Raw genomic sequence first — 57671 nt, forward strand, 5'->3', positions numbered from 1 at the left:
CGACGCCCCCCACCACCGGCACGGACCCCTGGCTCCCCCTCCGCACCCTCACCCACCCCACCCCCGCCGGCCCCGTCGCCATCCCCCTCGACGACCTCGACCCCTACCGCGACCTGGACGACCCGGTGCCGCCCGACCGGCTCGACGCCGAAGAGGCGGCCGAGTGGCAGCGGGTCTTCGACGACGCCGTCGCGATACTCGCCGCGAGCGGTACCGCGCAGGGCCCGGGGCGGCTCGACCCGGCCCTGATACGCGCCGTCGTGCCCTATGGACGCACCGCCGCCACCCCGCCCGCCGCACCGACCGTCGCCGTCTCGGCCTCCAGCGGCGACTCCTTCGGCGCCATGCTCATCTCCCGCCCCGGGTCCGCTCTCGCCCTCGCCGAGACCCTCGTCCACGAGTTCCAGCACAGCAAGCTCGCCGCCCTCCTCCACCTCTTCCCCCTCCTCGACGACGACCGCGCGGAGCGCTACTACGCCCCCTGGCGCGCCGACCCGCGCCACCTCACCGGTCTGCTGCACGGCGCGTACGCCTTCACCGGAGTCGCCGGATTCTGGCGGGACCGACTGGGCGAGCCGGCGCACGCCGAGGCCGCCGCGTACCACTTCGCGCTGCGCCGGTTGCAGAGCCGGCTGGTCGTGCGGACGCTGCTGACCAGCGGCCGGCTCACCGCGCCGGGCCACCGTCTGGTCACCGGCCTCGCCCGCACGCTGGACGGCTGGCTGCGCGTGCCCGTCGACCCGGCCGCCCTGGCACGGGCCCGTACGGCCGCCGCCCTCCACCGCACCCAGTGGCGGCTGCGCAACGTCGCCGCACCGGACGGCCCGGACGACCCCCTCCGCTTCCGCCCTGACCGTGGCTTCTGGCCCGACGTCCGCACCCACGCCTTCGCCGCCCGCCCCGCCGTCCCCCGTACCCCCGACGAGCACCTCGCCGCCGGCGACCCGGCCACCGCACTGGACGGCTACGCCAAGGACCTGGCCCACGACCCGGCCGACCCGCACGCGCTCTCCGGCTGGATCGTCGCCCGCGCGACCCTGGAGCCGGGGCACGCCACCCGGCGGCCCTTGGCCCGCCCGGAGCTGGCCCGGCCGCGGCCCGGCGGCTGACGGCGGGCGAACACGAGGGCACGGGTCTGCGCAAGCAGGGGGTGAACAGGCGCCCGAATGGTCAGGATGGAGGCATGGGATTCCAAGTCGACTCCGAGGCCGGGCGGCTCACCCGCGTCATACTGCACCGGCCGGATCTCGAGCTCAAAAGGCTCACCCCCAGCAACAAGGACGCCCTCCTCTTCGACGACGTGCTGTGGGTGCGCCGGGCGCGCGCCGAGCACGACGGGTTCGCCGACGTGCTCCGCGACCGCGGGGTGGCGGTGCACCTCTTCGGCGACCTGCTCACCGAGACCCTGGACGTCCCGGCCGCCCGCCGGCTCGTCCTGGACCGGGTCTTCGACGAGAAGGAGTACGGAGTGCTGGCCACGGACCACCTCCGGGCCGCCTTCGAGACGCTGCCCGCCCGCGAGCTCGCCGAGGCCCTGGTCGGCGGCATGACCAAGCGGGAGTACCTGGAGGCGCACCCGGAGCCGACCTCCGTGCGCTTCCACGCCATGGAGCTGGACGACTTCCTGCTCGGACCGCTGCCCAACCACCTCTTCACCCGGGACACCTCGGCCTGGATCTACGACGGCGTCTCCATCAACGCCATGCGCTGGCCCGCCCGGCAGCGCGAGACCGTGCACTTCGAGGCGATCTACCGGCACCATCCGCTCTTCCGCGACGAAAGCTTCCACCTCTGGTCCGAGGGCCAGGCCGACTACCCCTCCACCATCGAGGGCGGCGACGTCCTCGTCATCGGCAACGGCGCCGTCCTCATCGGCATGAGCGAGCGGACCACGCCCCAGGCCGTCGAGATGCTCGCGCACAAGCTGTTCGCGGCGGGCTCCGCCCGCACCATCGTGGCCCTGGACATGCCGAAGAGACGGGCCTTCATGCACCTGGACACGGTGATGACGATGGTCGACGGCGACACCTTCACCCAGTACGCCGGGCTCGGCATGCTCCGCTCCTACACCATCGAGCCGGGCGTGGGGGAGAAGGAGCTGAAGGTCACCGACCACCCGCCGGAGCACATGCACCGCGCGATCGCCGCCGGTCTCGGCCTCAACGAGATCCGGGTTCTGACCGCGACCCAGGACGTGCACGCCGCCGAACGCGAGCAGTGGGACGACGGCTGCAACGTGCTGGCCGTCGAGCCCGGCGTCGTCGTCGCCTACGAGCGGAACGCCACCACAAACACCCACCTGCGCAAACAGGGCATCGAGGTGATCGAGATCCCGGGCAGCGAACTGGGCCGGGGCAGGGGCGGCCCACGCTGCATGAGCTGCCCGGTCGAACGGCAGCCCGTGTAGGCTCCCCGTATAGGCCGCGTATAAGAATTCAAGCTCTCGTATACTGTTCCATTGAGTCCCGTCCCCGTACTTTCTGGAGCACCCCATGGCGACAGTCCCGATCGCCCTCGCCGGCCGCCACTTCCTCAAGGAGCTCGACTTCACCGCGGACGAGTTCCGCGGCCTGGTCGGGCTGGCCGCGGAGCTGAAGGCGGCCAAGCGGGCCGGGACCGAGACGCGGCACCTCCAGGGCAAGAACATCGCGCTGATCTTCGAGAAGACCTCGACACGCACCCGGTGCGCCTTCGAGGTCGCCGCCGCCGACCAGGGCGCCTCGACGACCTACCTCGACCCGTCCGGCTCGCAGATCGGGCACAAGGAGTCCGTGAAGGACACCGCGCGGGTGCTGGGGCGCATGTTCGACGGGATCGAGTACCGGGGCGACAGCCAGCAGAAGGTCGAGGAGCTGGCCGCCTTCGCCGGCGTCCCCGTCTACAACGGCCTGACCGACGACTGGCACCCCACCCAGATGCTCGCCGACGTGCTCACGATGACCGAGCACAGCGACAAGCCGCTGCACGAGATCGCCTTCGCCTACCTCGGCGACGCCCGCTTCAACATGGGCAACTCCTACCTGGTCACCGGCGCTCTGCTCGGCATGGACGTGCGCATCGTCGCGCCGAAGACCTACTGGCCCGCCCAGGAGGTCGTCGATCGGGCGAAGGCGCTCGCCGAGTCCAGCGGGGCGCGCATCACCCTCACCGAGACCGTGGACGAGGGCGTGCGCGGCGCCGACTTCGTCGTCACCGACGTCTGGGTCTCCATGGGCGAGCCCAAGGACGTCTGGGCCGAGCGGATCAAAGCCCTCGCCCCGTACGCGGTGACCATGGACGTGCTGCGCGCCACCGGCAACCCGGACGTCAGGTTCCTGCACTGCCTGCCCGCCTTCCACGACCTGGGCACCAAGGTCGGCCAGGAGATCTTCGAGGCTTACGGCCTCGACTCCCTGGAGGTCACGGACGAGGTCTTCGAGTCCGCGCACTCGGTCGTCTTCGACGAGGCGGAGAACCGGCTGCACACCATCAAGGCGGTCATGGTCGCCACGCTGGCCTGACCGGGCGGCCGATCAGGCCCGTTATTCTGACCGGCGGCCCCGGAGCCACCCCTTCCGGTACCGCCGGCCGCGACCACCGTCGCGCCCCACGCACCACCAGAAACGAGCACCACCCGCAATGCCCGCTTCCCGCATCAAGTCCCCCCACCTCCTGGTGGCCGAATCCGGCGCCGACCGCGAAGGCCACGGCCTGAAGCGCACGATGGGCCTGTTCCAGCTCGTCTGCTTCGGCGTCGGCGCCATCGTCGGCACCGGCATCTTCGTCGGCCTGTCCGACTCGGTCGCCGAGGCCGGCCCCGCCGTCGTCGTCTCCTTCATCCTCGCGGCGATCACCTGCGTCTTCACCGCGTTCGCCTTCGCCGAGCTGGGCGGCGCCATCCCGGTCTCCGGCTCCTCGTACTCCTTCGCCTACGCCGGACTCGGCGAGCGCACCGCCTTCCTCGTCGGCTGGTGCCTGCTCCTGGAGTACGGCGTCTCCGTCTCCGCGGTCGCCGTCGGCTGGAGCCAGTACGTCAACGAACTCCTCGACAGCGTCCTCGGCGTCCAGCTCCCGCACGCGCTCTCCTCCGGCCCCGGCGACGGCGGCGCGGTCAACCTCCCCGCGGTCATCGTCATCGCCCTGGCCTGCGTGCTCCTGGTGCGCGGCGTACGGGAGAGCGCCCGCGCCACGGCCGCGATGGCCGTCCTCAAGCTGGCCGTCCTGATCGCCTTCTGCGCCATCGGCTTCTACGCCTTCAAGGACGGCAACCTCAGCCCGTTCTCCCCGGCCGGCCTCGGCGGCATCGGCGCCGGCACCACGGCCGCCTTCTTCTCGTACATCGGCTTCGACGCGATCACCACGGCGGGCGAGGAGGCCAAGAACCCGCGCCGGGACATCCCCATCGCCATCCTGGTCTGCATCGGCCTGGTCACCCTGCTGTACTGCGCGGTCGCCGTGGCCGCGATCGGCGCCGTCGGCGGCGACCAGGTCGGCGACCGGCCCGCGGCCCTCTCCTACGTCGTGAACGAGGTCACCGGCTCCACCGTCGGCGGCGGCGTGGTCGCCTTCGGCGCGGTCGTCGCCATCGCCTCGGTCGTGCTCGCCGTGATGTACGGCCAGACCCGCATCCTGATGTCCATGTCCCGGGACGGTCTGATCCCCCGCGTCTTCGAGAAGGTCTCGCCGCGCACCGCCACCCCGGTCGCCGGCACCCTCATCGTGGGTGTGCTCTTCGCCCTCCCCGCGGCCTTCGCCCCGCTCGACGCGGTGGTCAACCTCTGCACCATCGGCACGCTGGCCACCATGGCCGCCGTCAACATCGCCGTGATCGCGCTGCGCCGCCGCGAGCCGGGCCTCGCCCGCACCTTCCGCGTGCCGCTGTACCCGGTGACGCCGCTGCTCGGCGTCGGCTTCTGCCTGTACCTGATCTACGAGACGGGCGCGGCGACCTGGCTCCAGTTCGCGGTGTTCCTCGCCGTGGGCCTGCTGGTGTACGCCGCCTACGGGCGCCGGCACTCCCGCCTGGCCCGGGCGGAGGTCACTCCGGAGAGCGACGCGGAGCGGGTACCGCAGGAAGCCTGAACCAGACCGCCTTGCCCGCCCCGGTGGGCCGGTGGCCGCAGGACGAGCTGAGGGCGCGGATCAGCAGCAGACCGCGCCCGTGCTCCTGCCAGGGGTCGGGCGGCTCCTTGCCCGGGCGGGTGAGGTCGCCGGGCGGCGACGGGTCCGGGTCGTGGACCTCCACCTGGCAGCTGGTCGGCATCAGCTCCACGACCAGCTCGATCGGCGACCCGCCCGCGGTGTGCTCGACGGCGTTCGCCACCAGCTCCGCCGTCAGCAGCTCCGCCGTGTCGCCGTCGGCGGTGTGCTCCAGCTCGGCCAGCGCCGTACGCACCAGGGCACGGGCCACCGGCACGGCCGCGGCGGAGTGCGGCAGCGCGATGCGCCAGGAGGCGGGGGCGGAAGGGTGATCGTGCACGGCGGGTCCGTTTCGTGGAGCAGGCGGTCCTGTCCTGCTTTCAACCTTATGAATGGTACGGCGCCACCGGCAGAGCCGTTCGACGGGCACCGCACGGGACCTTCGGCCCGGCGCTCACGGGCCCGTCGCGTCTATCGCGCACCCGTGACGACAGTCACAGAACGGTGATAACTTCGAGTGTCATGAGTCCCTTCACCGGCTCCGCCGCCCCCACCTCCGACTGGCGGCACCTGCGCGTCGATCTCACCGACGGCGTCGCCACCGTCACCCTCGCCCGACCCGACAAGCTCAACGCGCTCACCTTCGAGGCCTACGCCGACCTGCGCGACCTGCTCGCCGAGCTGTCCCGGGAGCGGTCCGTGCGGGCGCTGGTGCTGGCGGGTCAGGGGCGCGGCTTCTGCTCCGGCGGCGACGTCGACGAGATCATCGGCGCCACGCTCTCCATGGACACCGCCCAGCTCCTCGACTTCAACCGCATGACGGGCCAGGTGGTGCGGGCGGTACGGGAGTGCCCGTTCCCGGTGATCGCCGCGCTGCACGGAGTCGCCGCCGGGGCGGGGGCGGTCCTCGCACTCGCCGCCGACTTCCGCGTCGCCGACCCGTCCACCCGCTTCGCCTTCCTCTTCACCCGCGTCGGTCTCTCCGGCGGCGACATGGGCGCGGCGTACCTGCTGCCCAGGGTGGTGGGCCTCGGCCACGCGACCCGGCTGCTGATGCTCGGCGACGCGGTACGGGCGCCGGAGGCGGAACGGATCGGCCTGATCAGCGAGCTGACCGACGAGGGCCGCGCCGACGAGGCCGCCCAGACCCTCGCCCGCCGCCTGGCCGACGGCCCGGCCCTCGCCCACGCCCAGACCAAGGCCCTCCTCACCGCCGAACTGGACATGCCCCTGGCGGCAGCGGTGGAGTTGGACGCCTCGACCCAGGCCCTCCTGATGAACGGCGAGGACTACGCCGAGTTCCACGCGTCGTTCACAGAAAAACGCCCCCCGAAGTGGCAAGGGAGGTAGGGCATGTCTTCAACTCAGGCGAGCATGCCAACCTCAGGGGCGCGGGGAACTGCGCGAGCAACCCCGACGGCGCCGCAGCCGCCCGCGACGACAAGCCACCCCCTACGCACCGCGATCATCGGCGGCGGCCCCGGCGGCCTCTACACCGCCGCCCTCCTCAAACGCCTCGCCCCCGACCGCGAGGTCACCGTCTGGGAACGCAACGCCCCCGACGACACCTTCGGCTTCGGCGTAGTCCTCTCCGACGAAACCCTCGGCGGCATCGAACACGCCGACCCGGCGGTATACGCGGCCCTCCAGGCCGACTTCGTCCGCTGGGACGGCATCCACATCGCTCACCGAGGCACCCGCCAAACCTCCACAGGACACGGTTTCGCCGCCCTCGGCCGCCGCCGCCTCCTCACCATCCTGCACGACCGCTGCCGTTCCCTCGGCGTCGACCTGCGCTTTGGCACCGAGGCCCCACACCCTGACCGCCTGGCGCGGGAGTACGACCTCGTCGTGGCCGCCGACGGCGTACACAGCACCACCCGCGCGACCTACCGCGACGCGTTCCGCCCCCACCTCACCACCCACCGCTGCCGCTACATCTGGCTGGCCGCCGACTTCGCCTTCGACGCCTTCCGCTTCGACATCGCCGAGACCGAGCACGGCGTGATGCAACTGCACGGCTACCCCTACGCGCCCGACGCCTCGACCGTCATCGTCGAGATGCGCGAGGAGGTCTGGCAGGCGGCCGGCTTCGACGAGCTGGACGAGGCCGAGTCCACCGCCCGCTGCGCCAAGATCTTCGCCGACGCCCTCGGCGGCCGGCCGCTGAGGTCCAACAAGTCGGCCTGGACCACCTTCCGCACGGTCGTCAACGAACGCTGGTCGCACGGCAACGTCGTCCTGCTCGGCGACGCCGCCCACACCGCCCACTTCTCCATCGGCTCCGGCACCAAGCTCGCCGTCGAGGACGCCCTCGCGCTCGCCGCCTGCCTGGAGGAACAGCCCACTCTCGAACAGGCCCTCACCGCCTACGAGGAGGAGCGGCGCCCCGTCGTCGCCTCCACCCAGCGGGCGGCCAAGGCCAGCCTGGAGTGGTTCGAGGACCTGCCCCGGTACCTGGACCAGCCGCCCCGCCGCTTCGCCTTCAACCTGCTCAGCCGCAGCCGCCGCGTCACCCACGACAACCTGCGGCTGCGCGACGCCCGCTTCACCGAGTCCGTCGAGCGCGAGTTCGGCTGCCCGCCCGGCACGCCCCCGATGTTCACCCCGTTCCGGCTGCGCGGCCTGACCCTGCGCAACCGCGTCGTCGTCTCCCCGATGGACATGTACTCGGCCACCGACGGCGTCCCCGGCGACTTCCACCTCGTCCACCTGGGTGCGAGGGCCCTGGGCGGCGCCGGTCTGGTGATGACCGAGATGGTGTGCGTCAGCGAGCAGGGCCGCATCACCCCGGGCTGCGCGGGCCTCTACACCGGACGCCAGGCGGAGGCGTGGCGGCGGATCACGGACTTCGTGCACGCGCAGGCGCCCGGCACCGCGATCGGCGTGCAGCTCGGGCACAGCGGCCGCAAGGGCTCGACCCGGCTGATGTGGGAGGGCATGGACGAACCGCTCCCCGAGGGCAACTGGCCCCTGGTGGCCCCGTCCCCGCTGCCGTACAAGCCCGGCGGCCAGATCCCGCGCGAGCTGACCCGGGCACAGCTGACCGACATCCGGGAGCAGTTCACGGCCGCCGCCCACCGCGCCGCACGGGCCGGGTTCGACCTGCTCGAACTGCACTGCGCCCACGGTTACCTGCTCTCCGGTTTCCTCTCCCCGCTCACCAACCGCCGCACCGACGCCTACGGCGGCTCACCGGAGAAACGGCTCCGCTTCCCGCTGGAGGTCTTCGACGCCGTACGCGCCGCATGGCCCGGTGACCGGCCCATGACCGTACGCGTCTCCGCGACCGACTGGGCCGAGGGCGGCACGAGCCCCGAGGAGGCCGTGGCCATCGCCCGCGCCTTCGCGGTGCACGGCGCCGACGCCGTCGACGTGTCCACCGGGCAGGTCGTGGCCGAGGAGCGGCCGGAGTTCGGGCGCTCGTACCAGGCCCCGTACGCCGACCGCATCCGGCACGAGGCGGGCGTCCCGGTGATCGCCGTCGGCGCGATCTCCTCCTGGGACGACGTGAACTCGCTGATCCTGGCCGGCCGCGCCGACCTGTGCGCCCTCGCCCGCCCCCACCTCTACGACCCGCACTGGACCCTGCACGCGGCGGCCGAGCAAGGCTACGAGGGGCCGGGCGTCGGATGGCCGGCCCCGTACCGGGCGGGCAGCCGCCGCCCGGTGACCGGACGCACCGACGCCCCCAGACCCAGGCTCACGCTGCACGGCGGACGTCAGGACGTGTAGCCCCAGGCCGCGCTCACCGGGCGCAGCGGTCCGGCGATCTCGTCCTCGGCGGGCAGCGCGCGGCCCGGCTGCACCGTGCCGGTGCGGATGTTGTCCCGCCAGTCGCCGAGGCCCCGGACCAACTCGCCGTCGCTCTTGCGACCGTAGTCGAGCATGGCCGGGTCGTAGTCGACGCCGAGGAACGCGCACAGGCGGCGCATCTCCCGCTCGGGGGCGTCGGTGATGTCCTCGTAGCGCACGGTGAAGCCGTCGGAGTCGGCGGTGCGGGCCTCCTCGACGGCGTGCACGTAGGGCAGCACGTCGTCGACGGCCTTGTCGTACGGCCGCTTGACGGGGTCGCTCTCGTGCCAGGAGCGGGCGATCGACTCGGGGTGGCGCAGCAGGAAGACGAAGCGCGCGTCGGGCCAGCAGTCCTTCAGGCGCCGGAACATGTAGACGTTGGCCGGGGTCTTCTCCACGACGAAGTCCTTGCCCGACCTGGTCAGCTCCCGGTGCATGACGCGGTCCCACAGCAGGTGCTCCAGGTCCCCGCGCTCCAGGCCGAGGGTGCTCATCGCCCGCTGGGAGAACCAGTTGGTGCAGTCGACCTCCATCCGGCCGAGGTGCAGCTCGTGCGGGGCGTGCAGCCGGGGGTGGGCGCCCATCATCATGCGCAGCAGGGTGGAGCCGGAGCGGATGGAGGAGATGATGAAGACGGGCCGCCGCAGCAGCCGCTCGGTCGCCAGCTCCTCGGCCGGCGGACACCGGTAGGCGGGCGTGGGCCGCTCGGCGGGTTCCGGCGCGGCGGACGCCTTCTTCCCCCTCGCTCTGTGGGGAGCTCTCCGTACCTGGAGGCCGGTGGTGACGGTGAGGGCCCGGTTCAAGTTACGTGCGAGACTCATGCGTCCGCACGGTAGGTGACGAACCTGAGAAGAGGGTCTGAGAAGGCTGAGGGTTCCTTGATCATCATGAAATGTGATGGGAGTCACTGAGAGGGCGGGGCGTCGAGCGCGGCGTAGACCGCCCCCGCGTCGCGCAGCCGCTCGTGCAGCGCGTGGAAGACGGCCGCCGAGCGCGTACCGGGCCACCCCTCGGGCAGCAGCCGGGCGGGCAGGCCCGGGTCGGCGTAGGGCAGGTGGCGCCAGGAGTCCAGCGCGAGGAGGTAGTCGCGGTACGCCTCCTCGGGCGGGGTGCCGGTCCGGCCCTCCCAGTCGCGCAGCACGCGCGCGTGGCGGTCGAGGAACGCCTCGTGCTCCTTGGCGACCGCCGCCAGGTCCCACCAGCGGGCCACCGCCTCGGCGGTCGGTGTGAAGCCCAGGTGCTCGCCGCGGAAGAAGTCCACGTAGGAGTCCAGGCCCAGGCGGCCCAGCGTGTGCCGGGTCTCCCCGTAGAGGCGGGCGGGCGCGATCCACACGCCGGGGGCCGCGGAGCCGAAGCCCAGCCCCGCCAGGCGGGAGCGCAGCACGTGCCGCTGCTGCCGCTGCGACTCCGGCACCGAGAACACCGCGAGCACCCAGCCCTGGTCCTCGTAGGGTGCCGTGGCGTAGATGCGCCGGTCCCCGTCGTCCAGCAGCTGCCGGGCCTCCGGGGACAGTTCGTAGCCGGCCGCGCCCCCGGCCGTGCGGGCGGGCAGCAGCAGTCCGCGCCGTTTCAGCCGGGACACCGACGAGCGTACGGAGGGCGCGTCCACCCCGACCGCGGCCAGCAGCCGGATCAGCTCGGCGACGGGCACCGGGCCCGGCGCGAAGCGGCCGTACGCGCCGTAGAGCGTGACGATCAGGGACCTCGGGGCGTGCTGCGCGTGCTGGTCGGACACGTTGATCATCTTAGGTTGTCGTCATCCCGCCTGGTCGCCCCGGGGACGGTCGGGCGGCGGGAGCAGCCGGTAGCGCTGGAGCTTCCCGGTCGCCGTGCGCGGCAGCGCGTCCGGGAAGTGGATCTCGCGCGGGCACTTGTACGGCGCGAGCTCCGCCCTGAGGAAGGCGCGCAGCGCGTCGGCGTCCCGCTCGGCGCCCTCCCGGAGCACGGCGTGGGCGACCACCACCTGCCCGCGGTGCGCGTCGGGCCGGCCCACCACCGCCGCCTCCACCACGTCCGGGTGGCGCAGCAGGGCGTCCTCCACCTCGGGCCCGGCGATGTTGTACCCGGCGGAGATGATCATGTCGTCGGCGCGTGCCACGTACCGGAAGTACCCGTCGGGCTCCCGCACATAGGTGTCCCCGGTGATGTTCCAGCCGCCGCGCACGTACTCCCGCTGCCGCGGGTCGGCGAGGTACCGGCAGCCCACCGGCCCCCGCACCGCCAGCAGCCCCGGCTCCCCGTCGGGCACCGGCACCCCGGACTCGTCCTGCACGCGCGCGTGCCACCCCGGCACCGGGACGCCGGTCGTGCCGGGCCTGATGTCGCCGTCGGCCGCGGAGACGAAGATGTGCAGCAGCTCGGTGGCGCCGATGCCGTTGATGATGCCCAGCCCGGTGCGGTCGTGCCAGGCCCGCCAGGTGGCCGCGGGCAGGTTCTCGCCCGCCGAGACACAGCGCCTCAGGCTCGTCACGTCGTACGCGTCCAGCTCGTCGAGCATCGCGCGGTACGCCGTCGGCGCGGTGAACAGCACCGACACCCGGTGCTCGGCGACGGCGGGCAGCAGCTGCCGGGGGCCCGCCTGTTCGAGCAGCAGCGCGCTCGCCCCCGCGCGCATCGGGAAGATCACCAGCCCGCCGAGACCGAAGGTGAAGCCGAGCGGCGGACTGCCCGCGAAGACGTCGTCCGGGCGCGGCCGGAGCACGTGCGCGGAGAAGGTGTCGGCGATCGCCAGCACGTCGCGGTGGAAGTGCATGCAGCCCTTGGGCCGGCCGGTGGTGCCGGAGGTGAACGCGATCAGCGCCACGTCGTCGGCCGCCGTGTCCGCGGCCGGGTACGGCGCACCGGGCGCCGCGCCGGCCTCCCCGTCGGCTTCCGTGCCGGCCTCCGCGCGGGTCAGCAGGTCGTCGGGCGCGTCACCGCCGTACGTCGTGATCCGCAGCCCCGGCACCTCCGCCTTGGCGAGGTCGTCGACGGACCGTACGTCGCACAGCGCGTGGCGCACCCGGGCGATCTCGCAGATCGCGCGCAGCTCGTGCGGGCGCTGCTGGGCCAGCACGGTGACCGCCACCGCGCCCGCCTTCAGCACCGCCAGCCAGCAGGCCGCCAGCCACGGGGTGGTGGGGCCGCGCAGCAGCACCCGGTTGCCCGGGACGACCCCGAGGTCGCCGGTGAGGAGGTGGGCGAGCCGGTCGACCCGGTCCCGCAGCCGCCCGTACGTCCAGTCGTCCCCGGACGCGGTGCGGAAGACCGGGCGGTCGTCGGGCGGGCCGGTGAGCAGCTCGGCCGCGCAGTTCAGCCGGGCGGGGTAGCGCAGCTCCGGCAGGTCGAAGCGGAGCTCGGGCCACTGGTCGGGGGGCGGCAGGTGTTCGCGCGCGAAGGTGTCGACGTGGCCGGAGCGGTGCGGCTCCGCGCGGTGCGTCTGCGCCATGGCGGTTCGCCCCCTTTGTCGTGGTGGGCTCGCGCAACGAGCGTATCGTGTTGGTGACGACAGTCAACGGTGCGCGATAACCTCGGGTGTGGCCCGGTGGGCGGGAGACCGGGACGCGGCGCGGGCCGTAGCGGGGGACGTGGCAGGGGAAGGGACCGTCGATGACCGCATTCTCGCTCGAACCGGCACAAGTCGCCTGGTGCGCCGAGTTGCGCGCCCTGGCCGCCGAACGGCTGCGCCCGCTGGCCGAGAAGGGGGAGCCGGGCCGCGTGAACCGCGCCCTCCTCGCCGAACTCGGCGCCCTCGGGCTGCTGCCCCGCCTGTTCACCTCGGGCGCCCTCGACCTCTGTCTGATGCGCGAGTCCCTGGCCCACTCCTGCACGGAGGCCGAGACCGCCCTCGCCCTCCAGGGCCTCGGCGCTCACCCCGTCCACGCCCACGGCACCGAGGCCCAGCGCGCCCGTTGGCTCCCCCGGGTGAGCGACGGCAGTGCGGTCGCCGCCTTCGCCCTCAGCGAGCCCGACGCCGGCTCGGACGCGGCGGCGCTGACCCTCGGGGCGGAACCGGTCACCGGCCGGGCGGACGCCGGCGCACCCGGCCCCGACGAGGGGCGTGGTGCCGAGCGCGGCCCGGAGGCGAACCCGCCACCGGACGCCGGAGGGACCGGCACGGGGCCGGACGGGGCTCCCGACTCCGCCGTCCCGTGGCCCGGCGGACGGGCGAGTCGACCGGCCGGGGACGCCGAAGGGCCCGTCGCGCGGCCCGCTCGGCCCGCCGGTGCCTCCCTGGCCGCCCACCGCGACGGCCCCGCCGCCTGGCGGCTCACCGGCGAGAAGTGCTGGATCTCCAACGCCCCCGAGGCCGACGTCTACACCGTCTTCGCCCGCACCACCCCCGGCGCCGGCGCCCGCGGCGTCACCGCCTTCCTCGTGCCCGCCGACCGCCCCGGCCTCACCGGCACCCCCCTCGACATGCTCTCCCCGCACCCCATCGGCGCCCTCGCCTTCGACGCCGTCCCCGTCACCGCCGAAGACGTGCTCGGCGAGGTCGACCGCGGCTTCCGGGTCGCCATGGGCACCCTCAACCTGTTCCGCCCCAGCGTCGGCGCCTTCGCCGTCGGCATGGCGCAGGCGGCCCTCGACGCCACCCTCGCGCACACCACCGCCCGCGAGGCCTTCGGCGGCAGACTGCGCGACCTGCAGACCGTCGCCCACCAGACGGCCGAGATGGCCCTGCGCACCGAGGCGGCCCGCCTGATGGTGTACGCGGCGGCCACGGCGTACGACGAGGGCGCGCCGGACGTCCCGCGCCGCTCCGCGATGGCGAAGCTCCTCGCCACCGAGACCGCCCAGTACGTCGTCGACCGCGCCGTCCAGCTGCACGGCGCCCGCGCCCTGCGCCGCGGCCACCTCCTCGAACACCTCTACCGGGAGGTGCGCGCCCCGCGCGTCTACGAGGGCGCGAGCGAGGTGCAGCGCGGCATCATCGCCAAGGAGCTGTACCGCACCCTGGACGCGACGACCGAGGAGGCCGGAAGTTGACCGCCGAACGGCTGAACCCGCCCGAACTCTCCCCGCCCACCGGCTTCTCCCACGCCGTCGTCGCCACCGGCACCCGCGTCGTGTTCCTGGCCGGCCAGACCGCCCTCGACACCGACGGCAAGGTCACCGGCGACACCCTCCCCGCCCAGTTCGAGCAGGCCCTCACCAACCTCCTCACCGCCCTGCGCGCGGCCGGCGGCACCCCCGCCGACCTCGCCCGCGTCACCGTCTACGCCACGGACGTCGCCGCCTACCGCACCCACGCCGCCGAACTCGGCCGCACCTGGCGCGAACTGGCCGGCCGCGACTACCCGGCGATGGCGGTCGTGGAGGTCGTACGCCTGTGGGACGAGCGGGCGTTGGTGGAACTCGACGGATTCGCCGTACTGCCGTAGCGGACGCGCACACCCTAGAGTTCCGGCATGCCGGACATCGAACTGACCGCGGGAACCATCGAGTACGAGGACACCGGCGGCGACGGCCCGGTCGTCGTCCTCCTCCACGGCCTGGTCCACGACGCGACCGTCTGGCGCCACGTGATCGCCGACCTGCGCACCGACCACCGGGTCGTCGCCCCGACCCTGCCCTACGGCGCCCACCGCAGGCCCATGTCCCGGCCGCCCACGCCGGACCTGGTCAACGAGCTGATCGCCGAGTTCCTCGACCGCCTGGACCTGAGGGACGTCACCCTGGTCGAGAGCGACTGCGGACGGGCCCAGACGGTGGCGGCCCGGCGCCCGGAACGCCTGGCGCGGCTGGCCCTCGTCGCGTGCGAGGCCTTCGACAACTACCCGCCGGGACTCCCCGGGAAGATGATCGGCGCCGTCTGCCGGGTGCCGGGCGGCGTGTCCCTGCTGGTCCGGGTGCTCGGGCTGAAGCCGCTGCGCCGGCTCCCCGTCGGCTTCGGCGCGCTCACCAAGCGGCCGGTGCCGGACGCGATCGTCGACGGCTGGCTGCGCCCGCTGCGCACCGACCCCGCGATCCGGCGCGACTTCCGGCACTACAACACTCATGTGCGCCGTGACGAACTGCTGGCGGCCGCCCAGGGGTTGCGACGCTTCGAGCGGCCCGCGCTCGTCGTCTGGGCGACCGAGGACCTGATGATGCCCCGCGCCCACGGCCGGCGGCTGGCCGAACTGCTGCCGCACGGACGGCTGGTGGAGATCGAGGACAGCCGGACACTCGTCGCCGAGGACCAGCCGGAACTGCTCGCCTCGCTGCTGCGGGAGTTCATCGCCGAGAAGCCCTGAGCGCCGCCCCGGGCGGGGCCGGTCAGGCCGCGATCGCCAGTCGTCCGGCCGGCACCCGGCGCGGCCCGAACACCCGGCCGTCGGCCCGCAGCTCGCCGGTGTCGTCGAAGACGATCGTGCCGTCGCACAGCAGCGTCCACCCCTGCTCGGGGTGGGCGGCGACGACGTGCGCGGACGCCGGTCGCGCGGCGGGCGAGTCGGCCGCGGGGCAGGAGGACCGGTGGGTACACATGGCGCACCTCCACATCGGGAGACCGTCCCGTCGTCGGGACCGTCGCATGTACAGACCGTGCGCCCGGCGCCGAGTCATCGCCAAGACCCGGCCGGCAAGCGTGACAACACCCGGACAACCCGGCGACCGTTCCACGACGGCCGGAGCGGATCCGCCACCGTGAGGCCGGACGGGACCCGCCACCGAAGGGGTGACGGTCACCTCCGTCGGCCCGTCCGCCCGGTACCAGTGGAACCCCCATTCCCACCCGACCGGGAGGTCCCCCATGCCCGTACGATCCGCGGCCCTCGCCACGGCCGCCGGCGCCGCCCTGTTCCTGCTGGCCGCCCCCGCCGCGACGGCGGCCCCGCACGACGCCCGCCACGTCACGGAGTCGGTGACGGTCGACCCGACCGGCCGCATCGCCGCGGACGGCACCGTCACCCTCTCCGGCACCTACCGCTGCACCGGCGGCACCGGCCCCGTCTACGTCAGCTCCACGGTCAGCCAGAGCGACCCGTCGGTCCGGTACGGCGTCGGTGGCACCCGCGCGGTCTGCGACGGCCTGGAGCACCGCTGGGTCAACACGGGTACGCCCGACTCGGTCACCCTCAAGCCCGGCGCGGCCCACGTCGAAGCCACCCTCATGGAGCTGCGTTTCACGGGCATCGTGCCGCTCCCCAGCTTCCACGCGAGGCACGGCCAAGACGTGACCCTGGTCCAGGGCTGAGCCCCCACGCCGCGGGCCCCGCACCACGTCGGTGCGGGGCCCGCGGCGTCGGCGGCCGTGGTCAGGGACGCTTCCCGGTCTCCGAGCCGGGCCGCGGCGAGCGCGGGAACTTCTGCCGCTGCTGCGGGAGGGACACCGTCTCCGAGGACGACGCACCGGCCGTCCCGGCGTCCGGCCCGGACGTGTCGCGTTGCCGGTGGCGCGGCACCACCGCCCGCCGGGGCGGGCGGGTCAGCGTGATCTGCCGGACGATCTGCTGGAAGCAGACCAGCGAGGCCAGCCCCGGCAGGGCGGCGGCCGCCGCGTCGCTCAGTGTTCTGGGTGCCTGGGCGACGCACAGCAGCATCGCGATGGCGGAGAACAGCAGGACCACGGCCCAGGAGTGGACCGCGCGGCGCTGGTGCAGCGCGGACCGCAGCACGGCCAGCGACGCCACCAGCCAGGGCCCGTAGACCAGCAGCGGCCACCAGGACACGACGCTGCCGCGGGTGCGGGTCACGGCTGCGAGGCGCAGGGGTTCGTAGGCCACCATGCCGCCGAACAGGCTCACGGAGGCCGCGATGACCGCGGCGAGCGCCGCCACGAACAGGCTCGCGGCGCGCAGCCGGCTCACCCTTCTGCGGACCCTGCGATGACTCGTGGGCGTCTCCCGCAACGGCGGCAGCTCGGCGGTGATCTCCTGCAGATTGCTCAGCGGCGTGCCGGGCGCGGGGGCGAGGGCCGACGCGTCCGGGTTGTGCGGCGAGGGGGGCTGCTGCTGGGGCTCCTGATCCATCGCGTCCTGGAGCAGGAAGGCCAGTTCTTCGGCGGGGTCCCAGCCGGGTTCCGGCGGGACCAGGGTTTCCTGGAAGGCGTGTTCGGGGGCGCGGTGCCGTCCGGTTCCGGTGGAACGGAGTTGGCCCTCGCCGTAGGACAAGTGGTGCTGGAACTGTTCCTCGTGCATGACGCCCCGGATCACTCCGCCCGGGTGTACGTCAGGGCCCCCTGCGACCGCCCCCAGCGCTCGGCGAAGCCGGCCTCCAGGTCTGCCATGACCTCCAGGAAACGCCGCAGCACGGGTTCCGTCACCCGGAGCGGGACGGGGAGCCCGCCTCTGGTCAGAGTTCCGTCGCTCGGTGACGGCCAGTGGTTTCTGCCGGGCCGGTAGGTGTATGGGCCAAGCGTCACCAATTCCCCGTTTTCCTTCGTCATATCCGAAGTAACGTCTGCCTTGTCCGTCGGATGCGCGGCAGTCGAGTGAACGAATTCTGCGATACTTACCCAATCCAGAATTCACACCGCATCGAAAGTATCGCTGTATCGCTGTACGAAAAGTCGGAATGCGGGCCGGAATCAGGAGGGTGACGGCAGTGCGAACCGCACGCCGGTCAGCTCTTCCGACCGCTCCCACAGGCGGCGGCCGGCCTCCGGGTCGACCGCCGCGGCCGACGGCCGCACCCGCCCCGGCCCGCCGCGCAGTTCGGCGACTCCGTCCGGACCGATGAACTCACCGCCCTCGACGTCCGGGGCGGTGGCCGCGTACAGCTGGGGCAGGGCGCCCTGCCCCGCGGGCTGGGCGAGCGGGGCGAGGAGGCGGCCGAACAGGAACTTCACCATGCCGGTCGGAGCCCCGGTCTGCAGGTTGGTGGAGGCGTAGCCGGGGTGGGCGAGGACGCTGCGCACGGGGCTGCCGGCCGCGGTCAGCCGGCGGTGGAGTTCCCGGCCGAATACGGCGTTGGCGAGCTTCGACTGGTTGTAGAACGCCATGGGGGAGTAACGGCGCTCGCCGGACAGGTCGTCGAAGCGCAGGCGCCCCAGACGGTGGTTGGCCGAAGTCACCGTGACCACGCGGGAATCGCCACCGACCGCCAGGAGGTCGAGCAGCAGACCGGTGAGAGCGAAATGGCCGAGGTGGTTGCAGGCGAATTGCAGCTCGTGGCCCTGGGCGCTCAGGGTGCGGGGCGGTGCCATCACGCCCGCGTTGTTGACGAGTACGTCCACCCGGGGGTGGTCGGCGCGCAGCCGCTCGGCGAACGCCCGGACCGAGTCGAGGTCCGCCAGGTCGAGGTGGCGTACCTCCAGAGCGGCTCCGGGCCGCTCCGCGGCGATCTCCGCGACGGCCCGGTGCCCCTTCGCCTCGTCGCGCACGGCGAGGATCACCTGCCCGCCGCCGCGGGCGAGCGCCCGGGTGGTCGCCAGGCCGAGGCCGCTGTTGGCTCCGGTGACGACGAACACCCGCTTGTCCAGGTCCGGGATCCGGTCGGTGGTCCAGTGCTGCTTCTTCGTCATGCGGCACAGACTGCCTCGCATGTCACCAAGTGTCAATACGTCATCGAGTGTCATCCATGGCATTCGGGTATGATGGCCGGGTGAGCTCCCGCCCCGAAGTCACCATGGCCCAGCGCAAACGCCGACTCGTCGCCGATGAGCTGAGCGAGGCGGCGCTGCAACTCCTGGCTCGGAACGGGTACGACGCGGTCACCATCGACGAGATCGCCGCGACCGCAGGCGTGTCCAAGCGGACGTTCTTCCGCTACTTCGCCTCCAAGGAGGACGTGGTCGTCCAGTTCCTGGCCGACCTGGGCACCGGGATGCGCGCGGAGCTGGCGGCCCGCCCGAGCGCCGAGCGTCCGTCGGTGGCGCTGCGGCACGCCGTTTGGGCGTCGCTGTCCGCCTGCGCCGCCCACTCGGACAAGGCCCTGCGCATCGTCCGGCTGATCCTGCGCACGCCCGCCCTGCGCGCCCGCTTCCTGGAACGCCAGGCACAGTGGCGGGACGACCTCGCGGCGGAGCTGGCGCGGCGGCTGGAACTCGACCCCGGCACCGACCTGTACCCCCAGCTGGCCGCCGGGATGGCGCTCACCGCCTTCGACACCGTGCTGCAGCGCTGGAGCGCCGGCGGCGGCGCCGACGACCCGGCCGAGTTGACCGACAGGGCGTTCGCGGCCCTGGCCCCCGCCCTGGACGCCGCCGGGTGACGCAGCCCTTCGCCGTATCCACGCGGAGTCCGCAGACGACGGTCGCCGTAGTCTGCCCCCATGGTCCCGATGATCCGTGCCGCCAGCCTCCGCGGCTTCGTGGAACTCGTGGACGGGCTCGGCGGTGACCCGGACGAGCTGCTCGCCCGTTTCGGCATCGCACGGGAGGTGCTGGACCGCGACGAGGACCTCATCCCCATCACCGCCAACGACCTGGTGCTCGACGCGGCGGCGGCCGAACTCGGCTGCCCGGACCTGGGGCTGCGCCTCGCCGAGTCCCAGGACCTGACCATCCTCGGCCCGCTGGCCGTGGTGATCGAGGCGTCGTCCACGGTCGCCGAGGCGCTGCGCTTCGCCTCCCGGTACATGTTCGTGCACAGCCCGGCGCTCAGCGTCGGGGTCGAGGCCGATCCGTACCGGAGCCGTGGCGTCGTCGCCCTGACGTACCGCAAGGACCCGCACGAGTCGCCGTACTCGCCGCAGGCCATGGAGCTGGGCCTCGGGCTCTTCCAGCGGATCGCGGTGACGCTCGTCGGCGGCCGGGCGGGGCTGCGTTCCGTCGAGGTGTCGCACCAGCCCCTGTCGCCCGTGCGCCGCTACACCGAGTTCTTCGGCGCCGACGTGAAGTTCGGCCGGCCGGCGGGCGCGCTACGGGTGGAACGCCACGTCCTCGCCGAGCGGTTCGGGACCGCCGACGAGACGATCCGGCGGCTGGCGGCGGAGTATCTCGCCGGCCACTACGCGGACCCCGGGCGCGAGGTGTCCACCCTGGTACGGCGGGCCCTGTCCGGGAGCCTCGGCACCACGCCACCGGCCCTCGTGGGCGTCGCCCGCCTCCTGTCCGTGCACCCGCGGACGCTCCAGCGGCAACTCGCCGCCGAGGGAACCACCTTCGAAGCGGTCCTGGACGAGGTGCGGCGCGACGCGGCGCACCGCTACATCACCACGACCGGCCTCCCCCTGGGACAGGTCGCGGCCCTGGTGGGCTTCCGTGAGCAGTCCACGCTCAGCCACGCCGTGCGCCGCTGGTACGGGACCAGTCCGCGCGAACTGCGCCGGACGGCGCGGTTCTCCGTCGGCCGCCCCGGATTGTCGCGTCCGGACAAGTATTGAGCCGCGCTCGTCCGCACCCTGGGGAAAACGGCCGCCCCCGGAGGAGCGATTCATGGTGGAGCGATTCAAGGCGGAGCAGGCACAACGACACGCCCCGGCCCCGGACCTCGCGGCGATCGGCGCCCGCCCGATCCCCGAGTTCGACGGCGTGCACGACGTGTGGCCGCGCGGCGACCGGCTGGCGGCGGTACGCCGGTCCGCGGCGGCGTACAAGGAGCGCTTCAAGGCGCAGGGCACGGCCCGCGCGGTGAAGTCGGTGGACATCGCGGCGGCGCCGTACCCCGTCGCCTACGCCTTCCACGGCGCGGTCTCGGTGCCGACCCTGCCGCTGATCTCGATGATCAACCGGATGGTCGTCGTCCAGTACGACGACTGGAACGGCACGCCCCGCACCCTGGTGTTCGAGCCGACGGTGCCGGACGGCTCCGCCGAGGCGCCGTTCTACCGGAACCTGCGCAAGCTCATCGACAAGGTGCCCGGTGGGCACCTTGCCGAGAAGGCGGTCCTGAAGTACTACAACGAACCCGGCGACGTCCTCACGAAGGTCGGCCTGACCGCGGACGACATCGACTTCTGCACCTTCGACCACCTGCACGTGCAGGACCCGCGCATGATCCTCGGCTCCACCGAGGTCATCGAGGGCGAGGAGGAGCCGCGCCGGCCGCTGTTCGGGGCGGCGCGGCTGCTCGTGCACAGCCGCGAGCTCGCCACCCTCCGGTCGCTGCACCCGATGCAGTGGGCGTGGTACGTCGACGGCGGCCTCGGCGGAGTCGACCCGGACCAGCTGGTGACCTTCGACGGCGACATCGAACTCGGCCCCGGCGTGGCGCTGCTGTGGACCCCCGGCCACACCGACGGCAACCACTCCCTGGTGATCAACACGCCGGACGGCGTGTGGGTGTCCTCCGAGAACGGCATCTCCCTCGACAACTGGCAGCCGGAGCTGTCGAGGATCCCGGGCGTGCGCAAGTACCACGAGCGGTTCGGCCGCGAGATCTGCCCGAACGCCAACACCCTCGAGGACTCCCTCGACCAGTACGACTCGATGGTCAAGGAGAAGACGCTGGCCGACCGCTGCAAGCGGGACCCCCGCTGGCTCCAGATCCTCCCCTCGACCGAACTCGCCCCGTGGCGACGCTTCTGGCCGGTCGTCCCGACGTACGCCCACGGAGGGATCGCGTACGGCGAGATCAAGGCGGGCCGGCGGTGAGCCGCGTTCCCGCCGGGGCGGTCGTCACCGGCGCCGGCCGCGGCCTGGGGCAGCAGATCGCCCGGCTCCTCGTCGAGCGCGGCCACCAGGTCCTGCTCACCGACCGGGACGCGGACTCCGTGCGGGCGGCGGCCGGCGAACTGGGTCCCGCGGCCACCGCACTGGCGGTCGACGTCCGCGACCACGCCCAGGTCGAGGCGGCCCGCGACACGATCATCGCCCGGGCCGGCCGGCTGGACGTCTGGGTGAACAACGCCGGCGTCCTGGTCACCGGCCCCGCCTGGGAGCAGGACGAGGCGACCCGCCGGCTGATGCTGGAGGTCAACGCCGTCGGCACGATCAACGGCACCGTCGCCGCGATCGGCGCGATGCGCGCGGGCGGCGGGGGTCACGTGGTCAACGTCGTCTCCCTCGCCGGCCTGACGGCGGTGGCCGGCGAGGCGGTCTACGCGGCGTCCAAGCACGCGGCGATCGGCTTCAGCCTGAGCACGATGGCCGACCTCAGGGCCGCCGGCGTCAAGGACATCCGCATCTCCTGCGTCTGCCCGGACGGCATCTGGACACCGATGCTCCACGACAAGCTGACCGACCCGGACTCCGCGCTGTCCTTCTCCGGCAAGCTCCTGCGGCCCGAGGAGGTCGTCACCGCCGTCCGCGCGGTGCTCGACAGGCCCCGCCTGGTCACCGCGGTACCGGGCTGGCGCGGCCTCCTGTCCCGGCTGGCCGACGCGGCACCGTCCCTGGGCCTGGCCGCCGTACCGCTGGTGGTCGCCCGGGGACGGCGGACACAGCGGAGGCTGCTGGTGAAGGGAGGGCCGACGGGGCCGGGCCCGGGCTCGCGGTTCCGGCCGTAGCGGGGGCCGCTGCTGCCGATGTCCCGCGTGACCGCACCGCCTTCCCGTCAAGACTTGAAGAGACAACCGCGACGAGGCACCGGCGAGTCTTACGTTCGGTGCCGTCAGCGCCTCTCCACTGCGCGATGTATTGACAGTTGAATTCAGAACTCATACTTTTCCGCCATCTGAGAGCGCTCTCAAGAGTGCTCTCGCACACCTCTCCCATCCCCCACTGCGGTCCCGCCGCGACACCAGAGCACTTCCCCCCCGGCTGTCACGGCCGCCGCCGACGAGCCCGTCCCTCTCGACGACACGAGGTGCACCCCATGCCAACTCCCCGATCACGGTCGGCCGCCGCGGTGGTTCTGACCGCCGCGCTGGCGGCCGTGGGCCTCGGCCCTGCCGCGAGTCCGGCGGCGGCCGCCACCGTCCCTGTAGGAGCTGGGAGTTACTCCGACACCCGGCCGCCGGGCACGACCGGCCCCACGACCAACACCGGCGCGCCGGTCGTTCCGAAGGTCACGCAGGCCGCCAAGGACAGACCCGTACCCACCAACGACTGGTGGTCCTCCCTCGCCTTCCAGCGCTACGGCGACAACCCGTACTCCACCCCCATGTACGGCCACCCGCTCACGTACCAGGCCGTCTCCGGCGGCCTGGAAGTCGGCTACCCGACCAGCCCCACCGTCGTCGGCGAGGGCCGCCAGTACGAGTACGCGCACAAACGCGACCTCACCCTCGGCCTGAGCGGACTCAACTCGCCCGACACCAAGGCCGACGCCTGGTCGGACTGGACGGTCACCCCGTACTGGTCCGACGGCACCCGCACGCTGCGGACCACCATCGGCCACGGCATGCCCTTCGTCTACGCCCAGGGCTCCGGCGGCAACGCCCAGATCACCACCGCGGCCCCGCCGACCGTCTTCTCCGACCAGGGCAACACCCTCGGCATCACCGTCGGCGGCCACCACTACGCCCTCTTCGCGCCGACCGGCAGCGACTGGAACATCTCGGGCACCACGATCAGCGCCGGCCTCGGCGGCAAGGACTACTTCTCCCTCGCCGTGCTGCCCTCCACCGACGCCCTCGCGACCTTCCGCAAGTACGCGTTCAGCTTCGTCACCGGATCACAGGTCGACTGGAGCGCTTCCGGCGGCACGGTCGGCGCCACGTACAGGCTGATCACCGAGGCCAAGGAAGGCACCGAACGCGGCACCCTCCAGGCCCTCTACCGGCATCAGTGGCTGCACACCACCGATGCCCTCACGCCGTACACCTACGTGTCTCCCCGCGGCACCATGAAGGTCCGCGAGGGTGCCTCGTTCACCACCCGCCAGAAGGCCGCCCCGGTCCTGCCCGCGCTGCCGCGGACCAGCGCCGTCGACACGACCCGGCTGCGCACCTACCTCGCCGAGGTCGCGAACTCCTCCGACCCGTTCTCCGGAGCCACGGACACCTACTGGACCGGCAAGGCGCTGGGCAAGCTCGCCCAACTCGTTCCGCTCGCCGACCAGATCGGTGAGACCGCGATCCGCGACAAGCTCGTCGGCCTGCTCAAGGGCCGCCTCCAGGAGTGGTTCACCGCGGGCGGCGCCAGCGAGTTCTCCTACGACCGGGACTGGAAGACCCTGATCGGCTACCCCGCCTCCTACGGCAGCGACGCCGAACTCAACGACCACCACTTCCACTACGGCTACTACGTGTACGCCGCCGCGATCGTCGCCCAGTACGACGCCTCCTGGGCCGCGGACTCCGCCTGGGGCGGCATGGTCAAGGCCCTGATCCGCGACACCGCCAACCCGAGCCGTAACGACAGCGCCTTCCCCTTCCTGCGCGGCTTCGACGTCTACGCCGGGCACAGCTGGGCCTCCGGCCACCAGGGCTTCGCCGCCGGCAACAACCAGGAGTCCTCCTCGGAGTCCACCAACCTCAGCGCGGCACTGGTGCTCTGGGGCTCGGCCACCGGCAACACCGAGCTGCGCGACCTCGGCAGCTACCTGCTCGCCACCGAGAGCGAGGCGATCGCCCAGTACTGGTTCGACGCCGACCAGCAGGTCTTCCCCGGCTCCTTCACCCACGACACGGTGGGCATGGTGTGGGGCAGCGGCGGGGCCTACTCCACCTGGTGGACCGCCAACCCGGAGGAGATCCACGGCATCAACGTCCTGCCCGTGACCGCGGGCGGTTCCCCGCACCTGGCCGGGCACAAGGAGGCCATCCGGCGCAACATCGCTGAGATGGAGCGCGAGAACGGCGGGCCCGCCGTCGAATGGCGCGACATCCTCTGGGAGTTCCAGTCGCTGGCCGACCCGGCCGGCGCGAAGGCGAAGTGGGACGCCGGAAACGCCGGATACACCCCGGAGGCGGGCGAGTCCAAGGCGCACACCTACCACTGGATCACCACCCTGGACGCGCTCGGCGCCCCCGACCCCTCGGTGACCGGCGACCTGCCCACGTCCGCGGTGTTCACCAAGAACGGCACCCGCACCTACGCCGCCCACAACCACGGCTCCACGGCCCGCACGGTCACCTTCTCCGACGGCAAGACGCTCACCGTCCCCGCCCGCTCCACCGCGACCGGGACCGGCACCGACCCCGGCGACCCGGACCCGGAGCCGCCCACCGGCAACACCTTCCAGCTCCGCTCCGGCGGCGCCCTCGCCACGGCCACCGGTGGCACGGCCGGCGCCGACACCATCCCGTCGGCCGAGGGCGCCAACCATGACGGCACCCCCAACAAGCCGCTCGTCTACGAAGCCCGGAGCGTCAACGCCACCTTCAAGCCGGGCGCGTCCACCACGTTCCGCCTCCCCGTGGACGCCGGCACCGCGGTCGGTCTCGGCCAGCAGGCCCGTATCAGCTACGACCTCACCGGCGACGGCACCTTCGACCGGACCGAGACGTACCACTACTTCGCCACCGACCCCGTGACGGGCTGGGAGGAGTACAACCACACCCGTGGCCTGAAGGCCGCGACCGGCACCCTGGGAGACCTCAGCGGGGGGACGGTACGGCTGGAGGTGTGGAGCGCGATCGGCAACGGGAGTGCGCAGCTGCGCACCGGCAGCGAGACGTCCGTGGTGATCATTCCCTACGAGTGACACACGCGGCGGCCTCTGCCGGCTGACAGCGGCGGGTGCGGGGCTCAGGCCCCGCACCCGCCACCGTCGCAACAGTTCCTCAGGTGCGGGTCCGGCGCTGGTTGCTGCCGTTCGAGCAGGAGTAGAGCTGGATCAGGGTGCCGTTGGCGGTGCCGGCTCCGACGGCGTCGAGGCAGAGGCCGGACTGGACGCCGGTGCTGAACGACCTGCTCACGGACCTCGGCACCCGGTCCCGCTGAGGCGCGTCCCCCGGCCGCGCCGGGCGCGAAGTTCCGCGCGTACCGGCTGACACACCCTCCTCAGGCGCGTCCTCGTACGCCACCTCGCCCGGTACCGGGACGACGGCCGACCTCGAAAGGTGACTGAGCTGTTTCATCGAGAGATATCTGCCTCCGCAGGGTGACGAAAGGCAGACGCCAGGTGACCAGCCTGTGAGGGCGCGCACAGGGCTCACGTCACATAGGGCCGGGGTTAGTAGACGCCGGACGGCCGCTCGCCGCGTGATCGCCAGCCGTCCGGCCTGTCACGCGGCCGGTCTGCGAAGCGGCGTAGTAGGTCACACACTTGTCGCGGCGCCGGAGCGTTCCGCAGTGTGTTCGGCGTACCGGGGAGCCGAGCGCCGGGACCGGACGGGAAGAGCCCGTCCGTGATCCAGACACCGGCCCTGATGACGCGAAGCCGTGTCCAACGCGGACACCGCGTCGCCGACCCCCCGTCGGCCTCCCCATCACGTTCCCGAATGGAGAGGTACGCCCATGCACGCCGTCCTGCGCCGCCCCCACATCCGCAAGTCTGCCGTGGCCTCCCTCGCCGCCGCTGGCGCCGCCGCCGTCACCCTCACCCTCGTCCCGAGCCCGGCGCACGCCGCCGAGCCGGCCAAGCCCTCCACCGCGCAGACCCAGGCCCAGACCGACAAGATCAAGGCCATCGTCAAGGCCGGCGAGAAGAAGCACGGCGACGACCTCGACGGCTGGATCCGCACCGCCCTGGACGTCATGGACGTCAAGAACATCCCGGGCACCTACGAGGGCCTGCACCGCAACATCATGCGCGAGTCGTCCGGCAACCCGCACGCACAGAACAACTGGGACGTCAACGCCCAGAACGGTATCCCCTCGAAGGGCCTGCTCCAGACGATTCAGCCCACCTTCGACGCCTACCACGTCAAGGGCACGAAGGACTCCATCACCGACCCGGTCGCCAACATCGTCGCCGCCTGCAACTACGCGGCTGACAAGTACGGCTCCATGGACAACGTCGACTCCGCCTACTGACCGGCGGACCCACCGACCGCCTGGGCCCCAGGGACGACCGGTCCCGTGCGGAGGCCGGCGGGGCTCAGGCAGCACGGTGGGGCCGGAGGGACGAGACGTCGTCCTCCAGCCCCGCCCGCGTCGCACCCCGTGCGTCCCGGAAGTCCCAGAGGTGCCACCACGCCGCTACGGCCTCCCGGCGCCTGTCCGACGGCCGAGCGGGCCGTCGGACAGGCTCCGGGAGGCCTGGCCCAGCTCTGCACGCGGCTCGATCGAACAGCCGTGCCGGCGCGGTCGCGCCTCGTGGGCGGCCTTGCCTCAGGAGCGAGCTCATAAGACCCGTCGCCCAAGAATTAACGTTTCTCTTTTCGTGAATGCGCCAAACGGTCTGGTGGCGGGGCCGCATCCCAGTAGCCTGCTCCTCATGGTTGACCTGGGAGGTGCCGGCCGCACCAGCACGACCGTATATCAGGGTTTAAGGGGAGTGCGGCGAATCCTGCATCAGCGAAGACTGCTCAGCGATCTTCGCTATGAAGCCGTGGTGATAGCTCTCCAGCCCGATCGCAAACGCGACGATCCCACTCCGTCGCACATCAGCCAGGCGGCGAAGCTGATGTGCGACGAGCTGGATCATACGGAAATCCCGGAAGAACGCAGCCGTGGACTCATGAGAGGCGTCCACCGGAGAGTCCGCGAAAACGTCACCTACGGCATCCGGTATCCCGAGTACCAGAACGGCATGAACAGCACCTTCTTTCGAAGGATGGGTCTCTGGGCATTGCGAGTCGCCGAAACCGACAAGGGTCGTGAGGCGCTGGACCTGGCGGGCGTCCCGATCACCCCGGACAGGGAGAGGTTCTTCGCCGACAGGTTCTGGGTGGCCACCTACGGGCTGCTCATGGATTCACGCGGCCCTTCCGACGGAGAGGAGGCGCTCCGCGCGGAAATCGCGAACGAGATCCTGCACGGCGTGCCGGACCGGGTCAGGATGGATCGGTACCGACTCCTCCAGGACGTCGTCAATTCCGCCGCGACGAGCATCGTTGCCGCAGCCGGCAGTTACTTCGGATTCCAGCAGAATGCCGACGACGCACTGGCGCTCGGCGGATTCACCTTCATCGCGGCAACAGGTGTGACTGGCGTACGTCAACTCCGCAATATTCTTTTCACGGAGAAAATGCAGGAGGCGCGACGACAGGCCCGGAACTGGCTGCTCTCACTGCATGCATGGATGGTCGGATACGTCATCTGGGGCGAGGCTGCCGCAGCCGACGGGCAGTACGCGGGAATCGATCAGCTTGCGTATACCGCGAGAGCTCTGGCGTCACGAGAGGCACATATGACGCCGGACATTCCGAGGGACGAGACCCTCACTGAGGACATGAAGTTACTGATCGAAAACTCGGAGAGAGCTGAGGACGGGGAATTGACAGCCGCGCTGATGAGACTCCAGGGGGCGCTGCTGTGGCGAAGTGAACACCTGGGGTCGGCGATCGGCAATCTCATCGCCACGGTCCAAACCGTCCCGATCACTCAGGAAGAGAGCACCGCCCCTCTCCAACTTCCCCGCGCGCGCGAGCCCGGATCGCCTCAGCTCCCCCGAGTGCCTGGAGTACGGTCCGCCGAATCCGACGACGCCGAACCCCGCCCCATCGGCCCCGACTGACGCAGTAAGCCCTGCACGGGCGCGGCCCACTCGTGTGTGGGAGTGAGCGTGATGCGTAGCCGCGGCGCAGCAAAGTCCGCCGCCCGTTGCTGGTCCCGATGGCGTCCCGCCGAGTGGTGTAACCAGTCCGGGGCCTAATACACCCTGAAAGGTTATAGGTACCGCTCACCGGCAGGACGCCTAGGCTGACCACTGACCGCAGTCGCCGTCTGCTCAGGTTGACATGTACGCGGCGATTTGCGCGCGCCGTGAGAAGCGGCGCGGAGACGAAGGGGCAACATGCGTATACGTTCACGCCGCACCAAAACCGCACTGACATGTGCCGCGGTCCTGCTGTCCAGTGTCGGGCTGAGCCTGGCGACCGGCGGACCCGCCGCAGCTGCCGACGGCAACTGGAGCGATTACGGCAATACGAACCCGATCACCTCCAGCCCCAGCGAGTGGAAGTGCGACAGCACCGTAACGGTTTTCCCTCAAGTGGGTGCACAGGCTTGCGCGGTCAGGACGGCAAGCGGCACCGACGTACAGGGGGCAGTCATCGTGCGTAACAACTCATCCAATGTCGTCCGGGCCTCGGTAACGATGACGCTGAGGAACCCTAACGGCACCGAGGCCGGTACGTGGCGATGCTCGGAAACATTCGTCAAGGCGAACTCGTGGTTCGTGTGCTTCGGGGAAACCATCAGAAAGCTCGGCGATGTGAAAACGTCAGCAGCAGGCACCTTTAACGGTGAGACTAAAGGCATTGGCGTATCACCGTACGTGTAAACCTGAGTTCATCGAAGGCGACCAGCCGCATGGCGGCCTGGGTCACCCCCGCCTGCTGAGGCCATCAGGAATGAAATGACCTGGAGGCAAGACGCCCCCCCCGCAGTAGCTTTTGTGCGGGGGGCGTTGTCGTCTCTGGTCCTAGTGTCTCGTGATTCTGTCAGCATTACTTGATCTTGTGTGGCAGGGTCGCTTGGTGTGGAGCTCTCCGTGGAACAGGCCGCCGAGTTGCGGGAGTTGGTGAACAGTCGGGATGTTCCTGCGGACATAGCAACGGATGGTGTCCGCCGAGTGGTGTAGCAGCGATTTCCGCATAGCCCCTGGTCATGAGGCGGCCATCGCGCAACTCTCCGAGTAGTGAAGCTCGTTGAGAGAGGTGACGTGATGGCCTTGTCCCAGCATGACTTACTGCGGTTGATGGAGTCACTGCGTACGGCGGACGGAATCGAGTTGGTCCGGGTTCTGGCCCAGCGGATCCTGCAGGAACTCATCGAGGCCGAGGCCACCGCCCACATCGGTGCCGCACCGGGTGAGCACGCCGAGACCTGCACCACGATGCGCAACGGGCACCGGGAGAAGGTGCTGACCACACAGGCCGGCGACCTGGACCTGGCGATCCCCAAGGTCCGCACCGGATCGTTCTTCCCCTCGCTGCTGGAGCGTCGGCGCCGCATCGACCAGGCGCTCTACGCCGTGATCATGGAAGCGTATGTGCACGGTGTTTCGACTCGCAACGTGGATGACCTGGTCAAGGCCCTGGGCGGCGACAGCGGTATCTCCAAGTCCGAGGTCTCACGGATCTGCGGCGCTCTGGACGCCGAACTGACAGTGTTCCGCACCCGGCCCCTGGACCACGTCCGATTCCCCTACGTCTACCTCGACGCCACGTACTGCAAGGCCAGGGTCGAGCACCAGATCGTGTCCCAGGCCGTGGTCATCGCCACCGGCATCACCGAGGACGGCGGCCGCGAGGTTCTCGGGCTCATGGTCGGCGACAGCGAGAGCGAAATGTTCTGGAGCGAATTCCTGCGTTCGCTGAGGTCCCGCGGCCTGAACGGGGTCCGCCTGGTCATCGGCGACCACCACCTGGGCCTGGTCGCGGCCGTCCGCAAAGTCATGCTCGGCGCCGCCTACCAGCGGTGCCGCGTTCACTTCCTGCGGAACGTCTTCTCTGTGATCAGCAAGGATTCCGGGGAGTTGGTCGCCGCGACGATCCGCACGATCTTCGCCCAGCCCACCGCAGAGTTGGTCCGTTCCCAGCTCGACACCGTCGCCGACATGCTCGCACGGCAGTTTCCCAAGGTCAGGGACATGCTCCTGGAGGCCAAGACCGACCTGACCGCGTTCGCGGACTTCCCCGAACGGCACTGGAAGAAGATCCAGTCGACCAACCCGCTGGAGCGGGTCAACCGCGAGATCAAACGCCGCGTCGACGTCGTCCAGATCTTCCCCAACCCACCCGCCCTCGAACGCCTCACCACCGCAGTCCTCATCGAGATGCACGACGAATGGATCGCCTTCCCCCGCAGCTATCTCCCCAAGGGCGGCATGGACTCGATCTACCCCCACACGGAAGACCAACTCGACGCCGTTACACCACTACAGGGGACATGACCCTGGTCCCCTGATGCGAGCGCCCGCCCCGAGATCCCCGGGGCGGGCATTGTCTCCTAGGGTTCTCAGATGTCCCGGGAGAGACCGGCCAGCGCGGTGACCTGCGGCGATGAGAGGGATTCGGTCGCTGACCTGGGAGAATGGTCTTTCAGTTGTTTCACGCTCGTGCCAGTTGATGAAGCCAAAAGTCTCAGAGGGCTACCACTGCTCGTAGGGACTCTTTCGGCTAGCGCAGGGCGTACGAGCGCGGTGTGGGCTGATGTTCGCGCATCGGTGGTCTGCCCTGTGTGAACGGAAACGCGGGTTTCACGAACGGGTTCGCGGCCAGTGAGGATCACGCGGCCTGGGAGCCGGGTGACTGGTGTCGGCCTACGATCTACGCGGCCGTGGGCTTCCGGGCGCCAGGCGCCGTGGCGGGGGCGTGCGGAGGCCGCCGGGGCCGGCCGTTCGTGTCTTCGGCCGGACGTCGTCCGACGATGGTGTCCCGCTGTGTGGCAGGCGGAAGCAGACTTCCGTTTGAACTGTTCCGGGCAGGACGTCACCGTTGCGTGACTGGCCTCACGAGAAGCCGCGCAGTCAGTCCATGGCGGTAGGCTCCACCAGGAATTTGTCGGATCCTGAGGGACGAATCGGTGAGGAGGCCGACGTAGTGGCAGCAACGGGAGGGGACCCGCGGCGAACGCCCGGTCCGGCCGTGCCCAAGCCGGGGCCGGTCAAGCCCGCCGAGCAGTGGTTCCAGGAGCGTCCCTCCCCCTACTCCTGGGAGCAGGAGGCGCTGGACCACGTCAGGCGTCTGATGCCCGCGGCCGAGCCGTACCGCGCCTGGGCGACCTTCTCCTTCACCGCCCAGTCGGGCCGGGTCAACGAGTGCGATCTGCTGATCGCCGTACCCGCCGGTCTCTTCCTCGTCGAGATCAAGAGTCACCCCGGCGAGCTCCACAACACCGGTTCGACCTGGAATTTCCGCGGCAAGGACCGCACCCGCACCCTCAACAACCCGCTGCACTTCAACGACCTCAAGTCCAAGGAACTGCGCAGCCAGCTCCAGTGGGCCGCCCGCAAGCTCCACCAGAGCGACCGGATGGTCCCGCGCATCGAGCCGGCAGTCTTCCTGTCGGCCCCCGACCTCGTCAGCCACCTCGACGAGGTCCAGCGCATCCGCGTGTACGGGCGCGACGACGGCGCGAGCGGCCTGAACCGCATCTGGCAGGACTTCCTCGGCCTGCCCCCCGAGCGTCCCGAGCGGCGTGTCACGGAGGAGTTCTCGCGCCACCGGCTGCCGCAGCTGCTCAAGACCATCGGTATCCGGCAGTCGACCGGCCATCTGCGCTTCGGTGACGCCTGGAAAATGGAGCCGCACCCCCTCGACGCGGGCGCGTCGTGGGAGGACCGCCTGGCCAAGAGGGATGACGGTCTCGCCCAGGAGGGGGGCCGGGTGCGAATCTACCTGGTCAGCCAGGGCGCGACGGAAGCGGACCGCAAGAAGACGGAGCGCGCGGCACGCCGCGAGTACCAGGTCCTCCAGGGCATCACGCACCGCGGCATTGCCGACGCCATGGAGCTGCGCGACCACGAGGGCGGACCGGCGATCCTCTTCCGCCACCGTCACACCGACCTGCGCCTGGACCAGTATCTCGATACCTACGGCGACAAGCTCACCCCCGAGACCCGATTGGACCTCGTACGCCAGCTCGCCGAGGCCGTCCGGTACGCCCACAGCCGCTCGCTCTACCACCGCGCGCTGGCGGCCCGCTCCGTCTACGTGTCTTTCCGGGGCGAGGGCGCGCACCCCGAGCTACGCATCACCGACTGGCAGACCGCGGCCCGCGACTTCGACAGCAATGCCACCTTCTTCCGGTCCATCGGCGGCTCCGCCCTGGACGCGGCGCTGATCGAGGACGCCGCCCACGTTTACCTCGCACCCGAGACGGATCAGCCCTTCCCAGATCCCGGAGACCTGGACGTCTTCGGTCTGGGCGCCGTCTCTTACCTGATCCTGACCGGCAAGCCGCCGGCCCCCCAGCGCAGCGTCCTCAAGGAGCGGCTGCGCACCGAGTCGGGACTGCACCTCTTCGCGGTCGCCGACGGCGTGTCCGACGCGCTCGACGCGTTGGTCTACAAAGCCACCCGCGCCGACGTCAACGACCGGCTCAGTTCCGCGGAGGAGTTCCTGGACCTCCTCGACGAAGCGGAACGGGCCGGTGCCGCGCACGACTCCGCGGCGGCGCCGACCGTCGACCCGCTGGAGGCGCTGCCCGGCCAGGCCCTGGACGAGGAGTGGTCGGTACGCCGGGTCCTCGGCACGGGGGCCACGGCCCGCGCCCTGCTCGTGGAGCGTGCCGTGGAGGACGACGACGGCACGATCCGCGTCGAGGAACGCGTCTTCAAGGTGGCTCTCGACGAGCAGAAGGCCGACCGGCTGCGCGCCGAGGAACGCGCCCTGAAACTGGTCGGCGGAGGCGCCGTCGTCCAGCTACGTGGGGACGGCCTGCGCGAGCTCGGTTCCCGTACGGTCCTGCAGCTCGAGTACGCGGGTGAGCAGTCCCTCGGCGCCCGGCTGCGCGGCAAGGGACAGCTCAGCTACGACGAACTGGAACACTTCGGTGAGGACCTGTTCCTCGCGCTGGACCAGCTCGCCGCGCACGGCGTCCGGCACCGTGACATCAAGCCGGACAACCTCGGCATCCAGCGCCGCAAGGACTTCACCTGGCAGCTCAAGCTGTTCGACTTCTCGCTGACGGACGCCTCCGACCGTGACGTGAAGGCCGGCACCCGCGGCTATCTCGACCCGTTCCTCGGATCCGTGCGCCGCCCGCACTTCGACGACCACGCCGAACGCTACGCCGCAGCCGTCACCCTGCACGAGATGGCGAGCGGTGAGCGGCCGCTGTGGGGCGACGGCCGCATCGACCCGCTCACCAACGAGTCCGCCGAGCTGTACATCACCGGTGAGCTCTTCTACCGGCCCCTGCAGCCCGGCCTGACCGCCTTCTTCCGGCGCGCCCTGCACCGTGACATCGAGCACCGTTTCGACACGCTGCGGCAGATGAAGGACGCCTGGCAGAAGGTGTTCCGGGACGCCGACACGGACCGGCCGCCGACCACCCCCTCCACAGTGGGCACCGAGGCGGAGGACACCGAGCAGGCACGGGACCGGGCGGCCCTGGCCGCCGACGCCCACACGGAGCTGGAGCTGGCCGGCCTGTCGCCGCGGGCGGTGACGGTCGCCGCCGGTCTCGGCGCCACCACGGTAGGCCAGCTGCTGGACGTCCAGCCGTCCGTGATCTCCAAGGCCCGTGGCGCCGGCCCATTGGTGCGCAAGGAGCTGAACCGCCGCCGCAACCAGTGGGTGGCCGCTCTGCGGGGCAAGGCCGCCGTACCGGCCGCGCGCAAGGCCGCCTCTGCGGCCAGGGACGAGGAAGCGCAGGCCGGGGTCACCGGCATCCTGTCGGTCGACGACATGGTCGACCTGCTGACCCCGCCGCCCGGCCGCAAGGGCTCGCACCGCGCTGACGTGGTGCGCCTCACCCTCGGACTGCCGCCCGAGGAGAGTGGTCTGTCACCGCTCGGCACCTGGCCCGTGCAGGCGCGGATAGCCGATCACCTGGGCATCAAGCAGCCGCCGGTCTCCCGCCACCACCGGGCCGAGATCAAGCGGTGGGCCGAGGCCGAGTGGCTGCAGACGGTGTGCACGGAACTGGTCGAGATCGTCGCGAACTTCGGTCGAGTGATGACCGCCGCGCAGGCCGCGCAGGAGCTGCGGGCCCTGCACGGCGCGCAGGACGACAGCCCCGAGCGCGTGCTGGCCCGGTCACTGGCGGTCGTTCGGGCCGCCGTCGAGGCGGAAACCCGTGAGGAGGAAGGCCATGAGCCCCGCCTCGCCGTGCACCGGCGTGGCGACACGGTGCTGCTGGCGTCCGAGTCCCTGCCTGGCACCGACGACCCGAACCCGCATGAACTGGCCGACTACGCGGCGGAACTCGGCACGACCGCGGAAAGGCTCGCCAAACGGGAGCCCCTCCCAGGACGTGCCGAGGTGGTGCGCGAACTGCGCGCGGTACCCGTCCCGGAAGGCTTCGCGCCGCTCGCCGACACTCGCCTGGTGCCGCTGGCCGCCGCCGTGGCGTCGTCCGTGGTGCGCCACACCCCCCGCCTCGAGCTGTACCGGCGTGACCTGAGCCTGGAACGCGCGCTGCGCATCTCGCAGGCCGGCGCGGGCGTGCGGCCGGACCGGGGGATCACCGCGACGGAACTCGTCGCCCGGGTACGAGCCCGTTTCCCCGACCTGGACGTCCTGTCGGACGGTCGGGAGCCGACCCCCGTAGTGCTGGAGGACGCGCTGCAGGCGGCCCGCTTCGACCTGCGTCACGACGACGAGGCCGGACGTTTCCTCCCTCCGCTGCCGAGGTCGATCGGCCCCTGGTCCTCCACGGGGTCGGTCACCAGCATGCTTCCTCCAGTACGGTCCGTGGTGCGCCGCGAGCCCGAGGACCCGCACAGTGAGCTGCGCGAGCAGCTCACCGAGAGCGTCCGTCGCGGCGGCTTCCTCGCCCTGACGGTCAAGGCCGCCCGTCTGCAGGGCACGGCCGAAATGATCGCCGCCCGCTTCCCGGTGGTGCCCGTCGATCTCGGGGCGCTGTTCCTGCGGGAGTTCAAGCGGCTCGTGGAGGAGAAGAGCCAGGACTGGCGGACGGTCCTCCGCGCCGACGCGGCCTCCGCGCCGGGCCGGGTGAAGCCGGGCCTCGCCACGTTCGTCCGCGTCGTGTGGCAGCGGGTCGCCGACGACCTCGCCGCCCGCTCCGCCGAGCCGCGCACGGTGCTCTTCCTCCACGACGTGGGTCTGATCGCCCGGTACTGGGACGAGGGCGGCCGAACATTCCTGGTCACCCTCCAGGCAGCCTCCCGCAGGCCGTCGGAGGGACCGCACGGGCTGTGGCTGCTGTGCCCGATGGAGTCCCGCACGCAGGACCCGCACCTGGACGGTCAGCCGGTTGAGGCGTTGCGGAATGACGGGGAACTGGCCTACCTCACCGGGGGGTTTCTCAAGCAGCCGGCGTAAATGGCCGGAAGAGACCAGCCTGTCAGAGGGATCGGCAAGGATACGGCCATGGTGGCGATCATGAAGTGCCGTGAAAATGAGGACGAGTACCTCGAATTCCTCGAAAAGCTGCATCAGTCCCGTCGGCACGACTGGGAGTGGTCGTTCACGCGCGGGCGTGATCTGTGGTCCAAGGGCCGTCATCTGCTCCTGATCGCGTCCATGGACGGTGACGGGCGCTTCGAGGTCACCCGAGTGGGGAAGTCCGTCCGCCGACGTGGGGCCAAGGACCAGGACCAGCAACTGCGCGTCACTACTGTGCGCCGACTGCGCAGACCTCTCCGGCTCGTCGAGCTGCTCGACGGACTGACCGCGGTCCAGCGGCGCCATCTGGTCGAGGAGGGCCACCAGAGCAAGGGGACGGGCGAGGCGATACGCGCCCGGCTACTGCGCCTGCGGCCAGAGCTGACGGAAGCGGTCCAGCTGATCGAGGGAGCCATCGACTCCTGGGACTTCGGCGACTCGCGGGCGGCACAGGAAGTGGCGCTGCAGCGCGACGCGACACTCGCCGTCACGCGCATGGCCGGGATGCAGGCCCCGCAGCTGGCGGAGTGGGATCCACCCGCCGAGGAGCTGTACGACGACACGGTGCCCCCGCTGTTCCTCGACATGGTGGGAGCAGCCCGCCATCCTGACGAACTGCTCGACTCACCGGAGCAACGTCCGCAGGACCGTCCGGCCCGTTCCGACAGGCTCAGTAACCAGCGCGCTCTCGAGGACCATCTCATCATGCAGGACACTCGCGCGATGCACGGGTGGCTCAGCGAGGAGACCAACCATGTGGCCTGGCGCAGGTTCCGTGAGCACGGTCGCACGCTGCTGGTCGCGAACGCCAACCGCACCCAGGCGGAGCAGGCCCTCGGCTGCGACATCATCTTCTACAACGTCACGCGCCACAGCCTTGTCCTTGTGCAGTACAAGAAGCTCGACGCGGAACGAGGCGGCTTCTACTACCCGACAGGCGACAGGAACCTCGCCAAGGAGCTCCGGCGGATGAAGAGCCTCGACCGGTACGCGGAGAGGCACGCCGGTCTGGCCGACGAGCAGAGGCTGGACCCCAGCCCGAGCTGGATCAAGCTCTGCCATCCACGTTCCGTGCTGCCGCACACGACGGAGATGATCCACGGCATGTACTTCTCCCGCCGGCAGTTCGAATCGCTGCGCGACGACGCCCGGCTGAAGGACGGGCGGGGCGGTGCCGTCCGGTTCGGCTACAAGAACGTCCCGGCCTACCTGGACAACACGCTGTTCACACGTCTGGTGGAGACGGGCCAGATCGGCACCACCGGCACGAGCACCGACCTCGTCCGCCAGCAGGTCATCCGCAGCTTCCGAGGCCAGCGCAACCTCGTGCTCGCCACGCTGAGCGGAGAGGAGGCGCCGCAGGCGGCGCGGAACGCGCAGCGCAGGGCAGCTCGATGAACAGCGTCCCTGTGTGACCACTGGTCGACAGCCAAGCTGCGGTAACCGGCCGCCGGGGCGGAGCATCGGGCCCCGCCCGGCGACTGCGGTTCGGTGTCAGTTGACGGGCATGCGGGGCACACCGCCCTTGCGGCTGATGTGGAACGCCAGCCGGTAGATGTCCGGCAGGTCGATCGCCTCTCCGCTGCGCCGGGTCATCACACCTAGTTCGATGAGCTCCTCCAGCAGCGCCACGGGGTTCTCCAGCTCCCGTGGACCGCTGCCGGAGCGCTCGTCCTTGAGCTGTTCCCGTACCTTGCTGACCAGCGAGCCCTGGTGCCACGCGTAGTGGACGGCCGAGGCCTGGAGAGGGACCTGTGCGTTCTCCAGCTGTTCGACCGCGAGGGCCGCCCAGCCGATGTCGTCCTGCAGTTCGGCCACCCTGCTGTCTGCGGCGGAGCTGAGACTCTCACGGATGGCGTCGTAGTGGAGGGGGACCGGGTGTCCCGCATGCCGTTCGCTGGTCAGTACGGCAGCCTTGCAGAGGGCCTTCAGCCACGTCCGGGGACTGACCCGGCCCTTGCCGTCCTGCAGGTGGTTCGGCACCCAGGTGTACGTGTGCCCCTTGCGCCGGTCCGTCCCCATGAACGGCCCGGCGAGCGTGATGAAGACTTCCTCCTGGCGTTTCCGGTCGGCGATGACGTCGACGGGCGCGACGTGGCGGCCTTCCTCCTGCCGCCAGATGCCGGTCGCCGTGCGGAACTTCTCGGCCTCGGGCGTGGTGTGGTTGCCCAGCTGGTGAAAGAGCAGCCCGTAGAGGTTCTCCCGGCTCCACTCCAGGTCCGTGGCGTTCGCGCCGAGCTTGGACGCGTCGGGGAACATCTTCGGCGCGTTCTCGTACATGTCCGGCCGTACGAAGATCTTCGCCCGCAGGGTGCCGGTGGTCAGGCGCAGCTCCAGCGCCAGCCGGAACAGCCCGGACAGCAACCGGTCCGTCTGCTCGCGTACGCCGTGCAGGTGCTCCAGGGCGTCGAAGAGCAGCACGCGGGTCTCACCGCGCTCGCGGCTCTCCCGGTCGGCTGCGGCGATCGCCGCGTCGTAGGCCTCCGGGTTGTCCCGCGTCCAGCGGACACGGTCGGTCCAGCCCTCGATGCGGCGGATCTCCGGCACGTTCAGGGCCATCAGGACGATCGCCGCCCACAGTTCGTCCGGGGTCGCCCCGTCCGCGACGAGCTTCTCCCGTGTCCGCTTGTACGGGAAGGGCGGTTCACCCGCCTCCTCGCTCTCCAGCCCGAACGCCGTGGTCACCCTGGTGCGGCGGAGCCGGGGCATCATGTAGGACGCGGCGGCGATCTCCCTGAGCCGCTCGTCGACCAGTGCCTTGGCCCAGAACGTCTTGCCCGTACCGCGTGCCCCGCGCACCACGGTGACGTCCGGGTCCAGGGCCAGCCGGTGCGAGGACGGAGTGAACAGGGTCCGCAGACCTGGGCCGGTGGTGTTCGCGTCGGGAGCCGAGCCGAGCGCTTCGATGAGCAGCTTGCGGTAGTCGGCGGGCGTCGGTTCGCTCATCACGCGTCCTCGTGCGGTTCGGGCAGCAGACGTTCCACCGTAGTCGTGAACTTGCTGTACGCCGCCTCCACGAAGGGCAGCTCGGGCCAGCGGCGGCTGCGCAGCGGATCGAGCCCGACCAGGTCGTTGCCGAACAGGATGGGGATCGCCGCGTAGGGGGCGTCGTCCACCTGGCCGGCGGGCGTGTAGAACGGCTCGGGCTCGTCCTCGTCGGGGAGGTTGTACAGCGTGTCCACGAACAGGTCGTAGGCGTTCTTGCGGAGCACACCGAGCCGTTCGGTGTCGCCCGCCGAGTGGAACATCGCGCCCACGATCCTGATCCTCTCCCGGAGCTCGCGCGCACGGTCCGGTCGGCGCTGCCACTCGGAGAGCAGCATCCGGTAGCCCTCCCAGGTCGAGGGATTGTCCACGGCGAACAGCAGGGCGAGTCCGCTGAGCCGGGTGAGCGTGACGGCGGCGATGTCGTGTATGCCGGCGCGGCTGTCGAGCAGGATGTGGTCGGGGCGCCGGGCGAGCCGCTCGACCTGGTCCTCGCACGCGGCGATGGCCTGCTCCAGCCGGACGGCGAACGGACGCGGCGGTGCGCCGTCACCGGTGGCCGGGAGGTCGGTGTAGATGCGGTTCAGCTTCGACAGGTAGCTGTACGGCTGCCCCTCCAGCGGCAGTCCGCATGCCGGGGCGAGGAACACCTCCCCGTTGCCCTGGTAGTTCAGCAGGGAGGCACGTCCGACGAGCTCCAGGTCGTCCGCGCTGCCGACCGCGGCCTCCACGAGGTGGTCCACGATGCCGTGTCGTGGTCTGCCCGCCTCGTCCGAGAGCAGGTTGGACACGCCGGGCGATTCCAGATCGAGGTCGACGACGAGTACGCACCGACCCAGGTCGGCGAGGTGGCGGGCGAGGACGGCGGTCGCGGTCGAGCGGCCGACACCGCCCTTGTACCCGTACAGGGCCACGCGCCGGTCCCGCCGGGAGACCGGTGTCCCGGAGGCGCTGTCGTCGTCGCGCTGGAGCCAGTCGGTTCCGACGACCGTGCGTTCCAGCGTGCAGATCCTGCCGACACCGTCGCCGCGCGGGCTCACCTCGGTGAGTTCCGGCGCGGTGAAGAACAGTTCCGGCGCGAACATGGAGCGCGCGGTCTGCACCGGCTCCAGTCCGGTGAACGGCTGGGTCACCGCGACGAACCGGTCACGTACGGCGACGAGTTCGGGGGAGTCCGGTGCGAGCCGATCGTCCATGTCGTCGATGAGTAGTGAGGCCCGGCCGAGCAGGTCACGGGCGAGTACGACGTCACGGCCGAGCGCCGCAGCGTCCTCGGCCACCTTCTGTGCGGCCAGCCACGAACGGTCGAAGCCCGCGCTGGGTGTCGTCATGCGAGGGCCCCGGTTCCGAGTATGCGTGCCTGTTCGTGAGCGGCGAGGAGGTCGTACGCCGCCCGCAGGTGCCGGTCGAGATCCGCGTCGCTGATCGCCGTACCGTCGCAGTATCTTCCGGACACGTCCCAGTCGTGGAACGGGTTGTGCCCGATCAACCGCAGAAACAGGACCCCTGTCTCGCGTGCGCGCCGACGGTCGAGGATCGTGGTCAGCTGTCCCCACAGGTCGGGGAGGTGCTCGTGCAGGTACTCCTTGCGGTCCTGCTTGCGCCACTTTCCGCCGGGCGGGTTCGGCTGCGAGCTCAGCTCCAGATCGCCGTTGTAGGGCCGCTGCTTGTCGTTGAGCCGGGAACCCAGGTAGTCCAGGAGGATCGCCTTGATCGCGCACTCGGCGGCCAGCCCCGCCGAATGGTCGGCGGCGATGGTAAACCGGTCGCCGGCGGCCAGCCTGGCCGAGTGGTAATGATGGCCGCTCGCCGCCCGGAAGGCCGGTGGCGGGGCGGCGGAAGTCGTCGGAGCCGTCACGACGATCACCTTATCGGCGTGATCAGCGGGAAAGGGAGCGTTTCCGCATACCAGGCGCCCTGCGCCCACCGCATGCGGCCTGGCAGGATTGGTGCTCTGAGCGCGGACTGCGACGGTGGACGAGAGAGCCGCAAGGAACGCGCAGTGCATCGAAAAGGAAGCGGAACGTGACGGACGTCAAGGCTGGTGTGGACCCGGCGGCCCTGCTCAAGGACCTCAAGCGACAGGTCGCGGCCCTGGAGGACGACCTGCGGGCGCGCACGGAGTCCGTGGACGAGATCCGCGATCGCCTGGAGGCCGAGTACCGGCACGCCCGGGAGGCCCGGCGCACGGCGGCGACGTACGGGGCCTGGCGCGACGAGCGGGTCACCCAGTCCGCGGCGGCCTGGGTACTGGCATGTGTCTTCGTCCGCTTCTGCGAGGACAACGGCCTCATCGACGAGCCGTACATCGCCGGCCCGGGGGAGCGGCTGGCGGAGGCGGAGGCCCGGCACGAGGCGTACTTCCGCGAGCACCCGACCAAGAACAACCGCGACTGGCTGTTCGCCGCGTTCGACGCCATCCGCGAGGCGAACGACACGGCGGCCGGCCTCTTCGACAAGGCCCACAACCCGCTGTGGGACATCGAGCCCAGCTATGAGGCGGCGACCGAGCTGCTGTCCTTCTGGCGGAGGTGGGGCGCCGAGGGCGAGATCCGCTACGACTTCACCGACCCCGAGTGGGACACCCGCTTCCTTGGTGACCTGTACCAGGACCTCAGCGAGCACGCCCGCAAGACGTACGCGCTGCTCCAGACCCCGGAGTTCGTCGAGGAGTTCATCCTCGACCTCACGCTGGAACCGGCAGTCTCGACGGACGCGTTTGGCCTGAACCCGGTGTGGGAGGGCCCGGACGGTGAGGAACGGCTCGGCCTGCGCACCATCGACCCGGCCTGCGGGTCCGGGCACTTCCTGCTGGGCATCTTCCACCGGCTGTTCGACAAGTGGCGTGCGGCCGAGCCGGGCACGGATGTGTGGACGCTGGTGCGCCGGTCCCTGGAGTCCGTGCACGGCTGCGACAAGAACCCGTACGCGGTGAGCATCGCGCGGTTCCGGCTGCTGGTGGCTGCCATGCGAGCGGCGGGGGCGGAGAGGCTGAAGGACGCGCCGCCGTTCCCGATCAACGTGGCTGTGGGGGACTCGCTGCTGCATGGGCGGGATGCGGCGGGTATTCAGACGGACTTGGACACGCTGTTCGCCGAGGTGCAGATCGGGCGGGAGGAGGGGAAGACGTTCGCGTATTCGACGGAGGATGTGTGGGAGTACGCGAAGAAGGTTGATTTGTTGGGGCGGGGTTCTTATCACGTGGTGGTGGGGAATCCGCCTTACATTACAGTCAAAGACAAGCAGGAAAAGGGCAACTATAAGAAGGCGTATAAGGCGAGTATCGGCCAGTATGCGCTTTCTGTGCCCTTCGCTCAGCGGTTCTTTGAGCTGGCGGTCAAAGGTGCCGGCGGTACCGCTGGCGGCGGTGGGTTCGTCGGTCAGATTACTGCCAACTCGTTCATGAAGCGAGAGTTCGGCAGGGACCTTATCGAGGTTGTGTTCCGAACTGAAGTCGAGCTCTCACACGTCATCGACACTTCCGGCGCATATATTCCGGGGCATGGAACTCCCACGGTCATCCTCGTCGGGAGGAATCGAGTTCCCAGCGAATATCGCCCGGTTCGTGCAGTGTTGGGGGTTCGGGGTGAGCCTGACCAGCCCGAAGTGGCTGCTAGAGGTCGGGTTTGGCGGGCGATTCAAGAGAACTACTTGAGACCTGGAAGTGAAACTCCCTGGGTATCGGTTGGAGACTTGGATCGCGATCGATTTTCTGAGGCACCTTGGTCGCTCAGCGGAGGTGGAGCCGCGGAGGTGTTCTTGGGGTTGTCGGCGGCCGCTGCGTCTACGCTTGGTGGTAAAGCGCGAGTCATCGGACGAACTGCGCACACCGGTGGCGATGAGGCGTACTTCGCGGCAGGTCGGACGTGGGAGCGGTATGGGGTACCCGAATCCCGTGTGGTTGCACTAGTCGAGGGCAACGTTATTCGCGACTGGGATCTGCATGCGGAAACGCGTGCGCTGTTCCCCTATGATAGTGATCTTGCGGCCGATGATTCTGTTCTATCCGTTACGAAAGTGCTGTGGCCTCGCAGGAGTGTTCTCCGTGTTCGGCGAGAACCGGGCGGCACCCATGAAGAGATCGGTCTTACTTGGTTTGAATGGAGTCGCTGGCACCCGGAGCGTTTTTCCGTTCCACTTAGCCTGGCCTTTCCGTTCGTTGCGACACACGCTCATTTCGTGCTAGACCGTGGCGGGAAAGTCTTCAACCGTACTGCTCCTGCCATCAAGCTTGGTGCTGAGGCAGGCGAGGAGGAGCACCTGGAACTGCTGGGGGTGCTGAACTCTTCGACGGCTTGTTTTTGGCTGAAGCAGGTTAGTCAGGGGAAGGGTGGCAGTGGCCTCGGGCGCGGTCTGCAGGACGAGGACTGGGAAGAGCGTTACGAGTTCACCGGAACCAAGCTCCAAGAGTTCCCTCTACCTGAGCGGCTTCCGCTGGGACTGGCCCGGAAACTGGATGTTCTCGCTCAGGAGTTGGCGGGTCATGAGTCATCCGCTGTGAGTGAAGCGGGCGTTCCCTCGCGGGAGGCGCTGGACGCGGCGCATACCGGCTACGTCGCTACACGGAACCGGATGATCGCCGCGCAGGAAGAGATGGACTGGGAGGTCTACGGCCAGTACGGCTTGCTCACGCAGTCGGACTTGGCCCGTACCGTTGCGGTCGATGGCGCTGCCCTGCCCGAAGTGCGCCTCGGTGAGCGTGCCTTTGAGATCGTGCTCGCGCGGAAGGTGGCTGCTGGGGAGGCGGAGACCGCCTGGTTCACCCGGCACGGCTCCATCCCCGTCACCGAGATCCCCACCCACTGGCCCGACTGGTACCGAGACATCGTTCAGGCGCGGATCGACATCATCAACTCCCGCAAGGACATCGCCCTCATCGAGCGTCCCGAGTGCAAGCGACGCTGGGCTGCCGAGCCGTGGGAGAAGAAGGAGCGAGCTGCGCTGCGGAGCTGGTTGCTGGACCGCTGTGAGAAACCTGAGCTGTGGTACGAGGTTCGGGACGGGCTCAAGCGCCCCCGCCCGATGACCGTCAACTACCTCGCCGACCAACTCGGGGCAGACGAGGACTTCGTCTCCGTCGCCGCGCTCTACGCATCCGACCACCTTGATAAGCCCGACCTGCCTCTCGCGCAGATACTGACCGACGTAATCACCGACGAGCACGTGCCCTACCTCGCCGCGATGCGCTACAAGGACCCCGGCCTGCGCAAGCGCGCGCAGTGGGAAGAGGTCTGGCGGCAGCAGCGCGAGGAGGATCGTACCGGGCAGCGGCTCGACATCCCTGTGCCGCCCAAGTACACGTCCGCCGACTTCGCCCGTGCCTCCTACTGGTCGAACCGCGGCAAGCTCGACGTGCCCAAGGAGCGGTTCATCTCGTACCCTGAGGCCGGGCCCGACAGCGACTCGACGCTGATGCTCGGTTGGGCCGGCTGGGACCACAAGGACCAGGCTCAGGCCCTCTTCGAGCTGCTGGCCGCCCGTACGGCACGGGACGGCTGGAGTTCCGAGCGGATCGTTCCGCTGCTCGCCGGCCTCCACGAGGTCATGCCGTGGGTCAAGCAGTGGCACGGCGAGTACGACGACGAGTGGGGTGACGTACCGGCGGACGAGCTGGAGGCCGAGTACGAGAACCAGCTCCGCAAGCACCAGGTCGGTGTGGAGGAGCTGAAGGCGTGGCGTCCGGTGCGGAAGACGCGTGGCCGCAAGGCGGCGGCGAAGCAGCCCGCGCTGGACGCCGAGTAATCGGAGAGGTTGGTGGGGCAGTGGCGCGCGCTGCCCCACCGGAAGTTCAGACGCGCGAGTCGGCCGCCAGTGTCGTGAACGCCGACCAGGCATCGCGGGACATGGCCAGCGCCTGCCTGTCCGTGTCCTTCGAGTCCCGGACGAGAACGGCCTTGGTGCGCACGGCGACCTCGACGCAGTTGCCGCCCCCACCGCCGCTGTAGCTGCTCTTGAACCAAGCAAGTTCGGTGGTGCTCATAGCGCTCCTCGCATCTGCTCCAGCAGGCTCGCGGTGGCTTGATGACTCAAAGCCTGCGAGCGCATCTTGCCATAGCGCTGAAGCATGGCGCTTGCGGCTTTTGTGTCGGTGACAAGCATGCTGCAGTCGTGCGCTTCGACGTAGCCCACCCACCGGTTCTCCACCGTCTCGGCGAGGTAGAGAGGGCCCTCGAAACCGGAGTGATCCTCCTGGACCCGAGGCATGATCTGAATCTCTACGTTCCGGAGACGGCCCACATCGAGCAGGCTGCTGAGCAGCGCGTGTGTGACGCCCTCACCGGCCAAGCGGCGATCCAGCAGGGCCTGCTCGATGATGAAGCTGAACGTGCTGTTCGGCCGCTCCGTCAGGAGACGCTGACGTTCAAGTCGAGCCGTGACCTGTTGCTCGAACTGCTCCTCCGACAGGGGTGGAAGGCGCCGCTCGAAGAGCGCGCGAATGTAAGGCTCCGGCTGGAGCAAGCCCGGAATCACAGCGCACTCATACGCGTACAGCGAGATCGCCTCCTCCTCGATCCCCGCCCACTGCCGGAACCACGACGCCAGCCCCGCCTTCCGCGTCAGACTCTTCGCAGCCGCCCCCAGCACCCGCCCCGCGACCGCCCCCAGAACCTCCTCCGACCGCTCCAGCAAGTCCCGTGGCGGGAACCGCTTCCCCTGTTCGATCTTGGCGACGTACGCGACCGAGTACCGCACCAGCGGCGCGAACTGCTCCTGCGTCAGGCGGGCTTCCTCCCGCAGAGCCTTGAGGACCGCACCGAACGTCTTCAGACTGTCGGAGAGTTCCGGCTCGCAGTTGCCACCCCCGTTCCCGGCACCGTTCCCGCCCTGCCCGGCGTTGCCACCCACCCCGCCGCCGTTGCCCGTCGTCATCGCAGCCGCCTTCCCCTGTGCCGCCGGGACGCACTCGTGCCGCCCCCGGCTGCTCGCCGTACCGTCTGCCGTACGCGCTGCGCCACGCTCGGCACACTCATCGTCACGTACGGCGACCGACCCAGTCCAGCGAGTCGACCAGTACAACGCGATCTGTATCGGCGCCGGACCTGCCGACGGTCCGTCACCTCCCGGCAGGGTGGCCGCCATGTCAGTCCCCCGCACCCAGAGCCCCACCCCGGCTCGTACGTTCACCCAGCGCTTCTCCGCAACCCGCCGCGGTGCGCGCCTCGCCCGGCTGCTCACCGCGCACCAGCTCACCGAGTGGGGCCACCCACACGGCACCGAGGCACACGACACCGTCATCCTCGTCGTCGCCGAACTCGCGGCGAACGCCGTACTCCACGGCCGCGTTCCCGGGCGGGACTTCGCCCTCTCCCTGTCCCACGACGAGAGCCGGGGCGTCGTCCGGATCGAGGTGACCGACACCCACCCCGCCCAGCCAACGCAGCGAACCCCCGGTACGGACGAGAACGGCGGCCGCGGCCTGCTCCTCGTCGACGCGCTCGCCGCCGACTGGGGCGTACGCGACCGTCTCGGCCCCGGCAAGACGGTCTGGGCCGAGTGCGCCCTGGCTCGTCACGCGTAGCCTGGGCTTCGGCCTTGAGCAGTGCGCCGTTGTAGGGGCGTCCAGCAGGGCATGATGGACGCCGCCCTGAACTATGGCTACGTCCGGGTGAATGTCAGCCGCGGAATCCACGAGCCCTGTCCCGGCGCTTGACGTCTGGGTAGGGCTTGAACCACTCGTCCCACAGGTCGTCTTCGACCATGTCTGCTTTCAGAAAGTCGTGCGCCCTGTCAGTGACGTTGAGGACCCTGCTCTCAATGGCGAGGAACTGCCAGTCATGGTCGAACCGAGAGACTGGAAGGGTCTGGTAGACCTCGTCCGCGTAGATGGATTCGATATCGGACTCCCGGATGCTGTTCACGGCGTAGCCGAGTAGAACGCTCTCAGCCAGGCAGCGCGGTTTCGGGTCGTCACCGGCAAACAGATCGGCCGCGAGATCGTCATATGCGCGAGCGCAGTGAAGAAGGAACCAGTCCGACTGGGCCTCGACGCTATCCGGAACGCTGTATTCCCAGAGGTTGGACTGAACGGTGAAGTACGTCTCGTCCGCAAGATCTCTCAGCTGCTGATAGAGAACGAATGCCGTCCTGGGCGTCACCCCAACACCGCCGCAATCCCCGCAGCCACGGCCGTTGACGCCGCAGACCGGGCACTTTGAGCAGTCCTCGTCCGCAGTGCAGCCGCAGCTTCGGCAGTTCCCGCAGGAGGTAGTACTGAGGAGCGAGAACACCGCCACGTTGGGTTGCTCCAGGTTCTCCGTTACAGCTCGCGCGACCCTGTGTGCAGCCAGGGCTCGTGGAACGTCACGATGCGCGTCTTCGATCTCCTCCGCGACCTCGGTGATCGCCTTCCTGAGAGGGCCCGGCAGGGAAGCCGAGCACCGGTGAACCCTCGCGAGGGCACCTGGTCCTTCCTGGAGAGCTGCATTGAGAGCGGCAGCGAGCAGGTGGGATTCGTCGCGATCCTCGAATGTCCCGATCTTCGAGAGCTCCGGTCCACGGGGCGTCCCCCACATGCTGAAGAGGATGGCGCCGTTGCCCTTGGGTTGGGTCAGGAAAAGGAGATGCGACGGTGCGGAATGTGCCGGCATGACTGAGCCTCCGATTGGTACGCGGGCATCGAGTGCGGGCATACGTAGGGAATGCCGCCGCAGACCGGTGCCTACTGCGTGAAAGACGAGGTGAGGGACAAGCCGGTGGTCCGGGTGCGTCCGCAGACCCCTTGGCAGAAGCGCAGCTGGTGATCTGGCCACGAGCGAGATCCCGTTGCTGGCACGCGGAAGCCTGCCACAGAAGGCGCCGGGGATGCCAGTCAGTTCGCGAAATTCTGAGCTGGGGTGAGCTTTGCCCGGTCCCTCAACTCCTCCCCCCGCCCACCCTGATGTCCTGGTTCCAGGCGTCGCTCCGGCCGTTCCGCCCCGTCTTGCAGACCGTGTCGTAGCAGCGCCAGAACCAGATGCCGTTCCTGCGGCGGCGCAGCTCGATGCTCGTGCCGCCGCAGCGGCCGCACTTCGGCGGGCGGGTGAACAGCTCGGCGTGTTCGTGCTCCAGGAGCTTGCGGGCGAAGTGGCCGCCGCGGATCGTCAGCATGACCTCGCGGGTCCACGACTGGGAAAGGGTGTTGAGGCTGCCGAGCATCACCGTCCGCTCGTCGATCACCGCGATCTTCTGGTGCATGACGTTGACGGGAACGACCGTGTGGACGACGGCCCGGAGGTCGGCGATGAGGCTCTGGCTGTCCGGGCGGGCCTGGAGCTGGTCCGTGTCGTCGCGGATGAACACGCTCACGCGCACGCCGCGACCGGCCGCCTCGCGCAGCAGCGGCAGGATGCCGCGCACCCGGTTTGCGACCCACGGCGCCCACAGCCAGACCGAGGTGCGGGCCGTGCGGATCTCGTCCTCGAAGGTGCTGAAGAACGTCGTCTCGTCGTCGATACCGGTGATCTCGACGTGGCGGGCGAGCACGTCGGCGAGGGCGGCGCCGAACTCCCCGCGGCTCGGTGCGTCCTCGTGCGGCGGTGTGATCAGGTGGCCGGCCCGCAGACGCCGTACGCCCGGCGTGCCGACCAGCGCGGCCAGGTGGGAGAAGGTCGTGCCCTTCTTCGCGGAGCTGATGCGCTCCCAGCTGCCGATGACGTACAGGCGGGTCCGGACGCGGGTGGCCGCCACGTTGAACAGGCGCACGCCGCTGCGCGCCCAGTCCGACGCGCCCGGCTCCCGGTGCGCCAGTGACATCCACAGTTCCTTGCCGTCGGCGCCCTCCACCGTGTCGAAGACGACCACGGGGAACTCCCGGCCCTGGAAACGGTGCGCCGTGCCCACCTCCGCGAGCGGTCCGCCGCCGCTCTCCACGTCCCGCAGTGCCTCCAGGGTCGCCTCCGCCTGGACGCCGTAGGGGGTGACGATGCCGGTGTCCTCACCCCTCGCGCGGTGGTACTCCACCAGCGCCCTGGCGATCAGGGACCCGGCCGGCCACCAGCCGCTGCGGCTTCCGGTCAGGTGGGGTCTGGCCAGTTCGTGCAGTCCGTCGGTGTCGACGAGGACGATCTCCGGGTCGTCGGGGGGCCGCGGTGCCGCGATCTGCTTGCCGCCCCGCAGCATTCCCCCGTACGCCAGCGAGTTCGCCAGGCCCATCACCGCCGGGCCGAAGCGGTGCTGTTCGGTCAGGGTGACGCAGGCAGGGTGCTGTCGGGCGTCCTCGGGATCCTGGATGCCGCAGTGCCGGAAGACGTCCGGGAGGAGCCAGCGCCTGACGTCCGCGCGGTCGAGGTCCTTCAGCCGTTCCTCGACGACCGGGCCGAGCTGCATGAAGTCGCCGAGCAGGACGGCCGTCCGGGTCGCCTTCGCCGTCGCGAGGATCACTTCGGGCAGCGTCGCCGCACCTGCCTCGTCGACCAGGACCACGTCGTAGGGGCCCTCGAAGACCGCCTTGTTGGTGCGGAACCGGGCGAGGGTGGTGGCGACCAGTTTCGCGCTCTTGATGATCTCGCCCTCGGCGTTGCGGGCGAGGCGTTCGTACTCCTCCTGGACCTGCTGGAACTCCTCCTCCAGCGCGGCACGGCGGGCGGTGTCGGCCGCCACCCGGGGCCGTAGGCGCTCGGCGCGGGCATGGTGGGCGGGCCAGTCCTGCTGTTCGGCTCGGGCGGTGAGTTCCGCGGCGTCCAGGGCACGGACGACGGCCCGTTCCAGCCGAGTGGCCTCCTCGCGACGGGCGGCCACGAGGTCCAGGGCCGATCTGTACGCGGACTGTGCCGAGACCAGCGACTGTTGCAGGGCCGCGATCTGCTCGGGTGTGTGGGTGATGCCGGCGACGAGGTCCGCCAGTTCCCGCTCCAGCGCGACGACGTGCGCCTCGGCCGTGGCGCGTGCGGCCTGCGCCGTCCGGCGGGTACGGGCGACGTCCTCCTCGGTGTCGGCCAGCCGCTCACGCAGCCCCTGACGCTTCTCCCGGGCCCGCCACCGGGCCACCGACCGCTGTGCGTCCAGCTCCCCCAGCTCCTCGCGCTGGTCGCGAAGGTGGTCCTCGGCCATCAGAGCATCGGCCTGCTTGCGCTCCGCGGCCTTGAGGACGCGGGACTGCTCCTGGCGCAGGCGTTCGACTTCGGCCCACTTCCGGAGCGACTCCTCCGCCGCGTCCCGGCGCCGCTGGGCGGCCACGGCGGCCTGCTGCGCCGCCTCCCGGACCGCCACGGCCTCTTCCAGCAGGGCCGCCGCCGTCTCAGCCCGCTTCCGTACGGACAGCGGATCCTGGCCGGGCGTGCGCAGCAGCTTCAGCGCGTCGAAGTACGCGGCCGGATCGAAGCGGACGAGGGAGGCGTCCAGTGCGGCCAGCTCCGCCGTGCGGGCCCGGACGCCGACCAACGCGGCCTCGATCCCGCGCCTGCGCCCCGCCGTCTCGGCCAGGCGTTCGCGCACCATGAGCGGCAGCGACACCCCGGGATCGTCGGCGACCTCCCGCAACTGGGGCGGGCCCACCCGGACGATGTCGCCCGGACCGTGCCTGTTCTCCTTCACCACCCCCGACAGGGCATTGTCCACGGCGATGTTGGTGGCGGACACCAGCAGCACCCGGTCGCCGCGTGCGATCAGGTCGCCGATGGCACGCTTCAGTACCGTCGTCTTGCCGGTGCCCGGCGGACCCCACACCAGATGCGTGCCCTGGCCCAGGCACGCACGGTAGGCGTCCCCCTGCGCCGGGTGGAACCCCGGAGGGTCCGGGAGGGGAGCCGACGTGCCGCCGATCGAGCCCGCGGCCAGGGCCGCCGCCAGCGGCGCCTCGCCCAGTCCGGCGATTCCGTCGCGCAGAGCGGTGACGAGGAAGGTCGGTGGCTGCTTGAGCAGCCACAGATACGCGTCCGCGAGGTCGGCGAACTCGGCGACCTTCAGCGTGAGCAGGGAGCCGTTCTGCACGGTCTCCGAGACGGTGAAGCCCTCCGTCTCGACGCCGTCGGACTCCGGCCCCGCGAGGCGCAGCGCGTCCAGCTGGTCCGGCCCGATGTCGGAGCCGCGCAGGTCCACCGCGTACCAGCCGGCCTCCTTGGTACGGACCGCCCGCCCCACCCGGTGCCAGCGCGGTTGCCTTCCGGTGCCGCCCATGATCGCCACCAGTTCGCCCAAGGCCGCGGCGATCTCCTCGCGCCACCCCACCCTCGTCGCCCCGCTCCCCGTACCGCCGACAGAACCCGCGCCGACCCTACCCAGCGGAGCTGTCTGTGATCCCGTGGGCACCGTGCGGTACGGAAGATTCCGCACCGACGGACATACGTGTCAGCGCCACCTGGCAGGATGGGGAGGCACTGAGAAGGGCGCGAGCCGTGCGGCCGGGCCGCGAGCCGAGAGAGGGAATGACCGCCTGATGCCCACGAGCGAGCTCCTGCTGAAGGACGTCATCGAGATCAAGGAAGACGTCCATGCCGGCGACTTCAAGATCGAGCTTTCCCAGGGGTTCAGTGAGACCGACGCCCGGGTGGCCGAGTACGTGGTCACCGAGCAGCTCCAGAGGGCGTTCCGGCAGGCGCTGGACCTTGTGGCGGGCTGCGTGAGGTCCGGCAATTCGGAGGCCGCCTACCTGCACGGCTCCTTCGGTTCCGGCAAGAGCCACTTCCTGACCGTGCTGCACGCCGTGCTCAACAACCATGCGGCCGTGCGTACCAAGTCCCGGCTGGTGGAGGTCGTGGCGCCGCACGACGAGTGGCTGCGGCGCAGCAAGTTCCTGATGGTGCCGTACCACCTCGTCGGATCCGCCGACCTCGACTCCGCCCTGCTCGGCGGTTACGTGCACACGGTGCGGGAGCTTCACCCCGACAAGCCGCTTCCCCCCGTCTACCGGGCCGACGCGCTGCTCTCCGACGCCCGTACCCAGCGGGAGTTCCTCGCCGACGACGCCAAGTTTCTGCAGTGGCTCGGCAAGGGCGCCGCAGCCCTCACACCGAGCGCGGCCGCGCCCGCGGAGGCCGATCCGGACGACATGCCGCCGATCGACGGCGAGGCCGCGGCGCTGCCCGCCGGGACGTGGACCGGTGTCGACTTCGACCGGGCGTTCGCGGGCGCGCCCGACGACCCGTACCGCGAGCGGCTGGTCTCCGCCCTGCTCAGCGGCCCCATGGCCGCCTACGCGCAGGGCATGCGCGGCGAGGCCAGCGCCTTCCTGCCGCTGGAGAACGGCCTCAAGGTCATCTCCCGGCACGCCCAGTCCCTCGGCTACACCGGAGTCGTCCTCTTCCTCGACGAACTGGTCCTGTGGCTCCAGGCGAAGATGGGCAACCAGGACTTCGTGCGCGACCAGGTGCAGCGGCTGGTCAAACTCATCGAGTCGGGGGACAGCGGCCGACCGGTGCCGATCGTGTCGTTCATCTCCCGCCAGCGCGACCTGTCGCAGCTGATCGGCTCGGACGTCGTCGGCGCCGACGTGACCAACCTCGAGCAGCAGATCGAATACCTGGCCGAGCGGTTCAACGTCGTCGACCTCGAGGACAGCAACCTCGTCGAGATCATCAAGCACCGCGTGCTCGCCCCGAAGGCCGGTATGGAGTCGGTGCGCGACGACGCCTTCAAGCTCGTCGAGTCGTCGGGCGACGAGGTCCGCCAGATCCTCTTGGACGCGCAGGGCCGCACCGAGGCGTCCTGGGACGACTTCCGGGAGCTCTACCCTCTCTCCCCGGCGCTCCTCAACGTCCTCGTCGACCTCTCGGGTGCCCTCCAACGCGAGCGCACCGGTCTCAAACTCGTCCAGGAACTGCTGCGCCGCCGCCGTGACGACCTGAAGCTCGGCGAACTCATCCCGCTCGGCGACCTGTGGGACGTCATCGCCCACCGCTCCGGCGCCGCATTCACCCCCCGGCTGCGCAAGGACGCGGAGACCGCCGACGACTTCCACGGGCGGGTACGCGAGGAACTGCTGCGCAAGTACAAGACCCCCGACGACAAGCGGTTCCAGGCCGACGAGCGGCTCGTCAAAACCCTGCTGCTGTCCGCGCTCGCGCCCAACGTGCCCGCCCTGACCCGGCTCACCGGCACCCGGCTCGCCGCACTCAACCACGGCTCGATCCGGACCCGGGTCGGAGACGCCGGCTCCGTCGCCGCCAAGCGGCTGCGGGAACTGCAGATCCCCTTCGACGGCGAGCTGCGCAGTGAGGGGGACAAGACCGACCCCGTCTTCCACCTGCACCTCTCCGACATCGACGTCGAACCGCTCCTCGAAGAAGTGCAGGGCGTCGCCGACCAGCTCGGCTACCGGCGGCAGTGGATCAAGGACCAGCTCTGGCGCGAGCTGGGCATCCAGGACACCCAGCCCTTCGTCTGCGAACGGGACATCGTCTGGCGCGGCACCAAACGCACCGTCGAGTTCGTCTTCGGCAACGTGCGCGACACCCGCCTGCCCGACGACGAGTTCGCACCCCAGCAGCCCGGAAACCTCCGCATCGTCTTCGACTACCCCTTCGACGACGGCGACCACGGCCCCATCGACGACCTCCAGCGCGTCAAACGGCTCCGGGGCGCGGGCCGCACCGAGCCCACGCTCGTCTGGCTGGCCGACTTCCTCTCCGACCAGACCTCCCGGCAGCTCGGTCGCCTACTGAAGATCAACTACCTGCTGGAGCGCGACCGGCTCGAAGAGCACACCGCCACGCGCCCCGCCGACGAGCGGACACAGATCCGCAACCAGCTCAAGGCGTCCCGCGACAACATCAGCGGCCACCTCACCGAAGTCCTGCTCCAGCTCTACGGGATCAACCGCGCCGAGCCGGAGACCGTCGGAGCGACCCTGCCCGACGGGGAGCACCTGGTGTCCCTGCTGCCGGGCTTCACCCGTACCCGCCCCGAGCCGTCGGTCGGCTTCGAGCAGAACCTCCTGCTGCTCGCCGACGGAATGTTCGCCGCCCGCTACCCCAAGCACCCCGACTTCGACCCGCGGCTGACCCGCAAAGCCATCACCGTGCGCGAACTCAAGACCACCATGGAGTGGATCGCCCGGGCGATGGAGGACGGCTCCCGGCGGGTCGTCGTGGACAGCCACCCGCTGCCCGTCGTCAGGAAGATCGTGCATGCGCTCGGCCTCGGAGAGGTCCACGACGGACCTCTCAATGTCAGCAACGACTGGCGGCTGCGTATCAACAAGAAAGCCGCCGAGCACCCCGAAACCGGCGACGACCTCGCCGTCGAGACGATCCGCGACTGGATCACCGAACTCGGCTACGAGGGCCTCGACCGCAACGTGGGCAACCTGATCATCGCGACCTACGCGCTGCTCGACGACCGCACCTGGATCTACCAGACCCAGGTCGTACCGCAGGCCCCCGAACTCGACCGCATAGTCCCCGGGTACGGTCTGCGCGCCGTCTCGCTCCCCGACGAGGACACCTTCGCCACCGCACTGCGGCGCGCCGGAGCGGTGTTCGGGCAGAGTGTGTCGCCGGTGCTCTTCGCCAGGAACGTCTCGCGGCTCGCCGCGCAGGTGCGCACCGTCGCCGAGGAGCACCGCACCGCCGTGGGGGAGGCCCGGACACTGCTCCAGGACAACGCCGTACGACTCGGCCTGGAAGGACCCGGAGGTGTGGACGCGCCGCGGCTGAAGTCCACGAAGGCCGCCGCCGACCTGATCGCCCGCCTGCTGCGCACCAACGACGCCACCAGCCTCACGCGGGAACTCGCCGAAGCCGCCTACGAGGTGACGGATCGGCAGGTCGGTGCCGCCCTCAAGCAGGCCCCCGAGGTGCTGCAGGTGCTGCGGGCCCAGCGCGACGGCCGCTGGTCCGACCTGGACATGGTCCGCGAACTCGCGGGCCGGGACGACGGCGTCGGCGACCGGGCGCAGCGGCTGCTGGACACCGTCCGCCGGGCGGCCAACGCCCACGAGGAGGACGAGTCGCTCGTCCCGGTGCTGGACTCGCTGCAGGAGTCGGCCGTGGCCCTCATGCGGGAAGCAACCCGGCTCGCCCAGGCGGCCCGGCCGGTGGAGCCCGTGCAGCCCGCCGAGCCGACCGCGGAGGACGTACGCCTCACCGAGCACGGCACGCCCCCGGTGTCCGTGACGCCCGGCGCAGTCCCCGCCGAGCCGGACCGGGACCGCCCGGGTTCCGGACCGGCGCCACGGGACCCGCGCGTAAGCTACGCGGCCCAATCCGCTCGCCGCCCCGGCGCGTACATCGTCGAACCCACCCGGCTGGAGACCACGCTCGCGGCCACCGTCGACGGACTCAGCGCCGACATCCGTCGTTTCCTCACCGACCATCCCGGCGCCCACGTCCAGGTCACCTGGCAGGTGATCGAGGACGCCCGCAGTGAGAGCGAGGCGGCCGGCCAGGACGAGAAGGAGACCGATCGTTGATGGCGCTCCTGCCACAGGTGGGACGGCGCACCGTCGAGGCGCTCCTGGACCGGCACGCCAAGAAGCTGGCTGAGTACAGCCTCGTGCTGGTCCACGGACAGTACGCGGCCGGCTCGGCCACCACCTTCACCGCCGAGGTCGGCGAGCGGACCCGCCGTGTCACGGTGCGCGACGAGTCCTCCGTCCTGGGCATCCTGGCCGCCTGGCACAGCCACCGAGACGAGGCCGCCCCCGGCGACCTGCTGGTGGTCACCACCGGAGTCGACGACGACCAGCTCGGCTGGGACGTGCGCGGGCACGCGGTGCACCGGCGCACCCTCAACGTCGAGAAGGCGGAGATCGTGACGCAGCGGTTCGGGGCCACCGGACTCGACGTGCGCATGTACCGCGAGGACTGGCTGCTCCAGGCCCTCGTCGACGCCGAACCCACCGGACGGGGATGGCCGCGAACCGCGGGCACGCTCACCCGGGACGCCGCCCTGCGCGCCCTGGTCGTCGAACGCCTCGGGCTCGACCACCCGGACATCTCGCCCCACGCTCCGGGGGAGGCCGCCGTGGACGCGGACGTGCTGCTCGCCTGGTCGCGCACTCCCGCCGGGCCGCGCCGTTTCGCCGAACTCGGCGACACCGAACGCACGGAGCTGAAGAAGTGGCTCGGCGAGGTCGCCGGACCCGCCGTACCCGTCCTGCTCGCCCTCGCCGAGATCGGACGGGGACACGACGCGATGGCGCTCGGCCTGCTCGGCGCCGCGCTGCGCGACCCCGCCGCCGACCCCGACGTGGCTCTCGCCGTCGGCGGCCTGTTCGGCAAGGCCGGACCGCGCAGGGGCGAGATCGACGCTTTCACCGACGCGGTGGAGGGCACCCTGCTGCGCTGGATAGGGGAGGCCGCGGGTTCGGTCGACGCACGCCACAGGGTGTTCGCCGTACTGCAGCGCGCCGACGACCTGGCCCGGGACGCCGGTCTCACCGCAGGGCTCAACGGCAGCCGTTTCCTCCTGTCCAGCTTCGCCGCCCAGCTCGCGGCCGTCGTCGAGGGCGCCCAAAGATCCCCCGCGCAAGGCGAGAGCGCACTGGCCGAGCTGACGGGACACGCCCTGGCCGGACTCTTCCCCGACCGGGTGCGTGTCGCTGAGATGGCCGTGCGCCTCGCGCGGTGGCTGCGCCAGGTACAGCCCGCGGTGACCTCCGTGGCCACGGGCGTGCGCGACCATGTTGCCGAGTGGGGATGGGCCGACCGGGCGCTGTCCGTTCTCTGGGCCGGCGACCCCGGCGGCGACCCGGCCGTCGCGAGGGGCCTGCGCGACCTCTACGAGGACGGGCGGGCCCAGCGTGAACGGCTTGACGAGCAGTTCGCCCGGCATCTGGCCGGCTGGACCCCGAACGCCACCGCCCAGCAGCCGGGCAGCTGCCTGGTCGTCGAGAACGTCCTCGACACCGTCGTCCGCCCCCTGACGTCCGGCGGATCGCCTCTGGTGATCGTGCTCGACGGAATGAGCGGCGCCGTCGCCGCACAATTGGGGGAGGAAGCCGAACGGGAAGGCTGGCAGGAGATCGTGCCACGGCCCGGCGAAGGCGCACGGCGCACCCGCCTCGCAGCCGTCTCCATGCTCCCCTCGATCACCCGCACGAGCCGGGCGTCCCTGCTCAGCGGCACGGCCACCCGAGGAGGGCAGTCCACCGAGACCTCCGGGTTCGCGGCCTTCTGGAAGAAGCGGCGCAAGAACGCGGTCCTCTTCCACAAGGCGTCGATAGAGGGAGACGCGGGCCACTTCCTCGCCCAGGAACTGGCTTCCGCGCTCGCCTCCGACGCGGTCGTCGGCGTGGTCCTCAACACCATCGACGACGCGCTCGCCTCAGGCCAGCAGGGGCAGCGCACCGTGTGGTCCCTCGGTGACGTCACCTACCTGCGGGAGCTGCTGGCCGCCGCCCGCAGCTACGCACGTCCAGTCGTCCTCGTCGCCGACCACGGACACGTCATCGACCGCGGCCGGGGTCAGGTCACCCTGGCCGCGGACGGGGGCGGCTCGGCGCGCTGGCGGCCGGACGCCGACGCCGGTGACGGCGAGGTCGTGCTGAGCGGACCGCGCGTCCTCGAAGGCGGCGGCACCATCACCGTTCCCTGGCACGAGGACATCCGGTACGCGGCCCGCAGAGCCGGCTACCACGGCGGGGCCTCCCTCGCCGAGGTCACCGTCCCGGTCCTCATCCTCCTCCCCTCGAAGGAACTCGCTCCGCGCGACTGGGAACCGCTGCCCCGAGAACAGGCCGCACCCTCCTGGTGGAAGGCCACTGCCGCGACACCGGCCGAGGCGTCGGCAACCCAGGCGGAGAGCGCCACGCAGCCGGTGCGCAGACCGGCGAAGCCCGCACACCGGCAGGACGAGGAACTGTTCGGCACCGACGACGTGGTGACGCCCGAAGCAGCATCGGAGACCACCCCCGCTCCCGCGACCCTCGGGGCGCGTGTGGTGGCGAGCGAGGTGTACGAGGCGCAGAAGGAGTATGTGCGCAAGGCCCCGGAAGGCAAGGTCGTCACCGCCGTCATCGACGCACTTGCCGCCGCCGGAGGCACCATGTCACCCGCCGCCCTGGCCGCTGCCATCTCGGCGACCGGCCGGGTGCGGCGCAACATCGAGGGCTTCGTCGC

At 70.6% G+C, this 57671-nt stretch carries 39 protein-coding genes and 1 pseudogene (1 of these 40 running past the window's edge); 25 read left to right on the top strand and 15 right to left on the bottom strand.

Annotated features, from left to right (window positions below):
* The 4 genes from KUM03_RS05375 to KUM03_RS05390 all read left to right on the top strand — a co-directional run.
* The coding region (locus KUM03_RS05375; protein WP_254398887.1) for an HEXXH motif-containing putative peptide modification protein at positions 1-1109 on the top strand (1109 nt) is incomplete at its 5' end.
* A 74-nt stretch (positions 1110-1183) separates the two neighbouring features.
* A complete protein-coding gene (locus KUM03_RS05380; protein WP_217245837.1) occupies positions 1184-2407 on the top strand; it encodes an arginine deiminase in 1224 nt (407 codons plus the stop codon).
* 85 nt (positions 2408-2492) lie between these two features.
* Complete coding sequence (gene argF, locus KUM03_RS05385; RefSeq protein WP_217245838.1) at positions 2493-3500, top strand: ornithine carbamoyltransferase; 1008 nt, start codon at positions 2493-2495, stop codon at positions 3498-3500.
* A gap of 118 nt (positions 3501-3618) precedes the next feature.
* A complete protein-coding gene (locus KUM03_RS05390) occupies positions 3619-5061 on the top strand; it encodes an amino acid permease (RefSeq protein ID WP_217245839.1) in 1443 nt (480 codons plus the stop codon).
* Here KUM03_RS05390 and KUM03_RS05395 read toward each other — a convergent pair.
* Positions 5018-5458, bottom strand: coding sequence for an ATP-binding protein (locus tag KUM03_RS05395; protein WP_217245840.1), 441 nt, complete (start codon positions 5456-5458; stop codon positions 5018-5020). The genes KUM03_RS05390 and KUM03_RS05395 overlap by 44 nt on opposite strands.
* A gap of 182 nt (positions 5459-5640) precedes the next feature.
* On the opposite strand from KUM03_RS05395, the gene KUM03_RS05400 reads away from it, so the two are divergent.
* Together KUM03_RS05400 and KUM03_RS05405 are read left to right on the top strand one after the other, a co-directional pair.
* Entirely contained in the window at positions 5641-6468 is an 828-nt protein-coding gene (locus KUM03_RS05400) for an enoyl-CoA hydratase family protein (RefSeq protein WP_217245841.1), read from the top strand.
* A gap of 3 nt (positions 6469-6471) precedes the next feature.
* Entirely contained in the window at positions 6472-8853 is a 2382-nt protein-coding gene (locus KUM03_RS05405) for a bifunctional salicylyl-CoA 5-hydroxylase/oxidoreductase (protein WP_217245842.1), read from the top strand.
* Here KUM03_RS05405 and KUM03_RS05410 read toward each other — a convergent pair.
* From KUM03_RS05410 to KUM03_RS05420, 3 genes are all read right to left on the bottom strand, one after another.
* The gene (locus KUM03_RS05410; protein WP_217245843.1) at positions 8841-9734 is read right to left on the bottom strand and encodes a sulfotransferase; all 894 of its coding nucleotides are present in this window, start codon (positions 9732-9734) and stop codon (positions 8841-8843) included. The genes KUM03_RS05405 and KUM03_RS05410 overlap by 13 nt on opposite strands.
* Before the next feature lie 83 nt (positions 9735-9817).
* Complete coding sequence (locus tag KUM03_RS05415) at positions 9818-10657, bottom strand: PaaX family transcriptional regulator C-terminal domain-containing protein (RefSeq protein ID WP_217245844.1); 840 nt, start codon at positions 10655-10657, stop codon at positions 9818-9820.
* A 12-nt stretch (positions 10658-10669) separates the two neighbouring features.
* Positions 10670-12340 carry an AMP-binding protein gene (locus tag KUM03_RS05420; protein WP_374225264.1) on the bottom strand — a complete coding sequence of 557 codons (1671 nt, stop codon included), beginning with the start codon at positions 12338-12340 and terminating at the stop codon, positions 10670-10672.
* A gap of 161 nt (positions 12341-12501) precedes the next feature.
* Here KUM03_RS05420 and KUM03_RS05425 point away from each other — a divergent pair, with 161 nt between their 5' ends.
* The 3 genes from KUM03_RS05425 to KUM03_RS05435 are packed head-to-tail and all read left to right on the top strand — an operon-like array spanning position 12502 to position 15131.
* A complete protein-coding gene (locus KUM03_RS05425) occupies positions 12502-13881 on the top strand; it encodes an acyl-CoA dehydrogenase family protein (protein ID WP_217245845.1) in 1380 nt (459 codons plus the stop codon).
* Positions 13878-14276, top strand: coding sequence for a RidA family protein (locus KUM03_RS05430; protein ID WP_217245846.1), 399 nt, complete (start codon positions 13878-13880; stop codon positions 14274-14276). Before KUM03_RS05425 ends, KUM03_RS05430 begins: the two co-directional genes overlap by 4 nt.
* A gap of 27 nt (positions 14277-14303) precedes the next feature.
* Positions 14304-15131 carry an alpha/beta fold hydrolase gene (locus KUM03_RS05435; RefSeq protein WP_217245847.1) on the top strand — a complete coding sequence of 276 codons (828 nt, stop codon included), beginning with the start codon at positions 14304-14306 and terminating at the stop codon, positions 15129-15131.
* Between the two features lie 22 nt (positions 15132-15153).
* Here KUM03_RS05435 and KUM03_RS05440 read toward each other — a convergent pair whose 3' ends face one another.
* A complete protein-coding gene (locus KUM03_RS05440; protein WP_217245848.1) occupies positions 15154-15363 on the bottom strand; it encodes a DUF5999 family protein in 210 nt (69 codons plus the stop codon).
* Between the two features lie 265 nt (positions 15364-15628).
* On the opposite strand from KUM03_RS05440, the gene KUM03_RS05445 reads away from it, so the two are divergent.
* Positions 15629-16072, top strand: a complete 444-nt coding sequence (locus KUM03_RS05445; protein WP_217245849.1) for a DUF6299 family protein — start codon at positions 15629-15631, stop codon at positions 16070-16072.
* Positions 16073-16133: 61 nt separating this feature from the next.
* On the opposite strand, the gene KUM03_RS05450 is transcribed toward KUM03_RS05445, so the two are convergent.
* Together KUM03_RS05450 and KUM03_RS05460 are read right to left on the bottom strand one after the other, a co-directional pair.
* Positions 16134-17015, bottom strand: coding sequence for a hypothetical protein (locus KUM03_RS05450; protein ID WP_217245850.1), 882 nt, complete (start codon positions 17013-17015; stop codon positions 16134-16136).
* A 389-nt stretch (positions 17016-17404) separates the two neighbouring features.
* Positions 17405-18340 carry an oxidoreductase gene (locus tag KUM03_RS05460; RefSeq protein WP_217245852.1) on the bottom strand — a complete coding sequence of 312 codons (936 nt, stop codon included), beginning with the start codon at positions 18338-18340 and terminating at the stop codon, positions 17405-17407.
* A gap of 56 nt (positions 18341-18396) precedes the next feature.
* On the opposite strand from KUM03_RS05460, the gene KUM03_RS05465 reads away from it, so the two are divergent.
* The 5 genes from KUM03_RS05465 to KUM03_RS05485 all read left to right on the top strand — a co-directional run bounded on the left by KUM03_RS05465 (position 18397) and on the right by KUM03_RS05485 (position 25289).
* Positions 18397-19029 carry a TetR family transcriptional regulator gene (locus tag KUM03_RS05465; RefSeq protein WP_254398888.1) on the top strand — a complete coding sequence of 211 codons (633 nt, stop codon included), beginning with the start codon at positions 18397-18399 and terminating at the stop codon, positions 19027-19029.
* A 60-nt stretch (positions 19030-19089) separates the two neighbouring features.
* Positions 19090-20142 carry an AraC family transcriptional regulator gene (locus KUM03_RS05470; RefSeq protein ID WP_254398889.1) on the top strand — a complete coding sequence of 351 codons (1053 nt, stop codon included), beginning with the start codon at positions 19090-19092 and terminating at the stop codon, positions 20140-20142.
* A 52-nt stretch (positions 20143-20194) separates the two neighbouring features.
* Positions 20195-21352 carry a hypothetical protein gene (locus KUM03_RS05475; RefSeq protein WP_254398890.1) on the top strand — a complete coding sequence of 386 codons (1158 nt, stop codon included), beginning with the start codon at positions 20195-20197 and terminating at the stop codon, positions 21350-21352.
* Positions 21349-22206, top strand: coding sequence for an SDR family oxidoreductase (locus KUM03_RS05480; RefSeq protein WP_217245853.1), 858 nt, complete (start codon positions 21349-21351; stop codon positions 22204-22206). Before KUM03_RS05475 ends, KUM03_RS05480 begins: the two co-directional genes overlap by 4 nt.
* Positions 22207-22514: 308 nt before the next feature.
* On the top strand, positions 22515-25289 hold the full coding sequence (locus tag KUM03_RS05485) for a glycosyl hydrolase (RefSeq protein WP_217245854.1): 2775 nt from the start codon (positions 22515-22517) through the stop codon (positions 25287-25289).
* A gap of 79 nt (positions 25290-25368) precedes the next feature.
* Here the strand turns inward: KUM03_RS05485 and KUM03_RS05490 are convergent.
* A pseudogene (locus tag KUM03_RS05490) lies at positions 25369-25482 on the bottom strand (RICIN domain-containing protein); the annotation flags it as partial.
* A 562-nt stretch (positions 25483-26044) separates the two neighbouring features.
* On the opposite strand from KUM03_RS05490, the gene KUM03_RS05495 reads away from it, so the two are divergent.
* From KUM03_RS05495 to KUM03_RS05520, 6 genes are all read left to right on the top strand, one after another.
* The gene (locus tag KUM03_RS05495) at positions 26045-26563 is read left to right on the top strand and encodes a transglycosylase SLT domain-containing protein (protein WP_217245855.1); all 519 of its coding nucleotides are present in this window, start codon (positions 26045-26047) and stop codon (positions 26561-26563) included.
* A gap of 403 nt (positions 26564-26966) precedes the next feature.
* Positions 26967-28208, top strand: a complete 1242-nt coding sequence (locus KUM03_RS05500) for a hypothetical protein (RefSeq protein ID WP_217245856.1) — start codon at positions 26967-26969, stop codon at positions 28206-28208.
* Between the two features lie 279 nt (positions 28209-28487).
* Entirely contained in the window at positions 28488-28976 is a 489-nt protein-coding gene (locus KUM03_RS05505) for a hypothetical protein (protein WP_217245857.1), read from the top strand.
* 384 nt (positions 28977-29360) lie between these two features.
* On the top strand, positions 29361-30590 hold the full coding sequence (locus KUM03_RS05510; protein ID WP_217245858.1) for an IS256 family transposase: 1230 nt from the start codon (positions 29361-29363) through the stop codon (positions 30588-30590).
* 649 nt (positions 30591-31239) lie between these two features.
* Positions 31240-35649: a BREX system serine/threonine kinase PglW gene (gene pglW / locus KUM03_RS05515; RefSeq protein WP_308406254.1), complete on the top strand. Its 4410-nt coding sequence runs from the start codon at positions 31240-31242 to the stop codon at positions 35647-35649.
* 48 nt (positions 35650-35697) lie between these two features.
* Positions 35698-37110 (top strand): hypothetical protein, encoded by a 1413-nt coding sequence (locus tag KUM03_RS05520; RefSeq protein ID WP_217245859.1) that lies wholly within the window; start codon positions 35698-35700, stop codon positions 37108-37110.
* A 96-nt stretch (positions 37111-37206) separates the two neighbouring features.
* Here KUM03_RS05520 and KUM03_RS05525 read toward each other — a convergent pair whose 3' ends face one another.
* Genes KUM03_RS05525 through KUM03_RS05535 form a run of 3 tightly spaced genes read right to left on the bottom strand, consistent with a single transcriptional unit; the run spans position 37207 to position 40555 of the window.
* Entirely contained in the window at positions 37207-38658 is a 1452-nt protein-coding gene (locus KUM03_RS05525; RefSeq protein WP_217245860.1) for a hypothetical protein, read from the bottom strand.
* Positions 38658-40028, bottom strand: coding sequence for a KGGVGR-motif variant AAA ATPase (locus KUM03_RS05530; RefSeq protein WP_217245861.1), 1371 nt, complete (start codon positions 40026-40028; stop codon positions 38658-38660). The genes KUM03_RS05525 and KUM03_RS05530 overlap by 1 nt, the downstream gene beginning before the upstream one ends.
* Positions 40025-40555, bottom strand: coding sequence for a hypothetical protein (locus KUM03_RS05535; RefSeq protein WP_217245862.1), 531 nt, complete (start codon positions 40553-40555; stop codon positions 40025-40027). The genes KUM03_RS05530 and KUM03_RS05535 overlap by 4 nt, the downstream gene beginning before the upstream one ends.
* 167 nt (positions 40556-40722) lie before the next feature.
* Between KUM03_RS05535 and pglX the strand changes: the two genes are divergently transcribed.
* Positions 40723-44439: a BREX-2 system adenine-specific DNA-methyltransferase PglX gene (gene pglX / locus KUM03_RS05540; protein WP_217245863.1), complete on the top strand. Its 3717-nt coding sequence runs from the start codon at positions 40723-40725 to the stop codon at positions 44437-44439.
* A 46-nt stretch (positions 44440-44485) separates the two neighbouring features.
* On the opposite strand, the gene KUM03_RS05545 is transcribed toward pglX, so the two are convergent.
* Entirely contained in the window at positions 44486-44677 is a 192-nt protein-coding gene (locus KUM03_RS05545) for a DUF397 domain-containing protein (protein ID WP_217245864.1), read from the bottom strand.
* Entirely contained in the window at positions 44674-45567 is an 894-nt protein-coding gene (locus tag KUM03_RS05550; protein WP_217245865.1) for a helix-turn-helix transcriptional regulator, read from the bottom strand. The genes KUM03_RS05545 and KUM03_RS05550 overlap by 4 nt, the downstream gene beginning before the upstream one ends.
* Before the next feature lie 208 nt (positions 45568-45775).
* Between KUM03_RS05550 and KUM03_RS05555 the strand changes: the two genes are divergently transcribed.
* Positions 45776-46216 (top strand): ATP-binding protein, encoded by a 441-nt coding sequence (locus KUM03_RS05555; RefSeq protein WP_217245866.1) that lies wholly within the window; start codon positions 45776-45778, stop codon positions 46214-46216.
* Positions 46217-46310: 94 nt separating this feature from the next.
* Here KUM03_RS05555 and KUM03_RS05560 read toward each other — a convergent pair whose 3' ends face one another.
* Both KUM03_RS05560 and KUM03_RS05565 read right to left on the bottom strand, forming a co-directional pair.
* A complete protein-coding gene (locus KUM03_RS05560; protein ID WP_217245867.1) occupies positions 46311-47285 on the bottom strand; it encodes a hypothetical protein in 975 nt (324 codons plus the stop codon).
* A 265-nt stretch (positions 47286-47550) separates the two neighbouring features.
* Positions 47551-50811, bottom strand: coding sequence for an AAA domain-containing protein (locus KUM03_RS05565; RefSeq protein WP_254398893.1), 3261 nt, complete (start codon positions 50809-50811; stop codon positions 47551-47553).
* Positions 50812-51049: 238 nt separating this feature from the next.
* Here KUM03_RS05565 and KUM03_RS05570 point away from each other — a divergent pair, with 238 nt between their 5' ends.
* Positions 51050-55021 carry a PglY protein gene (locus tag KUM03_RS05570; protein ID WP_217245869.1) on the top strand — a complete coding sequence of 1324 codons (3972 nt, stop codon included), beginning with the start codon at positions 51050-51052 and terminating at the stop codon, positions 55019-55021.
* A protein-coding gene (pglZ, locus tag KUM03_RS05575; RefSeq protein ID WP_217245870.1) for a BREX-2 system phosphatase PglZ crosses the window boundary here: on the top strand, positions 55021-57671 show its 5' portion. Its footprint extends 151 nt past the window's final position; the window shows 2651 of its 2802 coding nt (coding positions 1-2651); the start codon lies at positions 55021-55023; its stop codon lies off the right edge, out of view. The genes KUM03_RS05570 and pglZ overlap by 1 nt, the downstream gene beginning before the upstream one ends.

It is taken from the genome of Streptomyces sp. AC602_WCS936, from assembly GCF_019049125.1.
Classification (GTDB): Bacteria; Actinomycetota; Actinomycetes; order Streptomycetales; family Streptomycetaceae; genus Streptomyces.

Excerpts from the sequence above, each read along its gene's own strand:
- KUM03_RS05505 (WP_217245857.1), top strand. The coding sequence starts at position 28,488 with ATGCGTATACGTTCACGCCGCACCAAAACCGCACTGACATGTGCCGCG.
- KUM03_RS05470 (WP_254398889.1), top strand. The coding sequence starts at position 19,090 with ATGGTCCCGATGATCCGTGCCGCCAGCCTCCGCGGCTTCGTGGAACTC.
- KUM03_RS05520 (WP_217245859.1), top strand. The coding sequence starts at position 35,698 with ATGGTGGCGATCATGAAGTGCCGTGAAAATGAGGACGAGTACCTCGAA.
- KUM03_RS05425 (WP_217245845.1), top strand. The coding sequence starts at position 12,502 with ATGACCGCATTCTCGCTCGAACCGGCACAAGTCGCCTGGTGCGCCGAG.
- KUM03_RS05445 (WP_217245849.1), top strand. The coding sequence starts at position 15,629 with ATGCCCGTACGATCCGCGGCCCTCGCCACGGCCGCCGGCGCCGCCCTG.
- KUM03_RS05530 (WP_217245861.1), bottom strand. The coding sequence starts at position 40,028 with ATGACGACACCCAGCGCGGGCTTCGACCGTTCGTGGCTGGCCGCACAG.
- KUM03_RS05405 (WP_217245842.1), top strand. The coding sequence starts at position 6,472 with ATGTCTTCAACTCAGGCGAGCATGCCAACCTCAGGGGCGCGGGGAACT.
- KUM03_RS05510 (WP_217245858.1), top strand. The coding sequence starts at position 29,361 with ATGGCCTTGTCCCAGCATGACTTACTGCGGTTGATGGAGTCACTGCGT.
- KUM03_RS05390 (WP_217245839.1), top strand. The coding sequence starts at position 3,619 with ATGCCCGCTTCCCGCATCAAGTCCCCCCACCTCCTGGTGGCCGAATCC.
- KUM03_RS05420 (WP_374225264.1), bottom strand. The coding sequence starts at position 12,340 with ATGGCGCAGACGCACCGCGCGGAGCCGCACCGCTCCGGCCACGTCGAC.
- argF (WP_217245838.1), top strand. The coding sequence starts at position 2,493 with ATGGCGACAGTCCCGATCGCCCTCGCCGGCCGCCACTTCCTCAAGGAG.
- KUM03_RS05485 (WP_217245854.1), top strand. The coding sequence starts at position 22,515 with ATGCCAACTCCCCGATCACGGTCGGCCGCCGCGGTGGTTCTGACCGCC.
- KUM03_RS05450 (WP_217245850.1), bottom strand. The coding sequence starts at position 17,015 with ATGCACGAGGAACAGTTCCAGCACCACTTGTCCTACGGCGAGGGCCAA.
- KUM03_RS05460 (WP_217245852.1), bottom strand. The coding sequence starts at position 18,340 with ATGACGAAGAAGCAGCACTGGACCACCGACCGGATCCCGGACCTGGAC.
- KUM03_RS05555 (WP_217245866.1), top strand. The coding sequence starts at position 45,776 with ATGTCAGTCCCCCGCACCCAGAGCCCCACCCCGGCTCGTACGTTCACC.
- KUM03_RS05560 (WP_217245867.1), bottom strand. The coding sequence starts at position 47,285 with ATGCCGGCACATTCCGCACCGTCGCATCTCCTTTTCCTGACCCAACCC.
- KUM03_RS05440 (WP_217245848.1), bottom strand. The coding sequence starts at position 15,363 with ATGTGTACCCACCGGTCCTCCTGCCCCGCGGCCGACTCGCCCGCCGCG.
- KUM03_RS05545 (WP_217245864.1), bottom strand. The coding sequence starts at position 44,677 with ATGAGCACCACCGAACTTGCTTGGTTCAAGAGCAGCTACAGCGGCGGT.
- KUM03_RS05410 (WP_217245843.1), bottom strand. The coding sequence starts at position 9,734 with ATGAGTCTCGCACGTAACTTGAACCGGGCCCTCACCGTCACCACCGGC.
- KUM03_RS05570 (WP_217245869.1), top strand. The coding sequence starts at position 51,050 with ATGCCCACGAGCGAGCTCCTGCTGAAGGACGTCATCGAGATCAAGGAA.
- KUM03_RS05525 (WP_217245860.1), bottom strand. The coding sequence starts at position 38,658 with ATGAGCGAACCGACGCCCGCCGACTACCGCAAGCTGCTCATCGAAGCG.
- KUM03_RS05415 (WP_217245844.1), bottom strand. The coding sequence starts at position 10,657 with ATGATCAACGTGTCCGACCAGCACGCGCAGCACGCCCCGAGGTCCCTG.
- KUM03_RS05550 (WP_217245865.1), bottom strand. The coding sequence starts at position 45,567 with ATGACGACGGGCAACGGCGGCGGGGTGGGTGGCAACGCCGGGCAGGGC.
- KUM03_RS05500 (WP_217245856.1), top strand. The coding sequence starts at position 26,967 with ATGGTTGACCTGGGAGGTGCCGGCCGCACCAGCACGACCGTATATCAG.
- KUM03_RS05400 (WP_217245841.1), top strand. The coding sequence starts at position 5,641 with ATGAGTCCCTTCACCGGCTCCGCCGCCCCCACCTCCGACTGGCGGCAC.
- KUM03_RS05380 (WP_217245837.1), top strand. The coding sequence starts at position 1,184 with ATGGGATTCCAAGTCGACTCCGAGGCCGGGCGGCTCACCCGCGTCATA.
- KUM03_RS05465 (WP_254398888.1), top strand. The coding sequence starts at position 18,397 with ATGGCATTCGGGTATGATGGCCGGGTGAGCTCCCGCCCCGAAGTCACC.
- KUM03_RS05475 (WP_254398890.1), top strand. The coding sequence starts at position 20,195 with ATGGTGGAGCGATTCAAGGCGGAGCAGGCACAACGACACGCCCCGGCC.
- KUM03_RS05435 (WP_217245847.1), top strand. The coding sequence starts at position 14,304 with ATGCCGGACATCGAACTGACCGCGGGAACCATCGAGTACGAGGACACC.
- KUM03_RS05495 (WP_217245855.1), top strand. The coding sequence starts at position 26,045 with ATGCACGCCGTCCTGCGCCGCCCCCACATCCGCAAGTCTGCCGTGGCC.